This is a genomic window from Streptomyces sp. NPDC126510 (genome assembly GCF_040302345.1).
In the GTDB taxonomy this organism is placed as follows: Bacteria; Actinomycetota; Actinomycetes; order Streptomycetales; family Streptomycetaceae; genus Streptomyces.
In genome coordinates this window covers 172,071-227,029 of the sequence record NZ_JBEORR010000002.1, presented here as the reverse complement: position 1 = coordinate 227,029, position 54,959 = coordinate 172,071, and the positions used below count along the sequence as shown (strand labels likewise).

General features: G+C 72.3%; 53 protein-coding genes and 1 pseudogene (1 of these 54 only partly in view). 22 read left to right on the top strand and 32 right to left on the bottom strand.

The genetic code is table 11. From position 1 onward, the window contains the following. Nucleotides 1–82 precede the first annotated feature (82 nt). The 4 genes from ABTX60_RS02955 to ABTX60_RS02940 all read right to left on the bottom strand — a co-directional run bounded on the left by ABTX60_RS02955 (nt 83) and on the right by ABTX60_RS02940 (nt 5,953). Entirely contained in the window at nt 83–2,107 is a 2,025-nt protein-coding gene (locus ABTX60_RS02955; RefSeq protein ID WP_352095316.1) for a TerD family protein, read from the bottom strand. A 76-nt stretch (nt 2,108–2,183) separates the two neighbouring features. After that, on the bottom strand, nt 2,184–2,762 hold the full coding sequence (locus ABTX60_RS02950) for a TerD family protein (protein WP_352095315.1): 579 nt from the start codon (nt 2,760–2,762) through the stop codon (nt 2,184–2,186). Between the two features lie 139 nt (nt 2,763–2,901). Next, complete coding sequence (gene uvrB / locus ABTX60_RS02945) at nt 2,902–5,046, bottom strand: excinuclease ABC subunit UvrB (RefSeq protein WP_352095314.1); 2,145 nt, start codon at nt 5,044–5,046, stop codon at nt 2,902–2,904. Between the two features lie 40 nt (nt 5,047–5,086). Continuing rightward, nucleotides 5,087–5,953 (bottom strand): MHYT domain-containing protein, encoded by an 867-nt coding sequence (locus ABTX60_RS02940; protein WP_352095313.1) that lies wholly within the window; start codon nt 5,951–5,953, stop codon nt 5,087–5,089. Nucleotides 5,954–6,244: 291 nt separating this feature from the next. Here ABTX60_RS02940 and ABTX60_RS02935 point away from each other — a divergent pair, with 291 nt between their 5' ends. After that, nucleotides 6,245–7,117 carry a glycerophosphodiester phosphodiesterase gene (locus ABTX60_RS02935; RefSeq protein WP_352095312.1) on the top strand — a complete coding sequence of 291 codons (873 nt, stop codon included), beginning with the start codon at nt 6,245–6,247 and terminating at the stop codon, nt 7,115–7,117. A 53-nt stretch (nt 7,118–7,170) separates the two neighbouring features. After that, complete coding sequence (locus tag ABTX60_RS02930) at nt 7,171–7,725, top strand: methylated-DNA--[protein]-cysteine S-methyltransferase (RefSeq protein WP_352095311.1); 555 nt, start codon at nt 7,171–7,173, stop codon at nt 7,723–7,725. 34 nt (nt 7,726–7,759) lie between these two features. On the opposite strand, the gene ABTX60_RS02925 is transcribed toward ABTX60_RS02930, so the two are convergent. After that, on the bottom strand, nt 7,760–8,188 hold the full coding sequence (locus tag ABTX60_RS02925; RefSeq protein WP_352095310.1) for a VOC family protein: 429 nt from the start codon (nt 8,186–8,188) through the stop codon (nt 7,760–7,762). A 105-nt stretch (nt 8,189–8,293) separates the two neighbouring features. Between ABTX60_RS02925 and ABTX60_RS02920 the strand changes: the two genes are divergently transcribed. Beyond that, nucleotides 8,294–9,202 carry a pseudouridine-5'-phosphate glycosidase gene (locus ABTX60_RS02920; protein ID WP_352095309.1) on the top strand — a complete coding sequence of 303 codons (909 nt, stop codon included), beginning with the start codon at nt 8,294–8,296 and terminating at the stop codon, nt 9,200–9,202. A 170-nt stretch (nt 9,203–9,372) separates the two neighbouring features. After that, nucleotides 9,373–10,275 (top strand): carbohydrate kinase family protein, encoded by a 903-nt coding sequence (locus tag ABTX60_RS02915; RefSeq protein WP_502992267.1) that lies wholly within the window; start codon nt 9,373–9,375, stop codon nt 10,273–10,275. Nucleotides 10,276–10,351: 76 nt separating this feature from the next. Here the strand turns inward: ABTX60_RS02915 and ABTX60_RS02910 are convergent, their stop codons facing one another. After that, complete coding sequence (locus ABTX60_RS02910; protein WP_352095307.1) at nt 10,352–11,143, bottom strand: methyltransferase domain-containing protein; 792 nt, start codon at nt 11,141–11,143, stop codon at nt 10,352–10,354. Between the two features lie 291 nt (nt 11,144–11,434). Here ABTX60_RS02910 and ABTX60_RS02905 point away from each other — a divergent pair, with 291 nt between their 5' ends. Continuing rightward, nucleotides 11,435–12,562, top strand: a complete 1,128-nt coding sequence (locus tag ABTX60_RS02905; protein WP_352095306.1) for a magnesium and cobalt transport protein CorA — start codon at nt 11,435–11,437, stop codon at nt 12,560–12,562. 65 nt (nt 12,563–12,627) lie between these two features. Here the strand turns inward: ABTX60_RS02905 and ABTX60_RS02900 are convergent, their stop codons facing one another. Together ABTX60_RS02900 and ABTX60_RS02895 are read right to left on the bottom strand one after the other, a co-directional pair. Further along, entirely contained in the window at nt 12,628–13,056 is a 429-nt protein-coding gene (locus tag ABTX60_RS02900; protein WP_053671225.1) for a CBS domain-containing protein, read from the bottom strand. Nucleotides 13,057–13,230: 174 nt separating this feature from the next. Beyond that, nucleotides 13,231–13,872, bottom strand: coding sequence for a nucleoside/nucleotide kinase family protein (locus tag ABTX60_RS02895; protein WP_352095305.1), 642 nt, complete (start codon nt 13,870–13,872; stop codon nt 13,231–13,233). Between the two features lie 123 nt (nt 13,873–13,995). Between ABTX60_RS02895 and ABTX60_RS02890 the strand changes: the two genes are divergently transcribed. The 3 genes from ABTX60_RS02890 to ABTX60_RS02880 all read left to right on the top strand — a co-directional run bounded on the left by ABTX60_RS02890 (nt 13,996) and on the right by ABTX60_RS02880 (nt 17,069). Then, entirely contained in the window at nt 13,996–14,694 is a 699-nt protein-coding gene (locus ABTX60_RS02890) for a DUF2293 domain-containing protein (RefSeq protein WP_352095304.1), read from the top strand. 254 nt (nt 14,695–14,948) lie between these two features. Continuing rightward, the gene (locus ABTX60_RS02885) at nt 14,949–15,428 is read left to right on the top strand and encodes an anthrone oxygenase family protein (RefSeq protein WP_352095303.1); all 480 of its coding nucleotides are present in this window, start codon (nt 14,949–14,951) and stop codon (nt 15,426–15,428) included. A 150-nt stretch (nt 15,429–15,578) separates the two neighbouring features. Then, nucleotides 15,579–17,069, top strand: coding sequence for a glutamate synthase subunit beta (locus ABTX60_RS02880; RefSeq protein WP_352095302.1), 1,491 nt, complete (start codon nt 15,579–15,581; stop codon nt 17,067–17,069). A gap of 156 nt (nt 17,070–17,225) precedes the next feature. On the opposite strand, the gene ABTX60_RS02875 is transcribed toward ABTX60_RS02880, so the two are convergent. After that, nucleotides 17,226–17,711: a carboxymuconolactone decarboxylase family protein gene (locus ABTX60_RS02875; protein ID WP_352095301.1), complete on the bottom strand. Its 486-nt coding sequence runs from the start codon at nt 17,709–17,711 to the stop codon at nt 17,226–17,228. 47 nt (nt 17,712–17,758) lie between these two features. On the opposite strand from ABTX60_RS02875, the gene pdxR reads away from it, so the two are divergent. After that, nucleotides 17,759–19,171, top strand: coding sequence for a MocR-like pyridoxine biosynthesis transcription factor PdxR (gene pdxR / locus ABTX60_RS02870; RefSeq protein ID WP_352095300.1), 1,413 nt, complete (start codon nt 17,759–17,761; stop codon nt 19,169–19,171). Nucleotides 19,172–19,208: 37 nt separating this feature from the next. Here the strand turns inward: pdxR and ABTX60_RS02865 are convergent, their stop codons facing one another. The 3 genes from ABTX60_RS02865 to ABTX60_RS02855 all read right to left on the bottom strand — a co-directional run bounded on the left by ABTX60_RS02865 (nt 19,209) and on the right by ABTX60_RS02855 (nt 21,217). Further along, a complete protein-coding gene (locus ABTX60_RS02865) occupies nt 19,209–20,021 on the bottom strand; it encodes an SAM-dependent methyltransferase (RefSeq protein ID WP_352095299.1) in 813 nt (270 codons plus the stop codon). A gap of 80 nt (nt 20,022–20,101) precedes the next feature. Further along, entirely contained in the window at nt 20,102–20,356 is a 255-nt protein-coding gene (locus tag ABTX60_RS02860; RefSeq protein WP_033310663.1) for a DUF397 domain-containing protein, read from the bottom strand. Then, the gene (locus tag ABTX60_RS02855; protein WP_352095298.1) at nt 20,357–21,217 is read right to left on the bottom strand and encodes a Sco1979 family transcriptional regulator; all 861 of its coding nucleotides are present in this window, start codon (nt 21,215–21,217) and stop codon (nt 20,357–20,359) included. A 241-nt stretch (nt 21,218–21,458) separates the two neighbouring features. Here ABTX60_RS02855 and ABTX60_RS02850 point away from each other — a divergent pair, with 241 nt between their 5' ends. The 3 genes from ABTX60_RS02850 to ABTX60_RS02840 all read left to right on the top strand — a co-directional run bounded on the left by ABTX60_RS02850 (nt 21,459) and on the right by ABTX60_RS02840 (nt 24,782). After that, entirely contained in the window at nt 21,459–22,124 is a 666-nt protein-coding gene (locus ABTX60_RS02850) for an ATP-binding protein (protein ID WP_352095297.1), read from the top strand. Further along, nucleotides 22,121–22,555 (top strand): hypothetical protein, encoded by a 435-nt coding sequence (locus ABTX60_RS02845; RefSeq protein ID WP_352095296.1) that lies wholly within the window; start codon nt 22,121–22,123, stop codon nt 22,553–22,555. The genes ABTX60_RS02850 and ABTX60_RS02845 overlap by 4 nt, the downstream gene beginning before the upstream one ends. A gap of 271 nt (nt 22,556–22,826) precedes the next feature. Beyond that, entirely contained in the window at nt 22,827–24,782 is a 1,956-nt protein-coding gene (locus ABTX60_RS02840) for an ABC transporter ATP-binding protein (RefSeq protein WP_352095295.1), read from the top strand. 9 nt (nt 24,783–24,791) lie between these two features. Here ABTX60_RS02840 and ABTX60_RS02835 read toward each other — a convergent pair whose 3' ends face one another. Next, nucleotides 24,792–24,974: a DUF8839 family protein gene (locus ABTX60_RS02835; protein ID WP_053671240.1), complete on the bottom strand. Its 183-nt coding sequence runs from the start codon at nt 24,972–24,974 to the stop codon at nt 24,792–24,794. Nucleotides 24,975–25,350: 376 nt separating this feature from the next. Next, nucleotides 25,351–25,491 (bottom strand): annotated as a pseudogene (locus tag ABTX60_RS02830) (amidohydrolase); the annotation flags it as partial. A gap of 134 nt (nt 25,492–25,625) precedes the next feature. Here ABTX60_RS02830 and ABTX60_RS02825 point away from each other — a divergent pair. Then, nucleotides 25,626–26,579, top strand: coding sequence for an endonuclease/exonuclease/phosphatase family protein (locus ABTX60_RS02825; RefSeq protein ID WP_352095294.1), 954 nt, complete (start codon nt 25,626–25,628; stop codon nt 26,577–26,579). A 47-nt stretch (nt 26,580–26,626) separates the two neighbouring features. On the opposite strand, the gene ABTX60_RS02820 is transcribed toward ABTX60_RS02825, so the two are convergent. Next, nucleotides 26,627–28,519: an FUSC family protein gene (locus tag ABTX60_RS02820; RefSeq protein WP_352095293.1), complete on the bottom strand. Its 1,893-nt coding sequence runs from the start codon at nt 28,517–28,519 to the stop codon at nt 26,627–26,629. Between the two features lie 267 nt (nt 28,520–28,786). On the opposite strand from ABTX60_RS02820, the gene ABTX60_RS02815 reads away from it, so the two are divergent. Next, nucleotides 28,787–29,746 carry an expansin EXLX1 family cellulose-binding protein gene (locus ABTX60_RS02815; protein WP_352095292.1) on the top strand — a complete coding sequence of 320 codons (960 nt, stop codon included), beginning with the start codon at nt 28,787–28,789 and terminating at the stop codon, nt 29,744–29,746. On the opposite strand, the gene ABTX60_RS02810 is transcribed toward ABTX60_RS02815, so the two are convergent. Beyond that, entirely contained in the window at nt 29,733–30,512 is a 780-nt protein-coding gene (locus ABTX60_RS02810) for a nucleotidyltransferase domain-containing protein (protein ID WP_352095291.1), read from the bottom strand. The genes ABTX60_RS02815 and ABTX60_RS02810 overlap by 14 nt on opposite strands. A 194-nt stretch (nt 30,513–30,706) precedes the next feature. On the opposite strand from ABTX60_RS02810, the gene ABTX60_RS02805 reads away from it, so the two are divergent. Further along, entirely contained in the window at nt 30,707–31,108 is a 402-nt protein-coding gene (locus ABTX60_RS02805) for a RidA family protein (protein ID WP_352095290.1), read from the top strand. Nucleotides 31,109–31,120: 12 nt separating this feature from the next. Beyond that, complete coding sequence (locus ABTX60_RS02800; RefSeq protein WP_352095289.1) at nt 31,121–31,726, top strand: gamma carbonic anhydrase family protein; 606 nt, start codon at nt 31,121–31,123, stop codon at nt 31,724–31,726. A gap of 1 nt (nt 31,727) precedes the next feature. Here ABTX60_RS02800 and ABTX60_RS02795 read toward each other — a convergent pair whose 3' ends face one another. Continuing rightward, nucleotides 31,728–32,450, bottom strand: coding sequence for an aspartate/glutamate racemase family protein (locus ABTX60_RS02795; protein ID WP_352095288.1), 723 nt, complete (start codon nt 32,448–32,450; stop codon nt 31,728–31,730). Nucleotides 32,451–32,455: 5 nt separating this feature from the next. Then, entirely contained in the window at nt 32,456–33,907 is a 1,452-nt protein-coding gene (locus tag ABTX60_RS02790) for an NCS1 family nucleobase:cation symporter-1 (RefSeq protein ID WP_352095287.1), read from the bottom strand. A 166-nt stretch (nt 33,908–34,073) separates the two neighbouring features. On the opposite strand from ABTX60_RS02790, the gene ABTX60_RS02785 reads away from it, so the two are divergent. Further along, complete coding sequence (locus ABTX60_RS02785; RefSeq protein ID WP_352095286.1) at nt 34,074–34,757, top strand: GntR family transcriptional regulator; 684 nt, start codon at nt 34,074–34,076, stop codon at nt 34,755–34,757. Here the strand turns inward: ABTX60_RS02785 and ABTX60_RS02780 are convergent. From ABTX60_RS02780 to ABTX60_RS02770, 3 genes are read right to left on the bottom strand one after another with little or no spacing between them, the layout of a single operon-like run. Then, nucleotides 34,727–35,458, bottom strand: coding sequence for a uracil-DNA glycosylase (locus tag ABTX60_RS02780; protein WP_352095285.1), 732 nt, complete (start codon nt 35,456–35,458; stop codon nt 34,727–34,729). The two genes, ABTX60_RS02785 and ABTX60_RS02780, sit on opposite strands and share 31 nt — an antisense overlap. 51 nt (nt 35,459–35,509) lie before the next feature. Continuing rightward, nucleotides 35,510–36,838: an MFS transporter gene (locus ABTX60_RS02775; protein WP_352095284.1), complete on the bottom strand. Its 1,329-nt coding sequence runs from the start codon at nt 36,836–36,838 to the stop codon at nt 35,510–35,512. Further along, entirely contained in the window at nt 36,835–37,452 is a 618-nt protein-coding gene (locus ABTX60_RS02770) for an ArsR/SmtB family transcription factor (protein ID WP_352095283.1), read from the bottom strand. Before ABTX60_RS02770 ends, ABTX60_RS02775 begins: the two co-directional genes overlap by 4 nt. A gap of 132 nt (nt 37,453–37,584) precedes the next feature. Here ABTX60_RS02770 and ABTX60_RS02765 point away from each other — a divergent pair, with 132 nt between their 5' ends. Then, nucleotides 37,585–38,187, top strand: a complete 603-nt coding sequence (locus tag ABTX60_RS02765; RefSeq protein WP_352095282.1) for an RNA-binding S4 domain-containing protein — start codon at nt 37,585–37,587, stop codon at nt 38,185–38,187. Between the two features lie 76 nt (nt 38,188–38,263). Here ABTX60_RS02765 and ABTX60_RS02760 read toward each other — a convergent pair whose 3' ends face one another. Then, complete coding sequence (locus ABTX60_RS02760; RefSeq protein ID WP_352095281.1) at nt 38,264–38,734, bottom strand: DoxX family protein; 471 nt, start codon at nt 38,732–38,734, stop codon at nt 38,264–38,266. Between the two features lie 260 nt (nt 38,735–38,994). After that, entirely contained in the window at nt 38,995–39,693 is a 699-nt protein-coding gene (locus tag ABTX60_RS02755; RefSeq protein WP_352095280.1) for a class I SAM-dependent methyltransferase, read from the bottom strand. Nucleotides 39,694–40,004: 311 nt separating this feature from the next. Here ABTX60_RS02755 and ABTX60_RS02750 point away from each other — a divergent pair, with 311 nt between their 5' ends. Further along, nucleotides 40,005–40,268 carry a DUF6343 family protein gene (locus ABTX60_RS02750; protein WP_352095279.1) on the top strand — a complete coding sequence of 88 codons (264 nt, stop codon included), beginning with the start codon at nt 40,005–40,007 and terminating at the stop codon, nt 40,266–40,268. Nucleotides 40,269–40,323: 55 nt separating this feature from the next. On the opposite strand, the gene ABTX60_RS02745 is transcribed toward ABTX60_RS02750, so the two are convergent. From ABTX60_RS02745 to rpsA, 4 genes are all read right to left on the bottom strand, one after another. Continuing rightward, nucleotides 40,324–40,704, bottom strand: a complete 381-nt coding sequence (locus ABTX60_RS02745; RefSeq protein ID WP_104779441.1) for a tetratricopeptide repeat protein — start codon at nt 40,702–40,704, stop codon at nt 40,324–40,326. 50 nt (nt 40,705–40,754) lie between these two features. Then, a complete protein-coding gene (gene coaE, locus ABTX60_RS02740; protein WP_352095278.1) occupies nt 40,755–41,375 on the bottom strand; it encodes a dephospho-CoA kinase in 621 nt (206 codons plus the stop codon). A gap of 60 nt (nt 41,376–41,435) precedes the next feature. Next, entirely contained in the window at nt 41,436–42,374 is a 939-nt protein-coding gene (locus tag ABTX60_RS02735) for a PAC2 family protein (protein ID WP_352095277.1), read from the bottom strand. Nucleotides 42,375–42,615: 241 nt separating this feature from the next. Further along, on the bottom strand, nt 42,616–44,112 hold the full coding sequence (rpsA, locus tag ABTX60_RS02730; RefSeq protein ID WP_352095276.1) for a 30S ribosomal protein S1: 1,497 nt from the start codon (nt 44,110–44,112) through the stop codon (nt 42,616–42,618). A gap of 223 nt (nt 44,113–44,335) precedes the next feature. Between rpsA and ABTX60_RS02725 the strand changes: the two genes are divergently transcribed. Further along, entirely contained in the window at nt 44,336–45,295 is a 960-nt protein-coding gene (locus tag ABTX60_RS02725) for a class I SAM-dependent methyltransferase (protein WP_352095275.1), read from the top strand. Between the two features lie 58 nt (nt 45,296–45,353). Beyond that, a complete protein-coding gene (gene hrpB, locus ABTX60_RS02720) occupies nt 45,354–47,894 on the top strand; it encodes an ATP-dependent helicase HrpB (RefSeq protein ID WP_352095274.1) in 2,541 nt (846 codons plus the stop codon). On the opposite strand, the gene pgfA is transcribed toward hrpB, so the two are convergent. From pgfA to ABTX60_RS02705, 3 genes are all read right to left on the bottom strand, one after another. After that, nucleotides 47,884–48,876: a cell envelope lipid trafficking protein PgfA gene (gene pgfA, locus ABTX60_RS02715; RefSeq protein WP_352095273.1), complete on the bottom strand. Its 993-nt coding sequence runs from the start codon at nt 48,874–48,876 to the stop codon at nt 47,884–47,886. The two genes, hrpB and pgfA, sit on opposite strands and share 11 nt — an antisense overlap. Before the next feature lie 25 nt (nt 48,877–48,901). Next, nucleotides 48,902–49,036, bottom strand: a complete 135-nt coding sequence (locus ABTX60_RS02710; RefSeq protein ID WP_352095272.1) for an SPW_0924 family protein — start codon at nt 49,034–49,036, stop codon at nt 48,902–48,904. Between the two features lie 150 nt (nt 49,037–49,186). Continuing rightward, nucleotides 49,187–50,944, bottom strand: coding sequence for a lytic transglycosylase domain-containing protein (locus ABTX60_RS02705; RefSeq protein ID WP_352095271.1), 1,758 nt, complete (start codon nt 50,942–50,944; stop codon nt 49,187–49,189). A 341-nt stretch (nt 50,945–51,285) separates the two neighbouring features. Here ABTX60_RS02705 and ABTX60_RS02700 point away from each other — a divergent pair, with 341 nt between their 5' ends. Next, nucleotides 51,286–52,143: a DUF4184 family protein gene (locus tag ABTX60_RS02700; RefSeq protein WP_352095270.1), complete on the top strand. Its 858-nt coding sequence runs from the start codon at nt 51,286–51,288 to the stop codon at nt 52,141–52,143. Here ABTX60_RS02700 and ABTX60_RS02695 read toward each other — a convergent pair. Both ABTX60_RS02695 and polA read right to left on the bottom strand, forming a co-directional pair. Beyond that, nucleotides 52,112–52,750: a hypothetical protein gene (locus ABTX60_RS02695; RefSeq protein ID WP_352095269.1), complete on the bottom strand. Its 639-nt coding sequence runs from the start codon at nt 52,748–52,750 to the stop codon at nt 52,112–52,114. The two genes, ABTX60_RS02700 and ABTX60_RS02695, sit on opposite strands and share 32 nt — an antisense overlap. Before the next feature lie 448 nt (nt 52,751–53,198). Next, nucleotides 53,199–54,959, bottom strand: the 3' portion of a protein-coding gene (gene polA / locus ABTX60_RS02690; protein WP_352095268.1) for a DNA polymerase I. 966 nt of this gene lie beyond the right edge of the window; only the last 1,761 of its 2,727 coding nucleotides appear in the window; the start codon falls outside the window, past its right edge — the gene reads right to left on this strand; the stop codon is at nt 53,199–53,201.

Genomic DNA, 54,959 nt, shown 5'->3' with positions numbered 1-54,959 from the left:
TCCGTGCCGTCAACAGTACCCAATCACCAAGAACAGGTAAAGCGCTTGGCAAAAGAAAGACCAAAATCCCTGGTCAGGGGCTTTACATGAACTTGGTGCGGGCGGCGGCCACCTGGCTGAGCACTTGCTGGAGGACCTGGCTGCCGGGCGGCACGAGCGTCGGCTCGTACGTCCACGCATGACCGACCCACGGGTCCGCGAGGTGATCGTCGGCCACCGGCGTCAGTCGCAGCAGCGAACGCCACAGAGGGTCGAGCAAGGGCCCGTACCCGGAGGACTCCTCCCGGTCGGCCACCATCATCAGGTGGACGCCGAAGGCGGGGCCCTCGTCGGCGAGGTAGCGCAGCTGGTTCACGGCCCGGTCGTCGAAACCGTGCGGAAAGTCGTTGACGATCAGGAGCTGCTGGGAGGTGTCGAAGCCGGGCGGGAGAGAGTCGGCTGCGCCGCCCCGGACCGCCATCTGCACCAGGTCGACCCGCTGGGTGAGCCGGCCCAGCACGTCCGCCACACCGGCGGCCCCACGCGCCGGCGGGGCCGCGAGCACGCCCGTCTGCACGAGGGGCGCCAGCGACTGTGCTCCGGAGCCGGCCGGGTCGATGACGTGGACGGTGAACTCGCCCGCCGGGTAGACGGCGAGCAGCCGGGCCGCGTGCGCGACCGCCGTCTCCATGGCGAGACGGCTCATGGCGTGGGAATCGGTGTACGAGCCGTCGGACGTCCCGGCCGCTCCGCTGTCGATCCACAGGCCTCGCTCCAGCGGCAGCCGGACCAGCATCGGAACGCGGATCCGGTCGGCCTCCGGAAGGTGGAGGTCGCCCAGGCGCAGGGCCATGGGGATCTCCATCGGCACCCGGTAGGCGTGCCACACCGGGTTGTCCCAGCGGGCGTACGCCGCCGGCAGGGCCGGTTCCACGACGTCGGCCTCGGCGGCGAGCTGGTTCAGGTCCCGGTCGAGGGCCTCCCGGGCCTGGGCGACGAGCTCGGCGTGCCGGGCCCGGGCCGCCTCGCGGGCGGCGTCGCCCTGCCCGCCGATCCGGCTGCGCGGGTCGGACAGGACCTGCTCCAGCTCCTTGTCCATGCGTGACTCGGCGAAGTCGACGGCACTGCGGTAGGCGGCGGTGGTGCGGGCCAGGTCCTCGAACATGCCCCACACCTGGTTGTAGAGCCGCTCCTCCATGGACCAGCCGGTGGCATCGCCCGCCACGGGCTGGGCCGGCTGCCCGGGGGCGGCAGGGGGCGCGGTCGGCGGGGGCGGCGGCGGAGCGGCGTTCTGGCGGCGCGGGTGGCTGTAGTCGATCGGACTGCCGGCCGTGGGCGCCGACGGCTGGGTGACGGCGTCCGGGTCCGGCGCGGCGCCGGGATACGAGGGCTGCTGAGGGCCGGGCCGGCCGGGACCGCCGGGCGTCTGACCGCCGTACGGGGACATCGGAGGGACGGGGTTGGGCTGGGGCGCGGTGCCGCCGCCCTGGTCCGGGCCGAGGGCGGGAGCCGCTGCCTGCCGGGAACGGTCACCGTCCGCCGTGCGGGGCGGGGGCGCCTGTACCGAGCGGGCCGCCAGCCCCTGGGCGACCGCGTCATTGATGCTGTCGGCGAGTTGCCGGGCTTGCGGCAGGCCCTGGTCGGTGAGGAGTTCGGCGAGGCCGCCCGCGTAGCCCTGGCCGACGGCGCGCACCTTCCAGGCGCCCTGCCGGCGGTAGAGCTCCAGGGCGACGACAGCCGACTCGGCCTCCAGGCCGGTGAGGGTGTAGCTGGCGATCTCCTCGCCGTCGAGGCCGGTGACGGCGACGAAGGGAGCCGCCACCGCGCCGAAACGGACCGGGCCCGCCCCTCCGAGGGGCAGGGCGAGCAGCACGCCGACCCGGTGGACGGCCTCCGGCACGGCGTCGAGGTCCACCGCGAGACGGTGGTCGGCGGCGGCCTGCCGGGGGACCTCGAGACCCGGCTGGGTGGGCGCGCCCGGGTGGGCCACCCACTCCACGCCGTGGATCCGGCCGTTCTCGTCGCCGAGTGCGGCCACGGCCACGATCGGCGTACCGGCCGAGATCCGGATCTCGAGACGGGCCTGGGAGAGCGGGTGGTTCTGCCCCCGCACCAGCTCGGCCGTCATCGCCTTGGTCCCCCTGTGTCGTTGTGTGGAGTCGGGTGCTGCACGCCGGGCCCGCGACTCCGGGGCCCGGGTGCGCTCAGAGCACCGGAAGGATCGCCGGCATCAGGTCCTGGAAGGTGCGGCCGTTGGCCGGGTTGCCCAGGGCCGTCATCGTCCAGCCCTGGCCGGAGCGGTGGACCTTGGCCATGAGCTGGGCCGTGTACTGGCCGCCGCCGGCGAGCGTGTAGCGGGCGAGCTCCTGGCCGTTGGTCTCGTCGACCAGCCGGCAGAACGCGTTCTGCACTTCCTGGAAGGTCTGGCCCGTGAAGGAGTTCACGGTGAAGACGATCTGGTCGATGTGCACCGGGACCCGCGCGAGGTCGACGAGGATCGCCTCGTCGTCGCCGCCCTGGCCGACACCGCCGACGAGGTTGTCACCGGTGTGGCGCACCGAGCCGTCGTCGCTCACCAGGTGGCGGAAGAAGACGACGTCGACCGGCTGCTTGTCCGCGAACAGGACGGCGGAGGCGTCGAGGTCGATCTCTCGCGTGCGCGAGCCGAACAGGCCGCGCCGGGGAGCCGCCTGCCAGCCGAGACCCATGCGAACCGCAGTCAGGCTGCCACCGTCGTTCTTCTGCAGACTGATGGCCTGACCCTTGGTCATGTTGACGGTCACGCGCTGATTCCCCTCTCGAACGTCCCCTGTTGCCGCGTGGTCGCGGTTGACCAGAACCCTACGCAGGGGCACTGACAGTGACGTACCCCGGTCCGCACTTTGTGTCGGTCTTGCAACACTGCGCGTACGCGGCACGCTGTCAGGCCAGGCCCGCCTCCTTCATCTGGCGCAGTTCCTTCTTCATCTCCGAGACCTCGTCGCGCAGCCGGGCCGCGATCTCGAACTGGAGCTCCGCGGCGGCGGCCCGCATCCGCGCGGTCAGCTCCTCGATCTGCCCGGCCAGTTCGGCCGCGGGGCGGTCGGTCGGCACGGTCTCCTCGGCCTTGCCCCTGCGCTTGGCGGACTTGGCGTTCCCTGCCGCCTTGCCGAGGGACGGCACGGGCGCCTTGGTGCCCCCACCGTCCTTCTTGGCCTTGCGGTAGCCCGAGCCGAGCAGCTGCTCGGTGTCGATGTCCTCGCGGGCGATCTGGGCGACGATGTCGTTGATCTTCTTGCGGAGCGGCTGGGGGTCGATACCCCGTTCCGTGTTGTACGCGATCTGCTTCTCGCGGCGCCGGTTGGTCTCCTCGATGGCCTTCTCCATCGCCGGGGTGATCTTGTCGGCGTACATGTGGACCTGGCCGGAGACGTTGCGCGCGGCGCGGCCGATGGTCTGGATCAGGGAGGTGCCGGAGCGGAGGAAGCCCTCCTTGTCGGCGTCCAGGATCGCCACCAGGGACACCTCGGGCAGGTCGAGGCCCTCGCGCAGGAGGTTGATGCCGACCAGCACGTCGTACTCGCCGGCGCGCAGTTCACGCAGCAGTTCGACCCGGCGCAGGGTGTCGACGTCGCTGTGCAGGTAGCGCACCTGGATGCCCAGTTCCAGGAAGTAGTCCGTGAGGTCCTCGGCCATCTTCTTGGTGAGCGTGGTGACCAGAACGCGCTCGTCCTTCTCGGTGCGCAGCCGGATCTCGTGCACCAGGTCGTCGATCTGCCCTTCGGTGGGCTTGACGACGACTTCCGGGTCGACGAGGCCGGTGGGGCGGATGATCTGCTCGACGAAACCGTCCGAGCGGGACATCTCGTAGGTGCCCGGGGTGGCCGACAGGTAGACCGTCTGGCCGATGCGCTCCTGGAACTCCTCCCACTTCAGGGGGCGGTTGTCCAGGGCGGAGGGCAGCCGGAAGCCGTGGTCGACGAGGGTGCGCTTGCGGGAGGCGTCGCCCTCGTACATGGCGCCGATCTGCGGGACGGTGACGTGGGACTCGTCGATGACGAGGAGGAAGTCGTCCGGGAAGTAGTCCAGCAGGGTGTTGGGCGGGGAGCCGGGCGAGCGGCCGTCGAAGTGCATCGAGTAGTTCTCCACGCCGGAGCAGCTGCCGATCTGGCGCAGCATCTCGATGTCGTACGTGGTGCGCATGCGCAGGCGCTGGGCCTCCAGCAGCTTGCCCTGCTTCTCGAGCTCGGTCAGGCGCTCGGCCAGCTCCTTCTCGATGTCGTTGACGGCCCGCTCCAGGCGCTCGGGACCTGCGACGTAGTGGGAGGCCGGGAAGACGTAGAGATGCTGGTCGTCGCTGATGATCTCGCCGGTGAGCGGGTGCAGCGTGGACAGCGCCTCGATCTCGTCGCCGAACATTTCGATGCGGACGGCCAGCTCCTCGTAGACCGGGAAGATCTCGATGGTGTCGCCGCGGACGCGGAAGGTGCCGCGGGTGAAGGCCATGTCGTTGCGCGTGTACTGGATGTCCACGAAGCGGCGCAGCAGCTCGTCGCGGTCGATCTCCTCGCCGACCTTGAGGGGGACCATGCGGTCCACGTACTCCTGCGGGGTACCCAGGCCGTAGATGCAGGAGACCGAGGCGACCACGACGACGTCACGGCGGGTGAGCAGCGAGTTCGTCGCGGAGTGGCGCAGGCGCTCGACCTCCTCGTTGATCGAGGAGTCCTTCTCGATGTAGGTGTCCGACTGCGGGACGTAGGCCTCGGGCTGGTAGTAGTCGTAGTACGAGACGAAGTACTCGACCGCGTTGTTCGGGAGCAGCTCGCGGAACTCGTTCGCCAGCTGGGCGGCCAGCGTCTTGTTCGGCGCCATCACGAGTGTGGGGCGCTGGAGCTTCTCGATCATCCACGCGGTGGTGGCGGACTTGCCGGTGCCGGTCGCGCCGAGCAGCACGACATCCTTCTCGCCCGCCTCGATGCGCCGGGCCAGGTCGGCGATGGCTGTCGGCTGGTCGCCGTTCGGCTGGTAGGGGCTGACGACCTCGAAGGGCGCCACCGTGCGTTCGATCTTTGAAACGGGCCGCATGGGTTCCACCGTACGACCCCGCACTGACAACGGGCTCTGATCAGCGGTTCTGCGGGGTGCGGGAGCCCCGGTGCTCCACGGTGCGGCGGGGGCGGAACCGCAGGCGATGAGCGGAGTGGCGGACGTGGGTGTGGGCGGGGATGCCGGGTTTGTGCTCCGCCGGGACGACGGTGGGCTTGCCCATGACCATCAGCGGGTCGAACATCACCACCACCCCCGCGAGGAGCAGGAAGGCGAGCGGGCCGATCAGCATGGGCGCGAGCAGGGTCGCGGGCGAGTCCCCCGTGGTGGGCTCGGCCGTGCCGTGCAGGTGGACGCTGAGGGCGGCCATGCCCGTGTAGTGCATGCCGCTGACGGCGAGCCCCATGACGAGGCTGGCGCCCACGCTCCACAGGAAGCCCCTGATCTGGCCGGCGGCCCACAGGGCGGCGGTGGCGGCGGCCATGGCGATGGCGACGGAGATGCCCACGGTGACGGTGTTGTACTCCAGCTTTCCGTCCAGGCTCATGCTGGCCATGCCCAGGTAGTGCATCGACGCGATGCCCAGACCGGTGATGGTGCCGCCGGTGAACAGGGCCGTACCGCGCGCGCCCTTGTAGCCGACGATGAAGATCCCGATGCCCACCATGATGATCGCGACGGCCAGGCTCGCGAAGGTCATCGCCTTGTCGTAGTGGATCGGGGTGCCGCGGACCGTGAACCCCATCATGGCGACGAAGTGCATGGTCCATATGCCGGAGCCGATGGCGGCGGAGCCCAGGGCGAGCCAGCCGGGGCGCCAGGACTGGGCGACGAGCATGGATCTCGTGGTGCACCGCAGGCCCAGCGCGCCGCCGAGGCAGGCCATGAAGTAGGCCACCAGGGGTGTGACCAGGCCGTAGCTGAATCCGTCGACCGTGCCCTGCATGCGCGGCTGCCCTTCCCGCCCTCGTACGTCCCGGAATTCTTGATGTGCGCCCCCCTCCCCAGGACCGCACGAGCGGTCAGGGTTGACGCAGAGAGTATGACCCCCACCGGAATGGTCGAACGACTTTCCGGCAAAGAAACACGGCCTTGCCGCAGTTGTGCGGTACCAGTGAGCGGAGTTGGGTCTTCTCCGTTCAACGTGTGGCCATCCTGCGCCCCTCTCGTGTTGACCCTCTGCTGTCACAGTTGTGCTGTCTGTGATGTTGCCGTTCGCTCGTCGCGAGGAGTACGCATGCACGCGCGCGCTGTTGCCGCCTCGACCACCGCACTCCTGGGGACCGCCGCTCTCCTGTTCCCCGTCTCCCCCGCGCAGGCCGCGGGAGGTGGCACGTCCCCGCTGGTCATCGGGCACCGGGGGGCCTCCGCGTACGCACCCGAGAACACCCTGGCCTCGGTCGACAGAGCCGCGGAGCTGGGCGTCCGCTGGGTGGAGAACGACGTGCAGCGGACGAGGGACGGAGAGCTGGTCGTCATCCACGACGACAACCTCCGGCGCACCACCGACGCCGAGGAGGTCTTCCCCGACCGGGCCCCCTGGAAGGTGGAGGACTTCACCGCCGCGGAGATCGCCCGTCTGGACGCGGGCAGCTGGTTCGGTCCCGCGTACGCGGGCGTGCGCGTGCCGACGCTGGAGCAGTTCGTGCGCCGCCTGGAGAGTCATCGTCAGAAGCTGCTCCTGGAGATCAAGAATCCGGAGCTGTATCCGGGCATCGAGCGGCAGACGTTGAAGGTCCTCGGCAACGAGGGCTGGCTCGACCGGTCGCACCTGGCGGGCCGGCTGATCGTGCAGAGTTTCAGCGCGGACAGCGTGCGGACGGTGCACGAGCTGAAGCCCGGGGTGAAGACCGGCCTCCTGGGGACGCCCCGGTTGCCGGACCTGCTCGACTGCGCCGAGTTCGCCGACCAGATCAATCCCTCCTACAGCTCTCTCTCCCCGGCGTACGTGTCCTCCGTCCAGGCGTTCGACGGACCGCACGGCAGGCCGATGAAGGTCTTCGCCTGGACGGTCGACGACGCGAAGACGGCCCGGCGGGTCGCCGGTTACGGCGTCGACGGGATCATCACGAACAGGCCGGACGTGGTGCGAGAGGCCGTGGGCGGCTGATCCGGCTTTTCCGCCCCGGCGTCGCTGTCAGTGGTGGGTCCTAGTGTGGGCGCATGGACAGCCGAGAGCAGGCCGAGCCGCACATCGTGTGGGCGGTCGTCGACAGCGGGATCGGACCGTTGCTGCTGGCCGCGAGCCGGGACGGGCTGGTCAACGTCGTGTTCCACGCCACGGACGCGGTGCGGGACCGGGCCGTCGAGCGGCTGGCGTCGCGGCTGGGCGCCGAGCCGGTCGAGGCGCCCGGCTCGCCGCTGCTGGCCGAGGCGATACGCCAGTTCGAGGCGTACTTCGCGGGTGAGCGGCGTGACTTCGACCTGCCCCTGGACTGGTCGCTGATCTCCGGCTTCAACCGGGCGGTCCTGCGCGAGCTGGCCTCGGGCGTGCCGTACGGCCAGGTCGTCGGATACGGCGACCTGGCCGGGCGCGTCGGTCAGCCCGGCGCCGCCCAGGCCGTGGGCATGGCGATGGGCGCCAATCCGCTGCCGGTGGTGGTGCCCTGTCACCGGGTGGTGGAGAGCGACGGCGGCATCGGCGGCTTCGGGGGCGGCCTGGAGACCAAGCGGAGGCTGCTCGCCCTGGAGGGGGTGCTTCCCGAGCCGCTCTTCTGACAGCCGCGGTTCCCGTGCAGGCCGATGGGCTCGGTCAGTCGTAGTGCCGGGCTTCGAAGACGTTGCCGTCCGGGTCGCGGAAGTAGAAGCTGCGGGTGGCCTTGCCCTGGGCCCCGAAGGAGCCGTGCGCGAGGTCCGACACCGGCACGGAGCGTTCTTCGAGGCGGCTGAGGAGGGCGTCGAAGTCGCCGCGGGACAACGACAGGCAGACGTGGTTGACCGGATGCCCCGCGCTGTCGGCGGAGCCGGGCAGCATCGTCATGCGTTCCGCGTAGCTCAGCGGCATGAGGTCGAGGATGGTCTCGCCGCTGACGCGCACGGAGGGGAACGGCGCCTCACCCGCCGCGAATTCCGCGAGCCGGACCGCCTCCAGGCCCACCGCCTTCTCGTAGAAGTCTGCGGCGGCGAGCGGGTCGCGCACCCAGAGGACGACATGGTCGAGACGAGGTGTGTGGTCGGTCATGTACCCAGGCTCGTGAGGACTCCGGCTGCCCGCAAGGGTTTGGCCCGGTCCGCCGCCCGCCAGAGATGAGGGAAGACGACTGACCGACTGACAGGAGGCAGGCGCGTGGTGCTGGTGGTGTCCGAAGAAGTGCGGGAGGCGATCGACGCGCGCCGGCCCGTCGTGGCCCTGGAGTCCACGATCATCGCCCACGGGCTGCCGCGGCCGCGCAACCTCCAGGTGGCGCTGGAGCTGGAGACGGCCGTGCGGCAGGAGGGCGCGGTGCCCGCCACGATCGCCGTGCTGGACGGGCGCCCGTGTGTGGGCCTGGACAAGGAGCAGCTGGAACGGGTCGCCAACGAGGACGGGATCCGCAAGCTCGGCCACCGCGACCTGCCGCTCGCGGTCGCGTCCGGGGCGAGCGGGGCGACCACGGTGTCGGCGACGGCGCTGCTGGCGGCGCTGGCGGGCGTACGGGTTTTCGCGACGGGTGGGCTCGGCGGAGTGCACCGGGAGTGGACGGCGACGCAGGACGAGTCGGCCGACCTGGGGCTGCTGGCGCGCACGCGGATCACGGTGGTGTGTGCCGGGGTGAAGTCGATCCTGGACGTGCCCGCGACCCTGCAGCGGCTGGAGACGCTGGGGGTCGCCGTGGCCGGTTACGGCACCGGCCGGTTCCCCGGCTTCTACCTCTCGGACTCCGGGCATCCGGTGGACTGGACGCTTCGGACACCGGGGCAGGTGGCGGACGTCATGCGGGCCCAGGACGCGCTCGGTGGGCCCGACTCGGCGCTGATCGTCGCCAACCCCGTGCCCGAGGACGAGCAGCTGGACCCGGACCTGCACGCGCGGGTGCTCGCGGAGGCCCTGCGCGCGTGCGCGGAAGAGGGCATCACCGGCCAGGCGGTCACTCCCTTCCTGCTCGACCACCTGGTGCGGCACACGGACGGCGCCTCCCTGAGCGCCAACCTGGCGGCGGTCCGGGGGAACGTACGCCTGGCGGCACGGATCGCGGCGGCCTGGGCCCGGGGATGACGGCGGGCGGCGGAGCGTGGCCGGGAGGGGGAACAGGCTCCGGGAGCACGGGCGCCGAGGTGGGCCGGGGGCTGCTGGGCCAGGAAGGGGGAACGGGCTCGGGCGCCGAGGTGGGCCGGGGGCTGCAGGGCCAGGAAGGGGGAACAGGCTCCGGGAGCACGGGCGCCGAGGTGGGCCGGGGGCTGCTGGTCGTCGGGGATGTCATCACGGATGTCGTCGCGCGGCACCGAGGGCCGCTCGCGGCCGGTACGGACACGGCTGCCTCGATCCGGACGGTGGCCGGCGGGGCGGGCGCCAACGTGGCGTGCTGGGCGGCCCACCGGGGAGCGGCGGACGTACGGCTGCTCGGACGCGTCGGGGCGGACGCGGCGGCCTGGCACGAGCGGGAGCTGGTCGCCCAGGGGGTGCGTCCGCAGCTCGTCGTCGACCCGCTGGCGCCGACCGGCACGGTGATCTGCATGGTCGACGGGGGCGCATCAGCGGAGCGGACGTTCCTCACCGACAGCGGCGCGTCGGTGCGGCTCGGCCCCGCCGACTGGTCGGACGCGCTGCTCGACGGCGTGGCCCGGCTGCACCTCTCGGGCTACCTGCTGTTCTCCGATCCGAGCCGGGCCCTGGTGACGGTGGCCCTCGGCGCCGCACGCGCGCGGGGCGTGCCGGTGAGCCTGGACCCGGCTTCGGCCGGCTTCCTGGCGGAGCTGGGCGCCAAGCGGTTCCTCGAGCTGGTCGGGGGCGTGGACGTGCTGCTTCCCAGCCGGGACGAGGCGTGCCTGCTGACGGGGCTGGCGGACGCGGCCGAGGCGGCGGCCGAGCTGAGCCTGCGGGTGCCGCTGGTCGTCGCCAAGCAGGGCCACGAGGGGGCACTCGTGGCCCGCTCGGGGAAGGTGAGCGCCCGCGTCCCGGCCGTACCCGCGACACCACGGGACACCACGGGGGCGGGTGACGCCTTCACCGGCGCGTTCCTCGCCGCCCTGCTCGCGGGTGCCGGGCCGGAGGACGCGGCCGCGGAGGGCTGCCGGGCGGGCGCGCGAGCGGTGGAACAGGTGGGCGGCAGACCGCCCGTGCCGGGCTGACGCCCCCACCCGCACCCGCCCCCGCACCCGCACCCGCACCCGCACCCGCTACTGCCTACACCCCCACCCGGTCCCGCTACTGCTTACGCCCCCAGGCCGAGATCATCGGTGCCGTCGTCAGATCGAGCGCCCCGGACGTGACGTTGTCCAAGTGCCGGTCGATGTCCTGGTCCGTGGCGAGGCCGGCGGTGACGAGCTGGTCGCGGATCTGGCGGATCGTGACGGACTCCAGGGCCGCGCAGGCCGGCGAGGCGAGGGGGAAGTAGGCATCGGCATGGACCCGGGTCAGTCCGGCGTTGCGGAGCAGCCGCGGCAGGGTGCGGCCGCAGGGCAGATCGGTCCCGCGGTCGGCGAGCAGTCGGCGGAAACCCTGCCGCAGCCGGTTCGCGAGCTGCTGCTCGGGGCCGTACTCATCGGGGCAGAGAAGGGGCTGCAGCGCGGGGTCGGTGTCCTCGACCAGGAGGCGCCCGCCGGGGCGCAGTGCCGCCGCCATGGACCGCAACGCCCCTTCCCGGTCGGCCACGTGGACGAGGGCGAGACGGGCGTGCACCAGGTCGAAGTCCTCCCCCGGCGGCTCCTGCGCGCCGAGGTCGTGGAGCCGCACCTCGACCGGTGGCCGGGCGGCGGAGGCGAGCCGAGACTTGTCGGTGTGGGTCGCGACGACGCGTCCCGTCGGGCCGACCTTCTTGGCCATCCAGGACACCACTGAGGTGTCGGCGCCGACCTCCCAGCACCGCCAGCCGGATCCGATGCCGAGCGCTTCGAGGTGCCGGAACGTCGTGGGGTCGAAAAGGGCGGCGAAGGCACTGAAGTGCTCCGCCGCCTCGGTCTGCCGGTTGGCCAGGAGGTACCCGTCGGTTCGCGTCATACGACGATCATCCCATTTGCCCGACTTGCTCTTACTCGTCGACGCTCCGGCACGGAGCACCGCGTCGGATGCTTTCGTGGCGGGGAACCCTCGAGGCGTCCGCACGAGAACCATCCGGTCAGGACATGCGTCCATACGGCAGGGCCGCGGCGCCTGCGTCACGTTCGTCCACAGGCGGGAACGAAGCGGAACGGACCTTGCCCACAGGCTTACCCGCAGCTCACGCGGGCCTGGCAGACTGGCGCGCCAAGGCGCAGGAACGGCGCGAGAAGTTCCACGCAAGGAGAGCCGATGTCCATGGCAGGGAATCTGCGGAAGGTGACGAGCCTCGGCGGGGTCGGTGGCCTTCGCAAGGTGGCTCGGCTGGCCAGACGACGTCCGCGCGTCGATCTGAGTCACCCGGCCCGGTCCCCGCTGGGCTCCTCGGTGGTGAACTGCGTGACGTACCGGGACGGCGTCCGCACCTCCGCGCGCGGCGATCTGGTGGACACCGTGGAGCGGGTGCGCAAGAACCGGGAGGGCTTCGTCTGGCTCGGTCTGCACGAGCCCACGGACCTGGAGTTCGCGGGCATCGCCGAGCTCTTCGACCTGCATCCGCTGGCCGTCGAGGACGCGATCGAGGCCCACCAGCGGCCCAAGCTGGAACGCTACGGCGAGACGCTCTTCGCGGTGTTCAAGACGGTCTGCTACGTCGAACACGAGGAGCTGACGGCCACCAGCGAGGTGGTGAACACCGGCGAGATCATGGTGTTCGTCGGCGCGGACTTCGTGATCACGGTGCGGCACGGCCGGCACGGCTCGCTGGGCCCGCTGCGTGAAGAGCTGGAGTCCGATCCCGGCCAGCTCGCCAAGGGCCCGTCGGCGGTGCTGCACGCGCTCGCGGACCATGTGGTGGACGACTACCTGACGGTCACGGACTCGGTGCAGGCGGACATCGACCAGGTCGAGACGGACGTGTTCTCCGAGGCCGGTGCGCGCACCGACCCGGGGCGCATCTACCAGCTCAAGCGTGAACTGCTGGAGCTGAAGCGGGCGGTGGTGCCGCTCAGCCGGCCGCTGGAGGATCTCGCCACCCGGCCGATCCGGGCGGTCGATCCGGAGATACAGGCGTACTTCCGCGACGTGTCCGACCATCTGCTGCGGGCGAAGGAGCAGATCGCCGCCTTCGACGAACTGCTCAACTCCATCCTCCAGGCGCACCTCGCGCAGGTCACGGTCGCGCAGAACGAGGACATGCGAAAGATCACGGCGTGGGCCGCGATCGTCGCGGTGCCGACGATGGTCTGCGGGGTCTACGGCATGAACTTCGACCACATGCCGGAGCTGCACTGGCGATACGGCTACGGCATGGTCATCGGCGTGATATCCCTCGCGTGCCTGGCCCTGTACCGGGGGTTCCGGCGCAGCGGCTGGCTCTGACACCGGCCGTGGCCTGAGAGGGCTCGAACGGCGCGGGCGAGTGCCTGCGGGGGTGGTCCAGGCGATCAGTGCATGGCGGTCGTGGCGTAGACGCTCTCGGCCCAGGAGGCGATCTGATCCTTCGCGAGGTGCCGGGCCAGATCGGCTTCGCTGATCATGCCGACCAGGCGCTTGTCCCGGATGACGGGCAACCGGCGGATCTGGTGCTCCTGCATCTCGTGCAGCACCTCGCCGACATCGGCGTCCGCGTCGATCCAGCGGGGCGTGCCCTTGGCCATCTCGCCCGCGGTGATCCTGGCGGGGTCGTGGCCCATGGCGACGCAGCCGACGACGATGTCGCGGTCGGTGAGGATGCCGCAGAGCCGTTCGTTCTCGTCGCTGATCGGCAGGGCGCCGACATTGAGTTCGCGCATGAGCTGGGCGGCGCGGTCGAGTGTCTCGTGAGCGGGGATCCACTGGGCGCCGCGGTGCATGATGTCTCCGGCGGTGGTCATGGAGTACCTCCCGGTGCCGGATGGCCGGCGCGGAGCGGGACGCACCGCGAGTCCCGGCGCCCTTCATTCTCGCCGCGCAGCGGGATGCCCGCACACGGAAGGCGACGCCCCACGGCTCGGCACCGGACACCGGTCGCCACCGGACGCGGGACGTCACCGAACACCGGCTGCGCCTCAGCCGTTCCACGCCGGGTGACGCGGGTCGTCGGCCCGTACCAGGACGTCCGCCGTCTCCACCGGGTCCGTCTCGTGCTCGTAGCGCTGGAAGGCGGGGAGGGTCCAGTGCTCGGCCTCGGGGGTGCGGCGGCGCAGGGCGCCCGGGGAGAGGAGGACGTGGACGCTCAGATCGAAGGGGAACCAGTGCCGGAGGAGGAAGGGCCCGTGCATCAGCAGGACACCGCCGGGCGGGACTCCGACGTAGGGGCTGCGCGTGGCGCGGTCGGCGGCCGGGTCCCACAGGTCGGGCAGGACGCGGCCGTCGCCGTCGGCTTCGAGCGGGCCGAACACCTCGCGCCACAGGGCGCCCGTGTCGTACCAGCCGCTGTAATAGGCCTCGACGTCCTGGTGGCCGTACTCCAGCCGTACGGAGGCGGGGCGCAGAAAGCCCTCGGTGCCCACGACGAGGGAGGAGCGGCCGCGTATGCGCAGCGCCTCGGAGACGCGGCGGGCGAGGTCTCCCGGGTGGGCGGCCGGGGGGCCGTCGAAGGCGATGCGTGGCCAGGGGCTGCCGTCGGCGGGCTTCAGGTCGAGCAGGCGCTCGGCGAGCAGGTCGCCGAGCCGTTCCCAGGTGATCGCTTCGAGTCGCACACGGCCCATGATGCGTCAGGCCGGGGCAGGGGGCGTCCCGCCGGCCGGCGCCTCGACGAAGCAACGGCCGGATCGCCTGGGTCCGTCCTGAAGTGCGCAGTTCGGGCTGCCGTCACGGGGAATGAAACACGTATGGTCCCCCGCGCCTCGCTCCCGCCCCGCACCGGACTCCTCGTCTTCCAGCCCCTCAAGCGGCGGTACTGCGCCGAGTGCCGGCGGGGGCCACTACCGCTGCTGGTCCTGGAGGACGGCGCCCCTCGCTGCCTGGACTGCGCCGACCTCGGGCACCTGGAGTTTCTGCCGAGCGGCGACACCGCGCTGACCCGCCGATCGCGGGAGGAGAGCGCGCTGTCGGCGGTGGTCGTGCGGTTCAACCGGCGCAAGGGCCGGTACGAGCGGCAGGGCGTTCTGGTCGAGGAGGCGGCGCTCGCGCGGGCCGAGCAGCGGTGCCTCGCGGACGCCGAGGCGAGACGGCGGCGCCGGGTGCGGGACGCGCGGCGGCGGGCAGCCCAGGACGCCCTGTTCGCCCAGGCGTTCGCGACGGAGATACGCCGGCTCTTTCCGGGGTGCCCGGCCGATCGGGCGCGGGCCATCGCCCTGCACGCCTCGGAGCGGGGCAGCGGGCGGGTGGGCCGCAGCGCGGCGGGGCGTGCGCTCACCGAGGGTGCGGTGACCTCGGCGGTCGTGGCGTCCGTACGGCATCTGGACACGCCCTACGACCGGCTGCTGATGAGCGGCGTGCCGCGGCACGAGGCGCGGCGGCGGATCGCGGCGGCGGTGGCGACGGTGCTGCGGGAGTGGGCCGGGGAGGGACTCGGCTCCACGGCGTGATGTGAAGCTCCCGGCGCGCAGAATCGCCGCGCCTCGGCCCCGGCCGTTCACGGGGCCGTGAGAGGAGGGCCGCCCGGCGGGCGGTGAGGCGAGGACCGTCCGGCGGCCCGTGCGGTGAGGCCGGTCCGGCGGGCCGTGGACGTGCGCGTATGGCCCCGCGCCGCTCGGCCATGGTCACTGTGCTCGTACGGGATTTCACTTGTGGTGAGGAAGAGTGCCGGGCAGGATCCCGGCTCGACGGGCGGGAGAGGGACATGATCGACGGACCGTACTTCGTGCTGACGGTGCTGGGGGTACTCGGGACCGGCCTCGTGGCCGGGGTGTTCTGCGGGTTCTCGACCTTCGTGATGCGGGGCCTCGGCATGCTGCCGTCCGCGCAGGGGGTCGCCGCGATGAACGCGATCAACGCGGCGGCGGTGACTCTGCCCTTCATGATCGTGTTCCTCGGCTCGGCCGCGCTGTGCGCGGTGATCGCCGTGGTGACGTTCGTGCTGTGGCCGGGCGAGGGGACGGTGGAGCTGCTGGTGGGCAGCGCCCTGTACCTGTTCGGGTCGTTCGGGCTGACCATGGTCGCGAACGTGCCGCGCAACGACGCGCTGGCCGGGCTGGAGCCGGACACACCTCAGGCGGCGGCGTACTGGCCGGCGTACCTGCGGGAGTGGACGCTGTGGAACCACGTCCGCACGGCCGCCTCGGCCGGTGCGGCACTGGCCTACGTGCTGGCGCTCACCTGACGCCGGCGGCTCACCGAATCGGTGCCACCCGGCGACAGGCACGGGCCTGGAGGCGGACGTATCGTGGCGAAAGGAGTGCCGCACGACGAGTGAGAAGTGTGCCGCCCGACGCCGTACGGCCCGTCACCCGCGCACGCAAGGAAGACGGCCATGGCCGATCCCAAGGGTTTCATGACCACGCCCCGCCAGGACTGGCCGCGCAGGCCGGTCGAGGAACGGGCGCAGGACTGGGACGAAGTCTATGTCCCCGGGGCTCTGCTGCCCATCATCAGCGAGCAGGCCGACCGCTGCATGGACTGCGGCATCCCCTTCTGCCACGACGCCTGCCCGCTGGGAAATCTGATCCCCGAATGGAACGACCTGGTCTCCCGGGAGGACTGGCGGGCGGCCTCCGACCGGCTGCACGCGACGAACAACTTCCCGGAGTTCACCGGCCGGTTGTGCCCGGCTCCGTGCGAGGCGGGGTGTGTGCTGGCGATCAACCAGCCGGCCGTCACGATCAAGAACGTCGAATGTGCCATCGCGGACCGGGCCCGGGAGGAGGGCTTCGCGCCGCCGAGGCCGCCGGAGCGGCTGTCCGGCAGGACGGTCGCGGTGATCGGCTCGGGCCCGACCGGGCTGGCCGCGGCCCAGCAGCTGACGCGGGCCGGGCACACGGTCGCCGTGTACGAGAGGGACGACCGGCTCGGCGGGCTGATGCGGTACGGCATCCCGGCGTTCAAGATGGAGAAGCACCATCTGGAATGGCGGCTGGAGCAGATGCGGGCCGAGGGGACGAAGTTCCGGACGTCGACGGCGGTCGGGCGGGATCTCGGGGCCGAGGAGCTGCGCACGCGCTATGACGCCGTGGTGCTCGCCACAGGGGCGACCGCATGGCGTGAACTCCCGGTGCCCGGGCGGGAGCTGACGGGGATCCACCAGGCGATGGAGTACCTGCCGCTGGCCAACCGGGTGCGCGAGGGTGATCTGGAGACGTCCCCGCTGTCGGCCGCGGGGAGGCACGTGGTCATCGTCGGTGGCGGCGACACCGGGGCGGACTGTCTGGGCACCGCGGTCCGGGAGGGTGCGGCGTCCGTGACCCAGCTGGACATCTACGCGCTGCCGGGCGCGGAGCGCGACGAGGAGACCGAGCCCTGGCCGACGTACCCGATGCGGGTCTACCGGCTGTCCGCCGCTCATGAGGAGGCCCGTGACCTGCGGACCGCCCCGGTGGCGAACGCGGACGCACGGCTGTTCGCGGCGTCCACGCTGCGCTTCGACGGCGACGCGCAGGGGCATGTGCGGTCGCTGCACCTGGTCGAGGTGGACGCGCGGCGCCGCCCGTTGGAGGGCACCGGGCGGACGCTCCCCGCCGACCTCGTGCTGCTCGCCCTCGGCTTCTCCGGGCCCGACCGGGAGGACGGGCTCGTCGACCAGCTGGGGCTGGAGATGGAGCCCCGCGGGACGATCGCGCGGGACTCCGGGTTCGCCACGAACGTGCCCGGGGTGTTCGCCGCGGGCGACGCGGCGCGGGGGCAGTCGCTCATCGTGTGGGCGATCGCCGAGGGGCGTGCGGTGGCGGCCGCCGTCGACCGTCATCTGACGGGCAGTTCGAGGCTGCCGGCGCCGATCGGGCCGTACGACCGGCCCATGGCGGTGTAGTCCGCCGCCCCGCCCGACGGACGGTCACCACCCGCCGGGCGAACGCTCACCGACTGCCCGCCGGACGGTCCCCACCCGCCGAATGGACGCTCACCGACTGCCCGCCGGACGATCACCGCCCGCGCCATGGACGCCCCTCGCCCACCCACCGGACAATCACCGCTCGTCCGTCCCCGCGACCTTCCCCGTCGACAGCGCCACCCGGTTCCATGTGTTGATCGTGCAGATCAGGGCGATGACCTGGGCCAGTTCCCGCTCGTCGAACCGCGCGGCGGCCTCCGCGTAGACGCCCTCCGGGACGCCGGCGTCGGCGACGAGCGTCAGTGCGTCCGTCAGGGCGAGGGCCGCCTGCTCCCGCTCGGAGAAGAAGTGACGGGCCTCGCGCCACACGGCGACCATGTGCAGCCGGTCCTCGCTCTCACCGGCCTTTCGGGCGTCGTTGGTGTGCATGTGGAGGCAGTACGCGCAGTGGTTGAGGTGCGAGGAACGGATCTGGATCAGTTCGACCAAGGCCGGGTCGAGGTTCTCGCGAGCGGCGGCGTCGAAGGCGATGAGGGCCCGGAAGGCCTTCGGGGCGGACGCGCCGAAGTCCAGCCGGTTCGCCGTCCCGAGGGCGCTCTTCGTGCTCGTGTTCGTCGTCATGCCCGCCAACCTACGAGCCGGAAAGACCCGCTGTAGGGTGCATTTCCATGATGGATTCGTGGGTCAATACGGCCGAGCGCATCGGGTCCGACCTGCATCTGGAGCTGACCGGGCCGGGCGGCCGCCGGGCGGCGCTGATCCGGGCACTGCGCGAGGCCGTCCGCGGCGGGCGGCTCGCCCCGGGCACGCGGCTGCCGCCGTACCGCTCGCTCGCGGCGGACCTCGGTGTCGCCCGCAACACGGTGGCGGACGCGTACGCGGAGCTCGTGGCGGAGGGCTGGCTCACCGCCCGGCAGGGCTCGGGCACCCGGGTCGCGGAGCGGGCCGAGCCGCTGCGGCCCGCCGCCCGTGTGCCGAAGAAGGCGCCTGCACGCGCGCGTGGTCCCCGGCACGACCTGACGCAGGGCACGCCGGACGCCTCGGCCTTCCCGCGCACCGCCTGGCTGACCTCCTACCGGCGGGCCCTCCAGCAGGCGCCCCACGAGGTGTTCGGCCCGGGCGATCCCGCGGGGCGGCCGGAACTGCGGGAGGCGCTCACGGAGTACCTGGCACGCGCCCGGGGGGTGCGGACCGCGCCGGGCCGGATCGTGGTCTGCTCCGGTTTCGCGCACGCGCTGCGGCTGCTGTTCGGCGGCGGCGTCCTGCGCGGGCCCCTCGCGGTGGAGGCGTACGGACTCGGGTTCCACCGGGAGGTCCTGGCCGCGGCCGGAGTGCGGACCGTGCCGCTCCCCCTCGACGAAGACGGCGCGCAGGTCGACCGGTTGGGGCGTGAGCGGGCCGTACTGCTCACGCCGGCGCACCAGTTCCCGACCGGCGGCCCGCTGCACCCCGCGCGACGGGCCGCCGTGATCGACTGGGCACGCGCGCGTGACGGGCTGGTCCTGGAGGACGACTACGACGGGGAGTTCCGCTACGACCGCAAGCCGGTCGGCGCGGTCCAGGGGCTCGACCCCGAGCACGTGATCCACATCGGCTCGGTGAGCAAGAGCCTGTCGCCGGCGGTGCGGCTGGGCTGGATGGTGCTCCCGGAGCGGTACGTCGGCGCCGTGCTGGACGCCAAAGGCGAGCGCGAGGCGTGGGCGAGCGTCCTCGACCAGCTGAGCCTGGCGGACTTCATCGCCTCGGGGGCGTACGACCGGCACGTGCGGCGGATGCGGCAGCGGTACCGCGGCCGCCGGGACCGGCTCGTCGCGGCGCTCGCCGAGCGCGCGCCGCACATCGAGGCCACCGGCATCGCGGCCGGGCTGCACGCGGTGCTGCGGCTGCCGCCCGGCACCGAGGCGTCCGCGGTCAAGGCCGCGGCCTGGCAGGGCATCGCCCTCGACGGCCTCGCGGCGTTCCGGCACCCGGAGACCGGCATGCCGGTGGGCGACGGGCTCGTCGTGGGATACGCGACCCCCTCCGAACACGCCTACGGGCCGGCCCTGGAGGCGCTGTGCGGTGTGCTGCCGCCGCCGTGACCGGCCCGGAGCGGAACGCTGGAAGCCCCGGAAGCGCTTAGCCCTTGCGTCCGACCGCCCCGTAGCCCGGGATCACCCCGTCGTCCTGCCCGGGCACGGGCTCGCCCAGCTCGGGGTGCCAGCGGTGGGGCACCTCGACGCCGGGCTCGACGAGGTCGAGGCCGTCGAAGAAGCGGGTGAACTCCTCGCGGGAGCGCAGGGCCAGGGTGACGCCGGCGGCGCGCAGCTTCTCGGTGGCCGCCTTCGACTCCTCCGGGGTGAAGTCGGCGGTGGCGTGGGTCATCACCAGGTAGCTGCCGGAGGGCAGTTCGGCGAGCAGCCGGCGGACCAGGTCGTGGGCGCCGTCCTCGTCGGAGACGAAGTGCAGCAGGGCGACGAGCGACAGCGCGACGGGCCGGCTGAAGTCCAGGACCTTCCTCGCGCCCTCCAGGATGGCGTCCGGGTCGCGCACGTCGGCCTGGAGGTACTCGGTCGCGCCCTCGTCCGTGCCGCGCAGCAGGGCCGCCGCGTGGGCCAGGACGATGGGGTCGTTGTCGCAGTAGACGACCCGGGCGCGGGGTGCCGTTTCCTGGGCGACCTGGTGGAGGTTGGGCTCGGTGGGGATGCCGGTGCCGATGTCCAGGAACTGCCGTACGCCGTTGCGGGCCAGCCAGCGCGTGGCGCGGTGCATGAAGGCGCGGTTGACCCGGGCCATCACCGGCACCCTGGGGTCGAGGGTGAGCATCTGCCGGCCCATCTCCTCGTCGACCGGGTAGTTGTCCTTGCCGCCGAGGTACCAGTCGTACATCCGCGCGGGATGGGGTCTGGTCGTGTCGATCTGGACGGCCGACGTGGGGTCCTGCCCGGTCATGAGGCACTCCGTAAGGCGCAAGGGGCGGTCAATTCAGCACCAGCGTAGGAAAGTTGATGACAAAAGGCGGCACGTACGCATCAGGACAGCAGGAAGTCCGCCTCCCCCGACTTCGCCCCCTCGATGAAGGCCGTCATCTCGTCGGTGGTGTAGATCAGCGCCGGCCCGTCCGGGTCGGTGGACTGACGGAGGGCGATCCGGCCGTCGGCGAGTTTCATCGCCTCCAGGCAGTTGCCTCCGTTCCCGCCGCTCCACGGCTTGTGCCAGCCTTCGCTGCCCAAGTCGCGCGCGGGCATGCCGTTGTAGACGTGTTTGCGCGGCTTGATGCGGTCCATTCAGAACTCCTTGCGGAGGTCCCGGAGGATCTCCTTCGTGCGATGTGCCGTAGCGGCCTGCGCCGCCATGCGGTCCATGACCTCGAGGTGGGTCGCCACCTCGGTGCGCGCGTCGAGATAGACCGCGCCGGTCAGGTACTCGCTGTAGACCATGTCCGGCAGTTCGGGCATGGCGAATCGGAACAGCACGAACGGCCCGTACGTGCCCGGGTGCGGCCCATTGGCGAACGGGGCGATCTGCAGCGTCACGTTGGGCAGCTTCGTGGCGTCGAGCAGCTTGTCGATCTGGGCCCGCATCACTTCCGGGCCGCCGACCGGGCGCCGCAGCGCGGTCTCGTCCATCACGACCCACAGCCGGGGTGCGTCCTCGCGGGTGAGCAGGTCCTGGCGCTGCATGCGCAGGGCGACATGGCGCTCGATGTCGTCGGGCCGGGTCTGGCCGATGGCGCCCGACCGGAGCACCCCGCGCGCGTAGTCCTCGGTCTGCAGCAGCCCGGGGACGAAGTGTGGCTCGTAACTGCGGATGACGCCGGCCGCGCCCTCAAGGCTCACGTACATCGAGAACCAGCCGGGCAGGATGTCGTGGAAACGCTGCCACCAACCGGGCCGGTTGGCCTCCTCGGCCAGCAGGACGAAGGCCTCGGCCTCCTCGTCGGAGATTCCGTATGCCTTGAGGAGCAGTTGCAGGTACGGGATTTTGAGCGCGACCTCGGCCATTTCCATACGGCGGACCGTGGCGGGGGCGACGCGGAGGATGCGCGCGGCCTCCTCGCGCTTCATTCCGGCGCGTTCCCTCAGGTCCAACAGGCGTCGGCCGAGAACGACCTGACCGACCGTGGGCGCGGACCGCGGTTCACTCACGCTCCACCTCCAGGAAGAGTTCTGACGAGCCGGTCACACAAAACGCTGACAGCCCGGCGGCGCCATTCGAGGACCTTTCGAAGAGCTGATTCGAACAATGATTTCGAACGGATCTTCGATGATCTCAACTGGCGCCGCGCGGGGTGCTGTTGCGAGCAGTGTGCCACGGCCTTCCAGACCGTCACACAGCACTCTGCAATTTTCAGAGTGACACTTGCCAAGTGTTCACGGCGCGGCGATAGTGGCAAGCGTGATTCCGTCCGCGCCCTTAGGAACAGACGCCGCCGCAGGCCCTCCCGGGCTTGGCGCCGCCACGGAAGTGGTCCCCCTCGGGACCGCTGCCGAGCGCCGGTTCCGTTTCGAGCTGGCCGCACATCCGGGTTCTCCCGCGCAGGCCAGACGCCTGACCCGAGCCCGGCTGACGGGCTGGTCGGTGTGCGAGGACACGTGCGACAGCGCGGCCCTGGTGGTTTCCGAACTGGTCACCAACGCCATCGTGCACACGGCGAGCACTCACATAGTGTGCGAGCTGCACGACGGTGACGACCTGGTGCGGATAGCCGTGCGCGATGAAGGCTGCGCCCCGGGCCAGCCTCACGCCGCCGGCCGGACACGGCCCGAGGAGGAGCACGGGAGGGGACTGCTCCTCGTCGACGCCCTCTGTCATTCCTGGGGCGCCCATGAGAACGGCCCCGGGCTGCTGGTCTGGGCCGAGCTGCCACGCACGGCGGACATCCCGAGCGACCCGGCCGAACCCTGTGCCGACCTGGGCTGGGGCACCCGCCCGAAGCGCGGCCCGTCCGATGACCCGGACGAAGGAGACGGAACCCGTCAGGAGGCCCGCCACACGCGCGGAGCCCCGGAGGTCCCGCCGCAGAAGAGCCGCAGCGGGCGGGGGCACGCATGAGCCCCGCATCGGGAGGCCGCATGCTGAACCTGGACACGCTGCTGCGCGTCCGCCGCGAGTTGCGGGCCCCCGGTCCAACCCTGCGGCTGCCCGTGCCCGACGGCATGACGGCCCCGCTGGGCTGTGACGCGGTCGCCGTCTCCGCCGCCCTCGGCCCGCTGGTCATGCCGCGACTGCCCCGCGTGGGCTGCGTCTACGCCGACGAGACGCACTGGTGGTGGCTGGTGCCGTCCGACTCCGACCACGCCCTGGAGTGGCCCGCCCCGACGCGGTACGTCACCGGCGCGGCCGTCCCGGACCTGTCGGAGGTCCCCGACCTGATCCACCGCCCGGACGGCACCCTTCCTTACACCCCCCCGATACCCCTCTACCTGGCACTGTGCCGCGCGACGGGTACGGCACCGTCCTGGTCCCGTCCGGTCAGCGCGTAGAAGGGTCCGCCCCCCCCGCACACCTCTGGCCCCACGCGACCGGCCTCCGCGCCGCCGGCGCCCCCTCCTTGCGGCCGCTCCCCTCCCCACGGCGCATGCACCCCTCCCCCCACCACCTCTCACCCCCGCGCCGCCCCGCACCTCCTCCGGGCCTGGACGTGCGCCCGCGCGCATCCGGCGCCCCGGGCCACGCCCTGCCCTGGGCGGTGTCAGCCCCGCGATAGTGGCCGTTCGTTCAGGAGCGGGCCCGAGCGTGGGAGGTCGGTCGACTGTGGGGAAGAAGCGGACCGCGCCGGAGGTGTCCGAGTCGGAGCGGCTGCTCTTCGGCGGGCCGCTGCGCTACGACATGGGCTGGAACAGCCACGCCGACGCGTTCCTGGAGCTGAACTTCCGCGCCATGATCACCCGGTTGCCGTCCCTGCTGTCGGCCAGCCTCCGGCTCGCCCGGCAGGCCGACCGGGGCGCCGCGCGGATCGTGCTGGCCGCCGAGGCGGGCCGGGGCGTGGCGCAGGCGGTGAGCCTGCTCGCGGTGAACAGCGTGCTGGCCCGGCTGATGGGCGGCGGTCCGATCGACGCCCGGCTGCGCGGAGCCGTTCCCGCCCTGGTCACGGTGGCCGTCGTGATGTTCCTCGCGGCCCTGCTGCGGGCCGCGAGCACCTATGCCACCGGCCGGCTGGAGCCCAAGGTCGAGCGGGTGGCGACCGAGCAGTACCTGGAGCGGGCCGCGGCCGTGGAGCTGGCCGCGATCGAGGACCACGCCTTCCACAAACTGCTGGACACCGCGCAGTACGGCGCCGCCTCCGCGCGCCGGATGATCTCCTACGGAACGCGCGTGATCAACGCCATGATCTCGCTCGTCGCGGCGGCGGGTGTGCTGACCGTGCTGCATCCCGCCCTGCTGCCGCTGCTGGTCACCATGACCCTGCCGAGCGCCTGGAGCGCGCTGACCGTCGCCCGGCGCCGCTACGAGTCCTTCCACGCCTGGGTACAGCACGCCCGCGCGGGCCGGCTGCTCGGCAGCCTGCTGATCGAGCCCGAGGCGGCCCCCGAGATCCGGGTGCACGGGGTGGGCTCCTTCCTGTTGCGGCACTTCCGCGCGATGTCGGAGACGGCCGAGGCCGAGCAGGCCCGCCTGGCGAGGCTCGCCGCGCGCACCGGCCTGATCGCGGCGGCGTGGACGGGCCTGGCGACGGTTGCGACGTACGCGACGCTGGGCGGGCTGCTGCTGGCGGGCGCGATGGCCCTGTCGGTGGCGGGTACGGCCGTGATCGCGATCCGGACCGGCTCGCAGAGCCTCGACACGCTGGTGGTGGAGGTCAACGCGCTGCACGAGGAGGCGCTCTTCGTCGGCGATCTGCACCGGCTGTACACCGAGGCGGACCAGTGGGCGATCCCGGCGGGCGGCACACAACTGCCGGACGATCCGCGTGAGATCCGCTTCGAGAACGTCACCTTCCGCTACCCGGGCGAGTCCGCCCGCCCCGCCCTCGACGACGTGACCCTCAGCCTGCCGCTGGGCCGGATCGTGGCCCTGGTCGGCGAGAACGGCTCCGGCAAGACCACCCTCGTCAAGCTGCTCGCCGGGCTCTACACGCCCGAGCGGGGGCGCATCCTGTGGGACGGCGTGGACGCGTCGACCGCGGACCGGCACCTGCTGGCCGAACGGATCGCGATGGTGGCCCAGGATTTCAAGCGCTGGCCGTTCACGGCCCGGGTGAACGTCGCCCTGGGACGGACGTCGGTGCCCGTGTGCGAGGACCGGCTGGCCGCGTCGGTCGCCGAAGCCGGGGCGGAGGCGGTGGTCGCGGACCTGCCGCGCGGGCTGGACACGCTGCTCGCCCGCAACTTCAGCGGTGGGCACGAGCTGTCGGGCGGCCAGTGGCAGCGGCTCGGCATCGCCCGGGCGGCCTATCGCAGGGGCCGCATCCTGATCGTGGACGAGCCGACGGCGGCCCTGGACGCCCGGGCCGAGCTGGAGGTCTTCGAGAGGATCCGCGCCCTGGCCGACAGCGGCCAGACGGTCGTACTGATCACGCATCGGCTGGCGTCCGTGCGGCACGCGGATCTGGTGCACGTCCTGGACCAGGGCCGGCTCGTGGAGTCGGGGACGCCGGACGAACTGCTGGCGACGGGCGGGCTCTACGCCGAGCTGTACGCGCTCCAGGCGGAGCAGTTCGCCTCGTCACCCGCGCCGGTCGGGAAGGTGCCGGCGCCGAAGGCGGGCTGACGGCAGGCGTCAGGCCGTGGCGTCGGCCGCGTCCCCGCTGCGCACGATCACCAGGAACATGTCCGTGGCGAGGTCCATGACGACCTCGGCGGGCAGGCCCTCGCTGCGCCGCGCCTGCGCGAATTCCTCCGCAGGCCAGGAGCCGCGTGGCCCACCGGCGGGAAAGCGCTCGAGCACCGTTCGCCCGTTCACCCTGCACCTCCATGTAGCGCTGTACTCGTAGAGTTAAACGCCAACCATGGGGTGAACGGCTCGCGAAGTGACGGTTCTGAGACGTACTTGACACGCGTTCACCGCTTAGTGTGACCAACCTCTCAGCCTCTTGGCGCATGTGTTCACTTTCCGCATCAGTCGTCGCACTCGTCGTGATCACGCACGCCCTCACTTCCCGGTCGCTCGGCGTTGAGCGCGTCCCGCGCGGGTGGCGGCTTCCCGGGGTGTTCGCGGGCCCGTCAGGCGTCGTAGCGCTGGACGCGCCGGCCGTGGCCGCGGTCGACGAGGGGGCAGGCGCTCCTCCAGTGCCCCCACCACTCCGGCACATCGATCGTCAGCAGTTCCCGGTCCCGATCGTGACCGCCTCGACGACGCCGTTCCGCACGACGATCGCGGCGTCCTCCGTGGACCCGATCCGCTCTTGATCGTCGTGCACGAGGACGGTACGTGCGCTGATGATGAGCTCGGCGGGACCGTCCGCGGCAGAAGGTGTCACCAAGCCGACGTACGACGGCGTCGTGGGGCGGCATGAGCCGAACCGCACATCCCGTCACGGCTCTGTCGCGGGGCGGGCCCGGCGCGCACTCTGGCCTGACCACCCCGACTGTCGGCTTCTGAAAGGAGCCCGGCATGCTCCTCGGCACCTGGAATCTGGAGAACCTCTACCGGCCCGGCGGCCCGTACGGCCCGCGGGACCAGGCGGCTTACGAGGCGAAGCTCGCCGCGCTCGCCGCCGTGATCACGGAACTCGATCCGGTCCTGCTCGGCGTGCAGGAGGTCGGGGACCCGGAGGCCCTGAAGGATCTGGCCGGGATGCTCGACGACGACTGGCATGTCGCCCTGTCCGAGCACGCGGACAGCCGGGGCATAAGGGTCGGGTTCCTCAGCCGCGCCGCCATGACGGTGGTGGCCGACACGCGGGCGTTCCCGGGAGAGCTGCGTCCCGTGCAGGCGGACGACTCGGGGCTGACGGCGGGGGAGGCGGGGCGGGGCGTCCTGGCGGTCGAGGTCGAGGGCGGGGAAGGGCCGCTGCGGGTGGCCGTCTGCCATCTGAAGTCCAAGCTGCTGTCGTACCCGAACGGCCGCTTCCAGCCTCGCGACGAAGGGGAACGTGCCCGCTACGGTGCCTACGCCCTGTACCGGCGGGCCGCCGAGGCGACGGCCTTGCGCTCGCTCGCCGACCAGCTGCTGGCCGGGGCCGGGCAGGAGCGGGACGTGGCGGTGCTGGGCGACCTGAACGACGAGGTGCAGGCGGCGACCACCCAGATCCTGCTCGGCCCGCCCGGCTCCGAGCTCGGCACACCGGGCTACGACCGGCCCGACCGGGGCGACGCCACACGGCTGTGGGACGTGGCCCCGCTCATCCCGCCCGGGCAGCGCTGGTCCCGGGTGAACTCCGGGCGGCGCGAGCTGATCGACCACGTCCTGCTGAGCCACCGCATGGTGCGCCGGGCGACGGCGGCGGGCACGGGGCTGCCGGGCGAGGGCCCGCCCAGCCTGCCGTCGGTCGGCCCGGACCCGGTGGAGCGGCGGGGCGAGCCCGGATCGGACCACGCTCCCGTGTGGGTGCGGATGCGCGGCTGAGCACCGTTGACGTAGCGGGCGTGCCGGCCGGTGACGTACCGGGCGTGCTAGCCGGCGAGGGGTGTCCGGGGCGGCCGTAGGCCCACGCGTTCCCCTCGTCCGGCGAGTTCGGCGAGGACGGCCGTGAGGCGCTCCCGATGGCGGGACCCGATCCGGCCCGTGTCGTCGAGGTGCACGGCGCAGGCGGTCGTGGTGTCGACGAGGCGTTCGAGGAGGTCGGCGACCTCGTCCGCGCCCTCGGTGTGCCGGGCGAGGGCGGGCAGTTCGTGGGCGGCGCGGGAGATGGCCGACCGGGCCTCGGCCAGGGTGCGGTAGGCCTCGCGGCGCAGGGTCCAGCGGGTGGCGCGGTGGTCGGAGGGAGTGCCGGAGGTCCCGATGCGCGGGGCGTCGGCCTCGTCGAGCACGTGCGTGAGGTAGGCGTACGCGGCCTCGTTCGCCGTCACGAGCCGGGCGCGCACTCCCCCGCCGCGCTGGCCGGGCATCGGCAGGTGCCCGACGATCAGCACGATCGCGCAGGCCAGCAACGTCTCGCCGATCCGGCCGGCGGAGGCCTGGGGCTCGCCGCCGACCATGACGAGCGCGAGGACCAGGACGGTGACGACGACGGTCTGGGCGGCGAAGTGCCGGGTGGCCACGGGTATCAGCGCTCCGCTGAGGGCGACGAGTGCGATGAGCCCTTCGGGGTGGGGCAGGACGGCGGCGAACGCCGCGAAGAGCAACGCCCCGAGGACGGTCCCGGCGGCCCGGTTCAGCACGCGCGAGGCGAGCGGACCGAGGTCGGGCTTGACCAGGAAGACGGCCGTGGCGGGCAGCCAGTACCAGTGCTCGTGCTGCCCGTACCACTGGCCTCTGTGCAGCGCCTGGGCGACCGCCGAGCCGGCGCCGAAGCAGAGGGCGACGCGCAGCCCGTACTCGCGTCCGGCACTGCCGAAGACGGTGCGCAGCCGGTCCCGGACGCTGCGGGACCGGGTGTGCAGATCACCGCCCCGGCCCTGGTCGAACGCCTCGGCGGCGTGCAGGAGGGCGTCGTCCAGGGCGCGCAGGGCGGGCGCCGAACGGGAGGGTGCCGGCAGCGGCCCGGTGTGGGTGTTGCCGCGCACGGCGGCGGCGAGCCGCCGGGGGCCTTCGGAGGCCCGTTCGGCGACGGCCTCCCCGGCCCATGCGAGGGCGGTGGCGGCCTCCGCGAGGGGCAGTGCCGCGGCGTACTGCGCGTGCAGCCGCCGCTCGGCGGAGGAGGAGGCGTGCCTCCGCAGCCGGGGCCCGGCGAGGGCGTCCTGGGCGTGGTCGAGGGCGGCGGTGAGCGCGGCACGGCGGTGGATGGCGTCCGGCCCGCCGACGGCGTCGAGCAGCTCGGCGACGGCCTCGTACACACCGGACACGGCCTGCCGCTCCCCGTCGAACCGGAAGTCACCCGCGAGGGAGCCGGGCGTGGGCAGGGCGAGCCGCAGCACGAGCAGCCACCCCGCGCCGACGAGGAAGGCGAGCGCCCTCTCCCATCCGGGCTCCGGCAGGGGCATTCCGGCCCCGATCGCCGCGCCGACCAGCAACTGCGTTCCGGCGGCGGACGCGACGGGCCCGACGGCGCTCATCCCCCCGGCGACGAGCCCGACCACGGTGAGCACGACGGTGAGGACGACCGCCCCGGTCTCCTGCCCGGTGTACGTCCCGACCACGAGACCGGTCGCACCGGCCAGGGCGGGCGCTCCGATCCGCTCGACCGAGAGGCGCCGGCTCCCGGGCCGGTCGTTGATCCCGGCGAGCATCGCGGCGATGGCGGCGACGACTCCGAGGGAGGTGAGACCGGTCCGCACGGCCACGAGCAGGACGGGCCCGGCGGACAGGGCCCCCCGCGTCACCGCGTTCCAGGGCACCGGCCCCCGCTGGGCACGCAGGGCGTGCGCGAGCCAGGGCGGAAGCTTCGGGGCGATGCGGCGGGACACGGGGCTCCTGTCGTCTCGGCGAGGGCAGGGGTGAGCCTTCGGGCGACGGCGGCCGGGGCGGGGTGTGGCTGTCCACGGTAGGCGGGGTTCCTGGAGGACAGGTTTCCGGAACGTGTCGGACGGCTCGGAACCGGTGTTCTTTATGTACGCAATCAAGCTGTACACAAACAAGAGACCGGCCGCGGCAACCTTTCCGGGCCCGGTGACCACTGGTGAGTCGTGAGCGCGCGTTCTCCCGAACCACGCAAGGACCCGAAGGACTCATCCGTGGCATCCCCATCCCACCGCCGTCCCGTCCGCAAGCGGCGCACCGCCCTCGTCTTCGCGGTCGCCGCGGCAGCCGTGGGCCTCCTCGTCTCCCTCGTGATCGCCCTGCGCCCCGGCGGCGAACCGGACACACTGCGCACCGCGGCCCAGGCCACCACCGGCGCCCGGCAGGCCTCTCCGCCGACGACCCACAAGGCCACACCTGCCCCGAAGCCCTCCCCCGCGCGCAAGGCCTCCAAGGCCCCCAAGGCTCCGAAGCCCGCCGCGACCACTCCTTCGGCGCGGCCCTCGCCCACCGCCACCCGGCCCTCCGCACCGCGTCCGGCGTCCGGGGCGGCACCCCTGGCGGGGAGGATCAAGCCCGGCACCACCTACAACGGCGTCGCCACCCACTACGACGCCAAGGACGGTGACGGCGCCTGCCTCTACGGCCCGAGCCCCGACCTCATGGTCGCGGCGATGAACCACACCGACTACGAGACGTCCCAGGCGTGCGGGGCGTACATCCTGGTCCGCGCGGCGAACGGCGCCTCCGTCACCGTCCGGATCACCAACGAGTGCCCCCTGCCCTGCGCTCCCGGGCAGATCGACCTCAGCAGGGAGGCGTTCGCGAAGCTCGCCGGACTCTCCGCGGGCCGGATACCGATCACCTGGAGCCTGCAGAGTCCCGCCACCGCCCAGACGCTCTCGATCCGCTACAAGACCGGCTCCAGCATCCACTGGTGCGCCATCCAGGCACTGGGCCACCGCAATCCGCTGGCCCGGCTGGAGGTCAGGACCGGCAGCGGCTGGACCCGGCTGACCCGTACCGACTACAACTACTTCCTCTCCCCCAGCGGCACCGGCTGCGGCGGTTCCATCAGGCTCACCGACATCTACGGCGAACAGCTCACCGTCGACGGCATCGCGATCCGCCCGGACGCCGTCCAGCCCACCCGCGTCCAGTTCACCCGGCGGTGACGGCTTCCACGGCCCGGGCGAGGAGGGTCTCCGTGTCGGTGACGGCCCGGGCGAGCGCGGCCGGATCGTCCGTCAGCTCGCCGAGGACCGCGTCCACCTGACGCAACCCGGCCCGCGCGACCAGCCCCTTCTCGTTGGTGACCCACTCCCCGCGCGCGGCCATCACCGCGTGCGCGGTCTGGGTCGTGGCGAGCGCGATCGCGCCCGCGACCTGGGTGACGGCGCTCTTCGGGGCGTGGCCGGCCTTGGCGTAGGCGAGGGTGGCCGCGGCCGTGCCGTGCCAGTGCGCGGGGGCGCTCTCGCGCAGGGCCCGCGGATAGGCGTCCGGGCGGGGCAGTTCGCCGCGCAGCACCCGGTTGACGGCGAGTTCGGCGACGAGCAGGTACGTCGGGATGCCCGCCAGGTGGAACATGAGGGGCTCGACCCGGAAGCGGCCCGCCTCCGCTTCCGCCATCTCGCGTTCGACCACGTCCAGATCTCGGTAGTGGACGTCCACGGAGCGGCCCTCGATCGTCAGCCAGGCGCCCGAGTTGAAGACGCCGCCGCCCCAGGCGCCGAGCTCGAAGACCTCGCCCTCCCAGCCGACCGCTCGCAGGTCGGCCGGGTCGAAGGCGCCCCGGTAGTAGACCGCCAGGTCCCAGTCGCTGTCGGGCCGTTCGGTGCCCTGGGCCCGGGAGCCGCCGAGGGTGACGGCCTCGACGGCGGGCAGGGCGGCCAGGCGGTCGGCGGTGGCGGCGAGGAAGGCGTGGTCCGGGAGGATGGGCACGGCGGCTCCTGGGCAGAGGGGACCTGGACGGAACGGGGCCCGGGCGGGCGGGACTTGGACAGCCGCAGCCGGAACCTGGGGCAGCGTAGGGGGAAGGCCCGGTCGCCGGGTACCGAAATACGGGTGCGTGTACATGCCCCGCCCCGCATGATCGATGGGTCGTCGTGCCGCCGCCCGCAGATCGGAGCCCTCACGTGATCCGCCGCGTCACCGTGCCGAGTCTCTTCCCGCCGCCCACCTACTCCCACGCGTCCGTCGTGGAGGCCGGCACGCGGCTGGCGTTCCTCGCCGGATCCGTACCGCTGGGCCCGGACGGCACGCTCGTGGGACCCGGCGATCCCGTGCGGCAGGCCGAACAGGTCATCGACAACCTGCGCGAGCAACTGATCGCCGTCGGCAGCGACCTGGAGCACGTCGTGGCGACCGACGTGTACGTGGTGAGCGGCGAGCCGGCCGTGCTGTCCGCCGTCTGGAGCGTGGTCGAGGCGTCCGGCCTCAGTACGGGTCCCCACTCGTCGACGCTGATCGGCGTGGCGTGCCTCGGGTACACGGGCCAGCTGGTGGAGATTACGGCGACAGCCGTCGTTCCCGAGTAGGCGAGGACCGCCATGTTGATCGAGCACCGCGGGCGGCGTCCCGTCGTCCCCGAGTCCGCGTACGTCGCCCCGACGGCCGTGCTGTGCGGGGCCGTCGTCCTCGGTGAGCGCAGCCGGGTGCTGCACGGGGCCGTGCTCACCGCCGAGGACGGGGAGGTGCGGGTCGGCTCGGACGTCGTCGTCATGGAGAACGCGCTGGTGCGGGGGCGTGCCCGGCACCCCGCCGTGATCGGTGACGCGGTGCTCGTCGGTCCGCACTCCCATGTCAACGGGGCGACCCTGGAGGACGAGGTCTTCGTGGCCACGGGCGCCTGCGTCTTCCCGGGGGCCGTCGCGGGCGCCGGCTCGGAGCTGCGCATCCACAGTGTGCTGCACGTCAACTCCGTGCTGCCGCCCGGCACGGTCCTGCCCATCGGCTGGATCGCGGCGGGTGCGCCCCGGGCCCGGCTCTTCGCCCCCGGGGAGCACGACGAACTCTGGCAGATCCAGGAGGCGCTGGACTTCCCCGGCACGGTGTACGGCATCCCGCGCGGTACGTCGATGGGCGAGGTGATGGCCCGCCAGGTGGGGTTCTACGGGGCTCATCAGGACGATGTCGTACTGGACGGCCCGGCATGAGCTACTGCCCTCGGGGCCTCCCCCACACCCTCCGTTTCGGCAGCGGCCCGGCGTAGCTCCCCACCCGGCTCGTCGTCAGGCCCAGTGCCACCAGCGACTCCGCCAGTCTGACCGCCGCGGAGACCCCGTCGACGACCGGCAGGCCCAGTTTCCGACCGACGACCCGCTGCAGCCCCGTCATGCCGGCGCAGCCCAGGACGAGCACCTCCGCCCCGGCCGCGCAGGCCCGTTCGGCGGCGGCCAGGAACGCCGTCTCGGTCCGCTCCGCGTCACCGAGGTCGAGCACGTTCAGGCCCGTGCCGACGATCGCCGCGCAGTTGCGCGCCACACCGGCCGTCGCCAGGCTGTCCTCGATCTGGCCGCACGAGCGTTCCAGGGTGGTCACGACGCCGTAGCGGCGGCCAAGCAGGCAGGCGAGGTGCGCCGCGGCCTCGGTGATGTCGACCACCGGTACGTCGACCAGTTCCCGTGCGCCCTCCCTCCCGTGCTCCCCGAATCCGGCCATGACCACGGCGTCGTACGGCGGTCCGTCGTAGGTGCGCAGCGTGTCCAGGACGGCGGCGGCGGACAGGTAGCTGTCGAGCCAGCCCTCGGCGGACGCCGGTCCCCAGGCGGGGGTCAGTCCGGTCACGATGGTGCCCGGGCCTGCCGCGGCCCGGGCACCTCGTACGATCTCCTCGGTCATCTCCTGCGTGGTGTTGCAGTTGGTGACGACGATCCGCACGTCTCTCAGACCTCCGCGGTGGCGCGCTCGGGACGGCACAGGGCCGCGTACAGCCCGGCGGCGAGCGCCGTGCCGATGAACCAGGAGTACGGCGCCACGTCGCTGAAGGTCTTCACCAGCGCGAGCACCGCCGCGACACCGGCCGCGGGCAGGAACGCCCAGAGCGCCTTGGGGTTGAAGCCCTTGCGGTAGTGGTAGCGGGAGCCGGGCGAGGCGTCGAACAGCTCGTCCACGTTCACACGGCCACGCTTGACCCAGTAGTAGTCGACCATGATCACGCCGAACAGCGGTCCGAGGAAGGCGCCGAGGCCGCCGAGGAAGTAGTTCACGACCGTCGGGTTGGAGAAGAGGTTCCAGGGGGTGACGAGCAGCGCCGCGACGGTGCTGATCATGCCGCCGACCTTGAAGGTGATCTTCTGCGGCCACACGTTGGCCAGGTCGTACGCCGGTGAGACGAAGTTGGCGACGATGTTGACGCCCATGGTGGCGATGGCGAAGGTCAGCGCGCCCACCACCAGCACCCAGGTGTTGCCGATCTCGGCGACGAGGTAGGCGGGGTCGGTGATCTCCTTGCCGAAGACCTCGAACGCGCCCGCGGTGACGATGACCGACACGATCACGAAGGCCGTGGAGTTGATGGGCAGGCCCCAGAAGTTGCCGCGCTTGACGGACCTGTAGTCGGGGGCGAAGCGGGAGAAGTCGCAGAAGTTGAGCATCAGGGTGCCGTACGTGGCGAGGACCAGGCCGATCGCGCCGAACCACTGACGCCACTGCTCACCGACCGAGACCGGGTGCGGGGTCGAGGTCAACGAGATCGTCCAGCCGGCCTTGGCGAGGATCCAGACGGCCAGCGCGATCATCACGAGCCAGATCGCCGGGCCGCAGAAGTCCTGGAACTTGCGGACCGACTCCATGCCACGGCTGATGATCGCCGCCTGGACCAGCCACAGGGCGACGAACGAGACCCAGCCGAGCGCGTCCAGGCCGAGGAAGGAGTTGTGCGTCCACGACTCCAGGCCGGGCCAGGCCGCCAGCAGCATCACGTTGACGGCGACGGAGGCGAGGTAGGTCTGGATGCCGTACCACATGATGGCGATCACGGCTCTGATCAGCGCCGGGATGTTGGCGCCCCAGATGCCGAAGGCGATCCGGCTGACCACCGGGAAGGGCACGCCGTGGCGCTGTCCGATCTTCCCCATCCAGTTCATGCCGATGTAGATGATCACGAACCCGACGAGCAGGGACGTGAAGATCTGCCAGACGTTCATGCCCAGGAAGAGCAGCCCGGCGGCGAAGGTGTAGTTGCCGAGGTTGTGGACGTCGGACATCCACATGGCGAAGAGGTCGAAGACCTTCCAGTTGCGCTTCTCGGCCGGCGCGAGGTCTTCGTTGGTGAGGCGGGGATCGGGGACGAACGCGGGGGTGCCGGTGGGCGCGGCACGATCGGCGAGGGACACGGGGGCCTCCAGAGCAAGGGGACGACGGAGGACTGCGCTGCGGGGGGCTGCACGGCGTGTTTGGTATACCAAACTGCGCACATGCTCTCGCCGTCAACAGTTCCGACGGATATCGCTCCTGTTAACGCTCCGTAAAAGACCCCTCGCGTCGGCGAGGATGGGCTGCATGACGAAGATCGAACCCCTGGGAGCGGTGCGCGAACGCGTCACGTCCGAGCTGCGGCAGCAGATCATCGCGGGCAGCCTGCTTCCCGGCGACCGCCTGGTCGAGCGCGAGCTGGCGGAGCGTTTCGGCGTCTCGCGCGTGCCGGTCCGCGAGGCGATCCGGGCTCTGGTGGCCGAGGGCTTCGTCCACTTCGAGACGCCCCGCCGCACGGTAGTACGCCGTCTCACCCCGACCGACGTCAAGGAACTGTTCGAACTGCGAGAGGCCCTGGAGGTCTACGCCGCCGGCCTCGCCGCCTCCCGCGCGACCCCGCAGGACCTGGCCGAGGTACAGGAGCTGATCGACCGTGCGGCGGCCGCCACCGCGGCCGGGGACGCCGAGGCGATCACCGACGTCAACAGCCGGCTGCACGACCGCATCGTGGCGATGGCCGGCAACAGCCTGCTGACCGAGGCCCTGGAACCGGTCGCCGGGCGGCTGCGCTGGATGACCCGGCGCAACGAGGAGTGGCCCCAGCTCCTCGTGGAACACCGCGAGCTCTACGAGGCCATCGCCTCGGGCGACCCGGACCGGGCCCGCGCGCACGCGCTGACGCACGTGCGGACCAACTACCGCTCCACGGTCCGCCACCTGTTCGGCGAGGAGGCGGCTCCCTACCCGCCCGAGGAAGAGGCCGCCCCCTGACCGCCCCCGGTCGGCAGCTCCGCCGCCTGCCCGGCCGTCCGCAGGACGTCGCGCAGCATGGTGGGGGTGAGCCGGCCGGTGAAGGTGTTGCGCTGGCTGACATGGAAGCAGCCGAAGAGTTCCAGGCCGTCGAGCTGGAACCGGGCGCCGTGGGAGAAGGCGGGACGTGGCCGTGGCACGGACCAGCCGGCCTCGGCGAAGGCGGGCAGCGCGGCCTGCCAGCCGAAACCGCCGAGCACCACCACGGCCCGCAGCGTCGGGCGCAGCAGCCGCAGTTCCTGAACGAGCCAGGGACGGCAGGTGTCCCGCTCCTCGGGGGTGGGTTTGTTGGCGGGCGGAGCGCAGTGCACGGGTGAGGTGACGCGCACGCCGTGCAGCTCCAGGCCGTCGTGGGCGTGCACGGCGGTCGGCTGGGAGGCGAGGCCCACGTCGTACAGCGCCTCGTAGAGCACGTCCCCGGAGCGGTCTCCGGTGAACATCCGGCCGGTGCGGTTGCCGCCGTGCGCCGCGGGAGCGAGTCCGACGATCAGCAGCCGGGCGTCCGCCGGCCCGAAACCGGGCACCGGCCGGCCCCAGTACGTCCAGTCCGCGAAGGCGGCCCGCTTGTCCCGGGCCACCTCCTCGCGCCAGGAGACCAGCCGCGGGCAGGCCCGGCAGTCCGCGATGCGCCGGTCGAGGAGGGGAAGACCGCTGGCGTCCATCACTCCACGGTAGGGGCGCCGGGGCCCGTTCCCCTCACCGGGGCAGAACGCTCAGGACATGCCGGCACGCGAGCCCGGGGCGATGGCCGCGCCCGGCGCGGGCTGTGCGCCGACGCGACGCAGCCAGAGCAGCGCCCCGGACAGCAGCAGCGTTCCGGTCAGCAGCCATGGCAGCGGGCCCGGCCGCAACGCCCCGACGACGAGGCCGACGAGCGCGCCGGCCAGCTGCAGGGCGAGCGACTGGACGGACAGGGCGGTGGCCCGGCCCTCACCGCCGACGCGGCGGTGCAGGAGGTCGTTCTGGTTCGGGGACGCGGCGCCGATGCCGAGGTAGAGCAGGCAGAAGCCGACGACCGCCAGGGCCGTGGCCATCGGGTGCACCGAGGTCGCTGTGACGGCGAGCAGCAGCAGGCCGGTCGCCCCGGTGCCGAGACAGACCAGCACGGCCCGCTCGCCACTGCCCGCGACCCGGGCGGTGAACGGCGCGAGGTGGCTGCCGACGCCGTTGCAGACGAACCCCACGCAGGAGAGAGCGGCGTACACCATCGCTCCGGAGCCAGGCGCTCCGGTCAGCTCGACGGTACGGCCCGGGATGAGCAGTTCGATGCCGGCCACCGCGCTGCCGACGGCCGCGGCGGTGAGCACGATCCGGCGTACCAGTGCGTCGCGGCCGCCCAGCCGCAGTCCGCCCAGGACGGTGACCGGGACGCCGCGCAGCACCGAACGCAGGGTGGCCGGCGGCCGCGGCGGCTCCCGCAGGACGGCCAGCACGTAGCAGACGAGGACGACCCTGACGGCAGCTCCCAGCAGCATCGGAACAGACAGGGGCAGCACCGCACCGGATGTCGCCTCGCTCAACCGGGCCCCGAGGTCGGGCCCCAGACCGAGGAGCCAGGGCAGGCCGCCACCGAGCAGCATGCCGACCGCGAGCGCGGCGGAGGTCGCGGAGCCGCCCCTGGCCAGGCCCGTGCGCAGCTCGGCGTCCGGGCCGGAGCACTCCTGGACGGTGTCGACGTACCAGGCCTCGGCGGTGCCGCTGGACAGGGCCCGGGCCGCGCCCATGAGCACCATGCCGGCGGTGAGCACCCACGCGGTGGTGCCGAGGCCGACCAGGAGGCAGGCGACCACGTTGAGCACCCCGGCCAGGGCAAGGACCGGTCGGCGCCCGAGGACATCGGACAGCCCGCCGGTGGGCAGCTCCAGCGCGGCCACGGTGAGCGAGTGGGCGGCGAAGAGCCCCGCGATCGTGGCCAGGGACATGCCGCGCTCGCCGAGCAGCAGGACCATCGAGGCCAGGCCGAGACCCGACGGCAGCCACAGGAGGGCGCAGACGGTGACGTAACGTCGGCGAGCCGTCCGTGCCCCCGGCAGCTCGGTCATGAGGCACCCTGCCGGTCCGTGTCCCCACCGTCGTGCGGGGCGAGTGGCAGCCCGGCGGTGAGGAGCACCACGTGTTCGGCGCGCGGGTCGTCGGCGTCCCGGGCCGTCAGCTCCTCCAGCTTCCGCGCCACGGTGTCCCAGAGCTCCGTGAGCGACTGAGCCGTCAGCCGGGGCATGAGGTCGCTGACCCCGGACGGCTCCACCCATTCCTGGCCGAGGCGCCCGGCCGCCAGGTCCGCCTCGTGCCGGGCGAGGGACCTCTCCAGATGCTCGATCTGCTGCCGCCGCGCGAGGCTGACGAAGGCCCGGCCCGCAGCGGTGGACTCCATCGTGTCGTTGCTCCAGGACGTGAGGGTGTGCAGAGCCCGCCAGCGCCGTTCCCGCCCGTCGCGGTGCTCGGCCTCGGCGATGAACGCGTACTTCGCCAGCACCCGCAGGTGATAGCTGGTCGAAGCCGACGACTCCCCCGTCCGCGCGGCCAGCTCACTCGCCGTGGCGGGCCCGTCCTGTCGCAACAGCCCGAGCAGCCGGATGCGCAGGGGGTGGGTCAGGGCCTTCAGGGCGGCGGTGTCGCGCTCGGGATCGAGGAGGCGCTTGTGCTCGTCGCTGTCCATGGCGGGAGATTAGGCCGCCGGGGCACTTGGCAAAAGAGTTTTTGCAAAATTAGTTCGGCGAAACGAGGTCAAGGAACGGGTCAAGGGGGGAACCATCCCGTCGGGGCGACTCGGAGGACTAAGGTCGAGGACATGGCTTCTCAGGGTGAGGGTGCGCGGCACGACAGGACGGACGGGACGGAAGACCCGGCGCCCGGGTCCCCCACACCCGTCGGCACCTCGGAGAAGGGCGAAGCCCCGCCGTTGGACCCGAAGATCGCCGCGGCGATCAACGCTGCCGAGGCCGCGGGCCCGCAGGCGGGTACGACCGTCCGCGTCGACAGCTGGATCTGGTCCGCACGCCTCGTCAAGAGCCGCTCCATGGGAGCCACCGCCTGCCGGGGCGGCCACGTGCGCGTCAACGGCGAGCGAGTGAAGCCCGCGCACGCCGTCCGCGTGGGTGACGAGGTGCGCCTGCGGCACGAAGGCCGCGAACGGGTCGTCATCGTCATGCGGCTGATCCGCAAGCGGGTCGGCGCCCCCGTGGCCACCCAGTGCTACATCGACAACTCCCCGCCGCCCCCGCCCCGCGAGGCCGTCGCCCCCGCCGGCATCCGCGACCGCGGCGCAGGCCGCCCGACCAAGCGGGACCGCCGCGAAATGGACCGCCTCCGCGGCTCGGCGGGCCCCGGCAGCGTGTCCGGCCCCGGGCCCGTTCCCGGCGGCGGAGCCGGCTCGGGCCGACGCCTGCCCTGAGCAAGCGTCACGTGCAAACCGACACCCGGGGACGGGCCGTGGGCAGGGCGCCGTGGGCCGGCCGAGACGCGGCCGGTCACATCCGACGCCGCAGCAGCAGCAGTAGCCGGAGCAGATCCGCATTGTGCCGCCGCCGCGCCCACGCTATGAGGGTCAGCGGCACGATCAGAATCACCGGCGTCGCCGCGTACTGCCCGTCGAAGACGGCTGTCTGCACGATGAACGCGCCCACCATCAACGCGCCCAGCGCCATCGCCGCCACCGACTGGAGCACCGGGATCAACAGCGCGATCGCCCCGGCCAGTTCGAACACGCCGATGGTGTACATCCCCGCGCTGCCCCAGCCGAGCCGCTCGAACGACTCGGCTGCCGACGCATGTCCGATCAGCTTGGGCAGGGCGCTCGCGATCGCGTAGAAGAGGGCGAGCAGCACCTGCAGAGCACGCAGGGCGATGCGCGCCCGCCGCCCGCGAGCGGTCGCTGACTCGGCGACGACGACGCCGTCCGGGGTGGCGTCGGCCGGAACGGCAGCGGTGATCTCGGACATGAAGGTCTCCTGGTCAGAGCGGTCCGTGGTGGTGTCGGAGAGACAGACCGGCTCTCGCTCCGGAAGTCATCGCCGCCGGGGAATGTGAAGCGGAACGGTCACCGCGTCGCTGCCGGCCCCGTCCCCGTCCCCGTCGGTGCCCAACGGCTGGGCCGTCCTCACCGATTCGCGCAGTTCGACATCGCCGAGCAGCGCCAGGAAAGGTTGCGACCGTGCCGTACCGGCTCAGGCGCCCTGGTTCCACTCCCCCGCGCCGGCTGTCACGCGCTCCCGGTGGCCTCGGCCGTCGGCACCGCCCGTACCCAGGTCCGGTCAGCTGTCAGACAGCGGTCCACCTTCAGACCCGCTTCCCCGAGCGCCTCCTCGAACTGCTCCTCGGTCAGGGGGCGCGCGCGGAACGTCTGGGTCCAGACCGCGTCCGGGAACTCGTACTCCACGCGCACCGAGTTGACTCCGTCGCCGACCGGCTCCGACGAGGTGATCCGCACGGTGAAGCCGCTGGGATCCTCGCGCTCGCGTGGCACGTTCTCGTGGTAGTCCTCGCCCTCCCGCTGGATCAGCACGCAGCCGCCCTCCGCGACATGGCGCACGCAGGTGCGCAGCAAGCCGCGCCGCACCTCCACGTCTCCCGCGTGCACGAGGAACGACGCCAGCAGCACCACGTCGAACGTCTCGTCCAGCGCCAACTCCTCGATCGGGCCGCATATCGTCCGCGCGCCGCGCACGCGCTCCAGCATGGCGGCGGACTCGTCCACCGCCGTGACCGTGAATCCGCGCTCCAGCAGTGCGTGCGTCATGCGTCCCACTCCGCTGCCGAGCTCCAGAATGCCGGCGCCCTCGGGGACCGCGGCCGCGATGACATCCGGTTCGTTGCCGATGGGCAGCCGGGAGTACAGCTCCACCGCGCAGCCGTCCGGGGTGATGGCCCCGGGTCCCGTCCCCTCGTACCCCTCACGCATTTTCATCTCCATGCCCGCACAACGGACCGCGTCCGCACGCCCGTTCCCGTCGGCCTCCGTATTCACCCGACCGAGTGACGAGACGGTGAGGGCGTCCTGGCCGGCTACAGCGGGTTTCCGGCGACAGCCCGACCCCTCCGTGCCCCACGTACCAGTGGCCACCCGCCGTCAGACGATCCCCCACCGCTCGTCCCCCATCCACTCCCCCGATGCCCGACGTGCGCCCCGGCAGACCGGCCACCGGCACCCTTGCCGACCTTGGTGGACCCTCGCCACGAGGAGTACGTTGCAAGCAGGAGTGGTGATCGACGATGCGTACAGGCAGTGAACCGCGGACCGCGCGCAGTGCTCTGCGGGCGCGCTTCTGGCTGAGCCTGTGGGGGCTGGTCTGGGCGCTCTTCGGGACGGCTGCGTTCGCCATCGCCGGGCGGAGCGGGTGGGCGATCGCCTGCGGGGTGCTGCTGCTGATCGTCACGGTCGATCTGGCCGTCGTCCTGCGGCACATCCGCCAGGGCCCGCACTATCAGCCGGGCCCCGACATCCCGCCCTACCGGCCGCCGGACGATCGCCCCTGAGGCGCGCGCACTCGGGACAGGCCGCTCACGCCGCTGGGCGCTCGAGGCGGGCCCCTCACGAGTCGAAGCGCGCCGCCTTCAGGAACTCCGGATTCGGGTCGAGCGCCGCCGCCAGGCGGAAGTGGCGCTTCGCCTGGTCGGGACGCCCTTGGCGCTCATACGTTCGGGCGAGCGCGAAGTGCGCGAACGCGTTGTCCGGCTCCCGCTCCAGAACGATCTGGAACTCCAGCTCCGCCGGCCTCAGCTGCGCCGCCGCGAAGAAGGCACGCGCCCGCAGCAGTCGCGCCGCGGTGTTCTCCGGGTGCGTGGCGATGACGCCGTCGAGCAGCTTCACCGCGCCCCTGGGGTCCCGCGCGGCGAGCAGTTGCTCGGCGGCACGGAAGTCGATGACATGCGTCTCCGGGGTACGTCCGGTCGGACCGCTGGTCTCGGGCACGGCTGAGTCCTTCCCTCACTGCACGGGTTCAACGCCCCCGCGAGGTGCCGCTATTCCGCGGGAGACGGCCCGGGCGTCCGCGACCTGCGCACCAGCTCGGCCCACACGTCCTTCACGCGCTGCTCCAGCCGCTCCAGCGGGACGTCGTTGTCGATGACGATGTCGGCGATCTCGCGGCGCTGCTCGCGCGTCGCCTGGGCGGCCATCCGCGCGCGGGCGTCCTCCTCGGTCATCCCGCGCAGGCGTACGAGCCGGTCGAGCTGGGTCTCGGGGGCCGCGTCCACGACGATCACCACGTCGTACAGCGGCGCCAGGCCGTTCTCCGTGAGGAGCGGGACGTCGTGGAGGACGACCGCGTCCTCGGCGGCGGCCTCCTCCAGCTCGCGGGAGCGGGCGCCCACCAGAGGGTGCACGATCGAGTTCAGAACGGCGAGTTTCTCCGCGTCGGCGAAGACGATGGCGCCCAGGCGGGGCCGGTCCAGGCTGCCGTCGGCGGCGAGGACGTCCTCCCCGAAGGCCTCGACGACCGAGGCGAGCCCCGGCGTCCCCGGGGCGACGACCTCCCGCGCGATGCGGTCCGCGTCGATCAGCACGGCCCCGCACGCGACGAGCAGCCGTGACACCTCGCTCTTGCCGGCGCCGATCCCGCCGGTCAGGCCCACCTTCAGCATGCCCCGCAGCTTAGGCCCTGCCACGGACAGGGCTGTCGCCCGGGCCGGACCGCCCCGGGATCAGTTGTCGCCTTCTCGTTCCGCCAGGAACTTCTCGAACTCCTGGCCGATCTCGTCCGCCGACGGGATGTCCACCGGCTCGGCGAGCATGTTGCCCCGCGTCTCGGCGCCTGCGACGGCGTCGTACTGGTGCTCAAGACCCTCGATGAGCGCGGTGAGGTCCTCGTCGCCCTCGCGGATCTGCCGGTCGATCTCCGTCTGGGTGCGGTGGGCGCCCGAGCGCAGGGCGTGGGCGATGCCGGGCAGGACCAGTCCGGTCGCCGCCGTGATGGCCTCCAGGACCGTCAGGGCCGCGTCCGGGTACGGGGAGCGGGCGATGTAGTGCGGGACGTGCGCGGCGACGCCCAGGACGTCGTGCCCGGCCTGGAGCAGGCGGTACTCGATGAGGGACTCGGCGCTGCCGGGCACCTGTGCCTCCTCGAAGGGGCTGGGGTGGCCCGGGACGAGGTCGCTGCGGTTGCCGTGCGGGGTGAGGCCGACGGGCCGGGTGTGCGGGACGCCCATGGGGATGCCGTGGAAGTTCACGGAGAGGCGGACACCGAGCCGCTCCACGATCTGCTTCACTGCGGCGGCGAAGCGCTCCCACTCCACGTCCGGCTCGGGGCCGGACAGCAGCAGGAAGGGCGCACCGGTGGCGTCCTGTACGAGCCGCACCTCGAGAGCGGGGTCCTCGTAGTCGCTCCAGCGGTCACGCTTGAACGTCAGAAGCGGGCGGCGGGCACGGTAGTCGACGAGCCGGTCGTGATCGAAGCGGGCGACGACCTGATGGGGCAGGGAGTCGAGCACCCGGTCGACGATCTGGTCGCCCGTCTCCCCCGCGTCGATGTATCCGTCGAAGTGGTAGAGCATGACAAGTCCGGCCGACTCCTGGGCCAGCGCCATGTCGACGACGGCCAGCCCCTTCGGCTCCCAGGCGTACAGATCCTGCGGATCAAGCACAGTGACCACTCCTCCTCGTGTTCATACTCCACAACGCCGTTGCCGGCGCGGGCATTCCCGCAGGAGGAGATTCATGATCTTGGCAGCGGGAGCAACGCCCCGTCAGGGGCGCGGGGAACTGCGCGAGAAGACCCCACCGGCCGGCAGCCGAACGACGGGCCGCAAAGCCCGAGCACACCGAAGGGCCGCACCTCGAAAGGTACGGCCCCTCAGCTATCGGCTATGCCTCAGCGGCGAGCGTTCAGCTCTGCCCACCGGCCAGCTTCTCGCGAAGCGCGGCCAGCGCCTCGTCCGAGGCCAGCGCACCGGAGTTGTCCGGGCCCTCGGAGGAGTACGAACCGCCACCACCGGACGCGGCCGGAGCGGCAGCCTCGCCACCCTCGGCAGCGGCCTTCTCGTCCGCCTCGCGGGACTTGATGACCTGCGCCTGGTGCTGCTCGAAGCGGGTCTGCGCCTCGGCGTACTGGGTCTCCCACGCCTCGCGCTGGGTCTCGTAGCCCTCGAGCCAGTCGTTGGTCTCGGGGTCGAAGCCCTCGGGGTAGATGTAGTTGCCCTGGTCGTCGTAGGACGCGGCCATGCCGTACAGGGTCGGGTCGAACTCGACCGCGGCCGGGTCGGCACCGAAGGACTCGTTGGCCTGCTTCAGCGAGAGGCTGATGCGACGGCGCTCGAGGTCGATGTCGATGACCTTGACGAAGATCTCGTCGTTGACCTGGACGACCTGCTCCGGGATCTCCACGTGGCGCTCGGCCAGCTCGGAGATGTGGACCAGACCCTCGATGCCCTCGTCCACGCGGACGAACGCACCGAACGGAACCAGCTTCGTGACCTTGCCGGGCACGACCTGGCCGATCTGGTGGGTGCGGGCGAACTGCTGCCACGGGTCTTCCTGGGTCGCCTTCAGCGACAGGGAGACACGCTCGCGGTCCATGTCGACGTCGAGGACCTCGACGGTGACTTCCTGGCCGACCTCGACAACCTCGGAGGGGTGGTCGATGTGCTTCCAGGAGAGCTCGGAGACGTGGACCAGACCGTCGACGCCGCCCAGGTCCACGAAGGCACCGAAGTTGACGATCGAGGAGACGACGCCGGAACGGACCTGACCCTTCTGGAGGGTGGTGAGGAACGTCTGGCGGACCTCGGACTGGGTCTGCTCCAGCCAGGCACGGCGGGACAGGACCACGTTGTTGCGGTTCTTGTCCAGCTCGATGATCTTGGCCTCGAGCTCCTTGCCCACGTAGGGCTGGAGGTCGCGGACGCGGCGCATCTCGACCAGGGAGGCCGGGAGGAAGCCACGGAGGCCGATGTCGAGGATGAGACCACCCTTGACGACCTCGATGACGGTACCGGTGACGATCCCGTCCTCTTCCTTGATCTTCTCGATGGTGCCCCAGGCACGCTCGTACTGGGCGCGCTTCTTCGAGAGGATCAGGCGGCCTTCCTTGTCCTCCTTCTGGAGGACCAGGGCCTCGATCTCGTCACCGACGGCGACGACCTCGTTGGGGTCGACGTCGTGCTTGATCGAGAGCTCGCGGCTCGGGATAACGCCTTCGGTCTTGTAACCGATGTCGAGCAGGACCTCGTCCCGGTCGACCTTCACGATGACGCCGTCGACGATGTCGCCGTCGTTGAAGTACTTGATCGTCTCGTCGATCGCGGCGAGGAAGGCTTCCTCGTTACCGATGTCGTTGACCGCTACCTGCGGGGTGGTGGCGGTGGTCTCGGTGCTGCTCGTCATGTGGGAAAGGGCTCCGGTACGGACATTGAAGTCGTAGGTACTGCTACGCCGGGAGCCCGTTTCGCTCTGCAGAAGCCGGACAGCCAAGGAAGCGCCACTCAAAAACGGTGGCGCCTCGACAACCGAGGGGACATACATACAGATGCGAGCGCAGCCTGCTACGTCTGAGGTGCGCAGGCCCGCAGCGCAACTTGTAGCATACGGGGGCAGCCGGGCAGGGTCAATGCGCGAAGCCGCCCACGCGGGGCGAACGCCGCATATCCGGCACAAGTCGTGTCGCCCGAGGCCACGCGCGGCGCGCGACGCCCCCTTTGCGACACCGCCCGGACCGGCCGGACAGCAGAGGCCGCACACTAGTACGAGGGAGCCGATCATCCAAGAGTCCGAAGCGTCCGAACCCGAGGCCACCCGGCGCGATGCCGATGTCACGGAAAGCTCCCGGGCCAATCGTGGCTGGTGGGACCGCAACGCGGACGAGTACCAGATCGAGCACGGCACCTTCCTCGGCGACGACCGCTTCGTGTGGGGGCCCGAGGGGCTGGACGAGGTGGAGGCCGAACTGCTCGGCCCGCCGGAGGAGCTGAAGGGCCGGGACGTTCTGGAGATCGGCGCCGGCGCGGCCCAGTGCTCGCGCTGGCTGACCGCCCAGGGAGCGCGCCCGGTCGCCCTGGACATCTCGCACCGGCAGCTCCAGCACGCTCTGCGCATCGGCGTCTCCTTCCCTCTGGTGTGCGCCGACGCGGGCGCGCTCCCCTTCGCCGACGCCTCGTTCGACCTGGCCTGCTCGGCGTACGGGGCGCTGCCCTTCGTCGCCGACCCGCGTCAGGTCCTGCGCGAGGTGCGCCGGGTGCTGCGGCCCGGGGGACGTCTGGTCTTCTCGGTGACGCACCCGATCCGCTGGGCCTTCCCGGACGAGCCGGGGCCCGAGGGACTGTCGGTGTCGGGCTCGTACTTCGACCGCACGCCGTACGTCGAGCAGGACGAGGAGGGCCGGGCGGTCTACGTCGAGCACCACCGCACCCTCGGCGACCGCGTCCGGGACGTCGTCGCGTCGGGCTTCCGCCTGGTCGACCTGGTGGAGCCGGAGTGGCCCGCCTGGAACACCTCGGAGTGGGGCGGCTGGTCACCGCTGCGCGGGAACCTGATCCCCGGCACGGCGATCTTCGTCTGCGAGCGGGACTGAACAAGGACCGAGGCACGCGCGCGTGGGACCTCTTCCCCGGGCGTACGACACTGAGGGCGTGATCCGTTACGACGCCCTGGAAGCCCTGCCCGTACGCGGTGCCCTGCCCGCCCTGGCCGACGCCTTGGAGGGGCACGGCACCGCCGTCCTCGTGGCGCCGCCCGGCACCGGCAAGACGACGCTGGTGCCACTGGCCCTCGCGGGACTGCTCGGGGACGGGCCCGGGCGGCGCGTGGTCGTCGCCGAGCCGCGGCGGATCGCGGCACGGGCGGCGGCGCGGCGGATGGCGTGGCTGCTGGGTGAGAAGCCCGGCGAGAGCATCGGCTACACCGTGCGCGGGGAGCGCGTCGTCGGGCGGCACACGCGCGTGGAGGTCGTCACCACCGGTGTGCTGCTGCAGCGGCTGCAACGGGACCAGGAACTCGCCGGTGCCGACGTGGTGGTGCTCGACGAGTGTCACGAGCGGCACCTGGACGCGGACACGGCGGCGGCGTTCCTGTGGGACGTGCGGCAGACGCTGCGGCCGGAGCTGCGGCTGGTGGCCGCCTCTGCGACCACCGACGCGCAGGGGTGGGCGCAGCTGCTGGGCGGAGCGCCGGTGGTCCAGGCGCAGGGGACCGCCCATCCGGTGGAGACCGTGTGGGCGCCTCCGGTGCGGCCCGTCCGCCCGCCGCACGGGATGCGGGTCGATCCGGCGTTGCTGACGCATGTGGCGTCCGTGGTCCGCAGGGCACTGGCCGAGCGGACCGGGGACGTGCTGTGTTTCCTGCCGGGGGTGGGCGAGATCGCCCGGGTCGCCGGGCAGCTCGGGGGGCTCGGGGACGTCGAGGTGCTCCAGGTGCACGGGAGGGCGCCGGCGGCCGTGCAGGACGCGGTGCTGGTGCCCGGGGAGCGGCGGCGGGTCGTACTGGCCACGTCCGTCGCGGAGTCGTCGCTGACCGTGCCCGGGGTGCGGGTGGTGGTCGATTCGGGTCTGGCGCGCGAGCCGAGGGTGGACCACGCGCGCGGGCTGAGCGCGCTGACGACCGTACGGGCGTCGCAGGCCGCCGGGCGGCAGCGGGCGGGTCGGGCCGGGCGTGAGGCGCCTGGGGCGGTGTACCGGTGCTGGGCGGAGGCCGAGGACGCGCGGCTCCCGCGGTATCCGTCGCCGGAGATCAGGGTGGCCGACTTGACGGCGTTCGCCCTGCAGGTGGCGTGCTGGGGGGATCCGGACGCGTCCGGGCTGGCACTGCTGGACGGGCCTCCGGGTGGGGCGATGGCGGCGGCGCGTGAGGTGCTGGCGGCGGTGGGGGCGGTCGATACCGCCGGGCGGGCCACGGAGCGGGGAGTCGTACTGGGGCGGGTGGGTGTGCATCCCCGGCTGGGGCGGGCCTTGGTGGATTCCGTGCCGCTCATGGGGGCCGAGCGGGCCGCCGAGGTCGTCGCCCTGTTGAGTGAGGAGGCTCCGCGGGAGTACGGAGATGATCTGGCGGGCGCCTTGCGTCGTGCTCGGCGTGGCGGCGACGCCTATGCCTCGCGGTGGCGCAGTGAGGTCCGGCGGCTGCGGGCCGCCGTCGGGGAGATTTCCCACCCGGCCGCCCGTGACCGGCATCCGGGGGCCGGGGCGGAAATCCTCGGGACACTCTCCGAGGACCGCCGAGTGGGCCTCGTCGCTGCTCTCGCCTTTCCCGAGCGGGTCGCCAAGGCCGATGGCGGCTCGCACCTGATGGTGTCCGGAACACGGGCGGAGGTCGGCGCGGGGAGTGTGCTGCGGGATGCCGAGTGGGTGGCCGTGGCCGTGGCGGACCGGCCCCTCGGCCGGGGGCACGCGCGCGTGCAGTCGGGGGCGGTCGTGGACGAGGACGTGGCCCGGCTCGCCGCGGGGGCGCTGCTGGAGGAGCGGGACGAGGTCGGGTGGGACGGCGGGGACGTCGTGGCACGGCGGGTGGAGCGGCTGGGTGCCGTGGAGCTGACCGTGCGGGCGTTGCGGGACCCCGATCCGGGCCTCGTGCGCGGCGCGCTGCTCGACGGGCTGCGGCGGGACGGGTTCGGGCTGCTGCGGTGGTCGGCGGAGGCCGTCGTCCTGCGGCAGCGGCTCGCGTTCCTGCGGCTGCGTCTCGGTGAGCCCTGGCCGGACGTGTCCGACGAGGCGCTGCACGCGCGCGTGGAGGAGTGGCTGGAGCCGGAGCTCGGCCGGGCACGGCGGCGGGCCGATCTGGCGCGGATCGACGCCGGGGAGGCGCTCGCCCGGCTGCTGCCGTGGGCCTCCGGTCAGGCGGGGCGGCTCGAGGAGCTGGCGCCGGAGCGGTGGACGGTGCCGAGCGGGTCGAGGATCCGGATCGACTGGTCCCGGCCCGAGCAGCCCGTGCTGGCGGTGAAGTTGCAGGAGATGTTCGGGCTCCAGGAGTCGCCCCGGGTCGCCGGGGTGCCGCTGCTCGTGCATCTGCTGTCCCCGGCAGGGCGGCCGGCCGCCGTCACCGCCGACCTCGCCTCGTTCTGGCGGGACGGCTACAAGGGGGTGCGGGCGGAGCTGCGGGGGCGGTACCCGAAGCATCCGTGGCCCGAGGACCCGGCGAGCGCCGAGCCGACGAGGCACACCAACGCGCGGCTCAGGCGCTGACCGACGAGGGCTCTTCGGCCGCCGTGGAGGCCGGGCCGGAGGGGCGGCGGCCGCGGGCCTCGAGGTACAGCGCGAGGACCAGCAGGAGGGCACCGAGAGCCAGGAAGCCCCACGGCAGGTAGGACGTCATGAGCAGGACGAGCAGCCGCTGGGACTTCACCAGGTCGACCGTGTGCGCGAGATAGTCCTCACGCATCTTCACGTGTCCGGCGAACGCGGTCACCTTGCCGCGGTCGCCGAGAAGGCTGCCGCCGCGCAGTTCCTCCCGGTGGATCTCCTCTCCGTACACGGGGGCGCCGGTGAGGGGTTCGACCCAGAACTTGCGGACCGTGGTGTACCAGCGGGTCGTGCCGGTCCGGGCCACCGCCTCGGGGGTGAGGCCCTTGACGGGCAGGGTCTTGGGGATCTTGACCTTGGTCCAGGGGATGGTCTGTTCGAAGTAATAGACCTCCAGGCCGCGGAAGTCACGGGTGCCCTTGTAGGCGATGGGCGCGGTGACGCGGGCCTGCGCGTCGAAGTACTCGTAGTCCCGTTTCTCGGTCAGGAAGGGCCATTTGAACTCGATGCCCCGGCGGCGCACCGGGTCGCCGTCGACCATCTCGCCGGTGGCGTGGACGGGCTCCTGGGTGTGGGCGTCGAAGATGTAGCGCTCGGGGATCTTGGAGACCATCGCGCCGTCGGGGCCGACGACGTAGGACAGACCGTCCCAGACGACGACGTCCCGGCCCGCCGACTCCTCGATCCGCTCGGAGGCCTCCACGTTGCCCTTGAGGGTCTGGACGATGGTGACCTTGGAGACCTTCTTCGCCTTCATCGTGGCGTAGTCGAGGAGGGTGGCGTTCTTCGCCTCCAGGACCATGTCCTGGTACTGGTTCGCGGGAACCTTTGCCAGGCGCGGGAAGGCGTACCAGCGCAGCAGCGGGGACAGCGCCGCGAAGAACACGGCGAGGGCGAGCAGGACCAGGCCGGCCTTGCGGCGCATCTCGGCCTCCCTCCCGGGCGGGCGGTCAGGGGTGTGCGGGCACGGTCGTCAGCAGCGGTTTCGGGGACGTCCCGCCGGACGGGGAGCCGAGGGCGGTCAGCGCCAGGACCACGGCGAACGCGAGGACCAGACCGGTGGCGACGGCGATGAGAGTGCGCATGCAGAACCTCCCCACGGGTCGCGACGGACAGAACTGATGCACCGTCAGGTTCCTCGGCACCGTAGCAACGCGCGACGGAGATGAGAACAGGTTGCACACACAACGACGCCCCTCCTTGTAAGGAGGGGCGTCGTCTGTCGTACCTGAGAGCTACGCGCTCGGGCTGGCCGACGGGCTCGGCGCGGACGTCTCGGCCGCGGCCACGTTCAGTTCGACCGTGAGCGTCGCCCCGCCTGCCGTGGTGATGCGGAGCAGGAACGTGCCGGTGGTGTCGTCGGCGTACAGCTCGGGCAGCTTCAGCAAGCCCTTGGCGTCCGTCTTCAGACCCGTGAGGGTGCGGACGGTCTTGCCGTCGGCGCCCTTGAAGTAGGGACCCTTGTCGCCGGCGGTCGGGTCGTCCGCCGACTTGATCAGCGTGGCGGTGGCCGCGACACCGTCGGCGACGGCGCCCTTGTAGGTGGCCTTCACCTCGACCCGGTTCGCGAACTCGCCGCCGGGCGCGCAGGTCAGCGCGGCGTCGCCGGTGCGGACGAGGGTGTCGGCCGCGCGCTCGGTGACGGTGGCCTTGTAGTCGAGTCCCGGGACGGTTCGCCCCACGACGGTGGCGCGGAGGGTGACGGTGCCGGTCTTCTCTCCCGCTTGGAGGGCGGGCGCCACGGCCACGCCGGAGCTGTTGGTGGCGACCGTGGCCACACTCTCGCCGCCGGTGAAGGTGGTGTCCGTGTCGCCGAGGACGGTGAAGCGAACCCTGACCTTGGCGACGGCCTTGCCCGCCTCGGTCTCGGTGCGGGTGCTGATCCGCCGGCCGAACGCCTCGCCGGCCATGGCGGTGAGCTTTCCGGTGCCGGCGTCCTCCAGGTGATCCACCGTGTCGGTGGGGGTGGGAGGTGTCGTGGGCGGTGACGACGGGGTGTCGCCGGGCGGCGTGGCGGGCGGCTTCGGGGGCGTCGTACCGCCACCGCCCGGCTTCTCGGGCCTGCCGGGCTTCGGACTCGGCTTGGGCGACGGGCTGCCGGGAGGGGTGATGCCCGGTGCGGTGACACCCGGCGTGGTGGGCGTCGGGCTCGCGCCCGCGCCGCCGTCGCTGCGGTTGTCGGGCAGGCTGCCGGTGCCGTCCGGGACCTCGTGGGTGCCCTTGCGGTAGTACTCCAGCCACCTCATGACGAGGTTGAGGTAGTCCCGCGAGTTGTTGTAGCTGAGGATCGCCCGGTCGAGGTCGCCCTGCTGGGACAGGTCCCAGTTGTTGCGGCACAGGTAATGGCCGGCGGCGAGCGCGGCGTCGTAGATGTTGTTCGGGTCCTTCTTGCCGTCGGCGTTGCCGTCGCGGCCGGCCCAGGCCCAGGTGGAGGGGATGAACTGCATGGGGCCGACGGCCTGGTCGTACGAGCTGTTGCCGTCGTACGCGCCGTCGTCGGTGTCCTTGATGAGGGCGAAGCCGTTGCCGTCGAGCTGCGGGCCCAGGATCTTCTTGATGGTGGTGCCGTCGGCGTCGACGCGGCCGCCGCGCGCCTGCCCCGACTCCACCCGGCCGATGGCCGCGAGGAGTTGCCAGGGCAGGTTGCAGCCGGGCTTGGACTCGCGCAGCGAGGCCTCCGCCTTCTTGTAGGCGTCGAGGACGGTCGCGGGAATGCCGGCTTCCGTGGTGCCCGTGCCGCTGGGGCCGGGGCCCGTGGTCGGTGACGGGTTCGGGCTCTTCAGCGGAGGCAGGTCCGTGTAGTACGGCGAATTGCCGGTGGCGCTGCCGCCGGAGGCACTCGCTTCGGGGGAGGGTGTGGCGTCGGCGGCGGTCTGTCTGCCGTGGTCGTTCACGCCCGGAGCCTGAGAGGCGGACAGGGCCGCGACCGCTACCGCGGCCACGGCGGTCGTCGCCGCCCCTTTGCACAGCCTCCTGCCGAATTGCGCCGCCATAGAGTGAACCCCTCCCGTGGACGCCCGAGCGTCCGTCTACGTCTGCAGTGTTCGCCCTGTTGTGACGATCCAACCGCCCGAGGGGTTGCCCTCCGACAGCCACAACTCTGTTCTCGTGCGTGCTCTGCTCTTTACCGCCGTCGCGCATTCGACGCGCTCCCCGCGCGACGACTCTGGCGACCCTACGACAACTTCTTTTGCCCGGGCACCCGTTCGTGACCGTTTTTCACCAGTTGGCCATGTGCGCTTGTGACGTCGGCCGGCAGGGCGGCATCCCGCATACTGGGCCACTGACCGCCGGGTGCTCCGGTCTGGTGCAACGACCGTCGTGAGGAGCCGAGTTGCCGTTCACGCTGAGCCATGCGGCAGCCGTACTGCCCGCCGTCCGCACGGACGGCACCGGCCGGGGCCCGCTGGTGCCCGCCGTGCTCGTGGCGGGCTCCTTCGCGCCCGACATGACCTACTACGCGGCAAGTGTCTTTCCCGGGGCGATGGAGTTCGGTGACGTCACGCACGGGTTCGCGGGTGTGTTCACGATCGATGTGCTCATCGCATGGGCGCTGGTGGGGTTGTGGCTGCTGGTGCGTGAACCGCTCGTCGCGCTGCTGCCGCGGGCCCGGCAGGGGCGGGTGGCGGCCCTGCTGCGGTGCGGGGCGCCACTCGCGCTGGTGCGGCCGTCGCTGGTGGCGCGGTGGTACGCGTCCGCGGCGCTCGGTGCGTCGACCCATGTGGTGTGGGACGCGTTCACGCATCTCGACCGGTGGGGGATGCGGCTGTTTCCGGTGCTGGGCCGGGAGGTGGCGGGCTCACCGCTGTACTGGTACCTGCAGTACGGCGGTTCGGCGGTGGCCGCGGTCGTGATCGCCCTGTTCGTGGCACACGCGCTGCGGCGGGCGCCCCTGGGCGAGCCGGTGGGTGTCCCCGTGCTGGCGGTACGGGACCGGTGGGCGGCCGCCGCCGTGATCTGCGGCTTCGCTGTGGTGGGGGCGGTGCAGCGGGCGGCGCGGTGGTGGGCCTACTGGGGCTCGGCCGCGAAGCCGTGGGAGATCATTCCGACGGTGTGCTTCGGCGCGGGCGCGGGACTCGTCCCGGCGCTGCTGCTCTACGCCGTGGGGGTTCGGGTGCGGCGTCCGGTTCCGGTCCCCGTCGATCCTGTCCCTGCCGCGGCTACGGAGCCGAGCCGCCCGGCCGCTCGCTGACGACGCCGTCGGTCGTCGTGATGTATACGGTGATGGCGGTGTGCGCGGGGCGGGGACGTGGGAGCAGCGTGAGGACGCGGGTCAGACAGTCGCGGGCCAACCGGGCCCAGGGGCGGGAGGGTTTGCCCTGCGGGCCGGGGGTGACGGCTGCGCCGGGGAACCGGACCTCGTTGGGTGCGGGGCCGGTGACGGAGGGTGGACCGCTATCGGCCGGCTTGGCCTCGGCACCGACGAAGCCGGTGAGGGAGGCCGGATAGACGGCGCCGGCGAGGTCCGCCACGGCCTCGGTGCCGACGAGACCGGTCAGGGCGGCCACGGCCTCGGCCCCGACAAGAGCGGTGAGGGCGACCAGGGCGTCGGCGCCGGTGAGGGCAGGAGCGGCGGTCGGGCCACCTGCACCGGGGAGAGCCGTGGCGGCAACCGGGTCGGCGTCGGCGAACCGGCGTCCGCCGACTGCCGGACGCTGCCGAAGGTCCCTCGTCGCCCGGCGCAGGGCCCTACTGAAGGTGACGGGGACGCGAGCCGTACTCGCGGCGGCCTCGAACGCCGGGACCGGCTGCAGTGCCACGCCTGGGCCCGTGCGGCTGAGGAACGTGCGTATACCCATGCCCCGCATCTTCGCGACCGCCCGGGGCGGGGGCGCCTTCTCGGGGGCCACGCGAGTGACGGTTTCCGTGGGAGGGGGAGGGCTGGTGGGTGGCCGGGGCAGCCCGGCCGAGGAGGGGGCCCGCAGCGCGGCGGGGCGGGAGACCCGCAACCCAGCCGAGGCGGGAGACCTGCACTCCAGCCGAGGCCGGGGACTCGCCACCCCGGCCGAGGGGGGACACCTCGGGGGACAGGCCACCCCGGCCGAGGCGGGACACCCCCGCAGGAGGCCCGCACCCCCGGCCGAGGCGGGACACCCCCGCGGGAGGCCCGCACCCCGGCCGAGGCAGTACACCCCTCAACCCGGCCGAGGCGGGCACCGGGCTACGGGGGTAACTCACCCAGCCCGGTCCGACCACGTCCGTCGTCCCGCCCGGGCCCTCGCACCTCCCGGCCGTGCCGCGCAGCGCCTAGTGTGCTGCCGACTCCCAGTCCGCGCCCGAGCCCACCGAGACGCCCAGGGGGACGCGGAGGTCGACGGCGTTCGCCATCTCCCGGCGGACCAGTTCCTCGGCGGCGGACCGCTCGCCCGGGGCGATCTCCAGCACGATTTCGTCGTGGACCTGGAGGAGCATGCGGGAGGCGAGGCCGGCGTCCCTCAGGGCGTCGTCGACCTTGAGCATGGCGATCTTGACGATGTCGGCCGCCGTGCCCTGGATCGGCGCGTTGAGGGCCATCCGCTCGGCGGCCTCGCGGCGCTGGCGGTTGTCGCTGTTGAGGTCGGGGAGGTAGCGGCGGCGTCCGAAGAGCGTGGCCGTGTAGCCCGTCGCCCGGGCCTCGTCGACCGCCCGGCGCAGATAGTCCCGTACGCCGCCGAACCGCTCGAAGTACGCGTCCATCAGGGCGCGGGCCTCCGCCGCCTCGATGCTCAGCTGCTGGGAGAGGCCGAAGGCGGAGAGACCGTAGGCCAGGCCGTACGACATGGCCTTGATCTTGCGGCGCATCTCGGCGTCGACCGCGGTGGGCTCGACCGCGAAGACCTGGGAGGCGGCCGTGGTGTGCAGGTCCTCGCCGGAGGTGAACGCCTCGATCAGGCCCTCGTCCTCGGAGAGGTGGGCCATCACGCGCAGCTCGATCTGGCTGTAGTCGGCCGTCATCAGCGACTCGAAGCCCTCGCCGACGACGAAGCCCCGGCGGATGGCGCGGCCCTCGTCCGTGCGGACCGGGATGTTCTGCAGGTTCGGGTCGGTGGAGGACAGGCGGCCGGTGGCGGCGACGGTCTGGTTGAAGGTGGTGTGGATGCGGCCGTCCGCGGCGATCGTCTTGATGAGGCCCTCGACGGTGACGCGGAGCTTGGCCTGCTCGCGGTGGCGGAGCATGATCACCGGGAGCTCGTTGTCCGTCTGCGTGGCGAGCCAGGCGAGGGCGTCGGCGTCCGTGGTGTAGCCGGTCTTGGTCCGCTTGGTCTTGGGCAGCGCCAGCTCACCGAAGAGGACCTCCTGGAGCTGCTTGGGGGAGCCCAGGTTGAACTCGTGCCCGGCCGCCGCGTGGGCCTCCTTCACCGCCTGCTGGACAGCGCCGGCGAACATCTGCTCCATGGCCTCCAGGTGGGGCCGGTCGGCCGCGATGCCGTGCCGCTCCATGCGGGCGAGCAGCGCGGACGTGGGCAGCTCCATGTCGCGCAGCAGGTCGGCGGCGCCGACCTCCTCCAGGCGGCTCTCGAAGGCCTGGCCCAGGTCGAGGACGGCGCGGGCCTGGATCATCAGGGCCTCGGCCTCGGCGGCGTCGTCCGCGCCGAAGGCGAGCTGGCCGTCGGCCGCGGCGGCCGGGGTCAGCTCACGGTGCAGGTACTCCAGGGACAGCGCGTCCAGGTCGAAGGAGCGGCGGCCCGGCTTGACCAGGTACGCGGCGAGCGCGGTGTCCATGCTGACGCCTTCGACGCTCCAGCCGTGCTCGGCGAAGACACGCATCGCGCCCTTGGCGTTGTGGAAGACCTTGGGCCGCTCGGCGTCGGCGAGCCAGGCCGCGAAGGCCCGCTCGTCGGCCTCGTCCAGCTGGGAGGGGTCGAACCAGGCGGCGGGCCCTCCGGGCGCGGCGAGGGCGACCTCGGCGACGGAACCGGTGCCGAGCGCCCAGGTGTCGACCGTGGCGACGCCGAGGGGCTGGGTGCCGTGCTCGGTGAGCCAGGCGGGCAGCTCGCCGGTGCCGAGCACCGTGCCGTCCAGCTCCAC

Bases quoted from the DNA above. Each gene is read 5' to 3' on its own strand.
- ABTX60_RS02890 (WP_352095304.1), top strand. From the start codon at position 13,996: ATGGTCCCCCGCGCCTCGCTCCCGCCCCGCACCGGACTCCTCGTCTTC.
- pdxR (WP_352095300.1), top strand. From the start codon at position 17,759: ATGATGGATTCGTGGGTCAATACGGCCGAGCGCATCGGGTCCGACCTG.
- ABTX60_RS02760 (WP_352095281.1), bottom strand. From the start codon at position 38,734: ATGTCCGAGATCACCGCTGCCGTTCCGGCCGACGCCACCCCGGACGGC.
- ABTX60_RS02710 (WP_352095272.1), bottom strand. From the start codon at position 49,036: ATGCGCACTCTCATCGCCGTCGCCACCGGTCTGGTCCTCGCGTTCGCC.
- ABTX60_RS02880 (WP_352095302.1), top strand. From the start codon at position 15,579: ATGGCCGATCCCAAGGGTTTCATGACCACGCCCCGCCAGGACTGGCCG.
- uvrB (WP_352095314.1), bottom strand. From the start codon at position 5,046: ATGCGGCCCGTTTCAAAGATCGAACGCACGGTGGCGCCCTTCGAGGTC.
- ABTX60_RS02770 (WP_352095283.1), bottom strand. From the start codon at position 37,452: ATGGACAGCGACGAGCACAAGCGCCTCCTCGATCCCGAGCGCGACACC.
- ABTX60_RS02780 (WP_352095285.1), bottom strand. From the start codon at position 35,458: ATGGACGCCAGCGGTCTTCCCCTCCTCGACCGGCGCATCGCGGACTGC.
- ABTX60_RS02875 (WP_352095301.1), bottom strand. From the start codon at position 17,711: ATGACGACGAACACGAGCACGAAGAGCGCCCTCGGGACGGCGAACCGG.
- ABTX60_RS02940 (WP_352095313.1), bottom strand. From the start codon at position 5,953: ATGCAGGGCACGGTCGACGGATTCAGCTACGGCCTGGTCACACCCCTG.
- ABTX60_RS02725 (WP_352095275.1), top strand. From the start codon at position 44,336: ATGCGCGAAGCCGCCCACGCGGGGCGAACGCCGCATATCCGGCACAAG.
- ABTX60_RS02695 (WP_352095269.1), bottom strand. From the start codon at position 52,750: ATGGGTATACGCACGTTCCTCAGCCGCACGGGCCCAGGCGTGGCACTG.
- ABTX60_RS02935 (WP_352095312.1), top strand. From the start codon at position 6,245: ATGCACGCGCGCGCTGTTGCCGCCTCGACCACCGCACTCCTGGGGACC.
- ABTX60_RS02765 (WP_352095282.1), top strand. From the start codon at position 37,585: ATGGCTTCTCAGGGTGAGGGTGCGCGGCACGACAGGACGGACGGGACG.
- ABTX60_RS02925 (WP_352095310.1), bottom strand. From the start codon at position 8,188: ATGACCGACCACACACCTCGTCTCGACCATGTCGTCCTCTGGGTGCGC.
- ABTX60_RS02750 (WP_352095279.1), top strand. From the start codon at position 40,005: ATGCGTACAGGCAGTGAACCGCGGACCGCGCGCAGTGCTCTGCGGGCG.
- ABTX60_RS02825 (WP_352095294.1), top strand. From the start codon at position 25,626: ATGCTCCTCGGCACCTGGAATCTGGAGAACCTCTACCGGCCCGGCGGC.
- ABTX60_RS02905 (WP_352095306.1), top strand. From the start codon at position 11,435: ATGTCCATGGCAGGGAATCTGCGGAAGGTGACGAGCCTCGGCGGGGTC.
- ABTX60_RS02785 (WP_352095286.1), top strand. From the start codon at position 34,074: ATGACGAAGATCGAACCCCTGGGAGCGGTGCGCGAACGCGTCACGTCC.
- coaE (WP_352095278.1), bottom strand. From the start codon at position 41,375: ATGCTGAAGGTGGGCCTGACCGGCGGGATCGGCGCCGGCAAGAGCGAG.
- ABTX60_RS02900 (WP_053671225.1), bottom strand. From the start codon at position 13,056: ATGACCACCGCCGGAGACATCATGCACCGCGGCGCCCAGTGGATCCCC.
- ABTX60_RS02865 (WP_352095299.1), bottom strand. From the start codon at position 20,021: ATGACCGGGCAGGACCCCACGTCGGCCGTCCAGATCGACACGACCAGA.
- ABTX60_RS02895 (WP_352095305.1), bottom strand. From the start codon at position 13,872: ATGGGCCGTGTGCGACTCGAAGCGATCACCTGGGAACGGCTCGGCGAC.
- ABTX60_RS02775 (WP_352095284.1), bottom strand. From the start codon at position 36,838: ATGACCGAGCTGCCGGGGGCACGGACGGCTCGCCGACGTTACGTCACC.
- ABTX60_RS02755 (WP_352095280.1), bottom strand. From the start codon at position 39,693: ATGCGTGAGGGGTACGAGGGGACGGGACCCGGGGCCATCACCCCGGAC.
- ABTX60_RS02705 (WP_352095271.1), bottom strand. From the start codon at position 50,944: ATGGCGGCGCAATTCGGCAGGAGGCTGTGCAAAGGGGCGGCGACGACC.
- pgfA (WP_352095273.1), bottom strand. From the start codon at position 48,876: ATGCGCCGCAAGGCCGGCCTGGTCCTGCTCGCCCTCGCCGTGTTCTTC.
- ABTX60_RS02910 (WP_352095307.1), bottom strand. From the start codon at position 11,143: ATGACGCGAACCGACGGGTACCTCCTGGCCAACCGGCAGACCGAGGCG.
- ABTX60_RS02930 (WP_352095311.1), top strand. From the start codon at position 7,171: ATGGACAGCCGAGAGCAGGCCGAGCCGCACATCGTGTGGGCGGTCGTC.
- rpsA (WP_352095276.1), bottom strand. From the start codon at position 44,112: ATGACGAGCAGCACCGAGACCACCGCCACCACCCCGCAGGTAGCGGTC.
- ABTX60_RS02800 (WP_352095289.1), top strand. From the start codon at position 31,121: ATGTTGATCGAGCACCGCGGGCGGCGTCCCGTCGTCCCCGAGTCCGCG.
- ABTX60_RS02860 (WP_033310663.1), bottom strand. From the start codon at position 20,356: ATGGACCGCATCAAGCCGCGCAAACACGTCTACAACGGCATGCCCGCG.
- ABTX60_RS02955 (WP_352095316.1), bottom strand. From the start codon at position 2,107: ATGACGGCCGAGCTGGTGCGGGGGCAGAACCACCCGCTCTCCCAGGCC.
- ABTX60_RS02845 (WP_352095296.1), top strand. From the start codon at position 22,121: ATGAGCCCCGCATCGGGAGGCCGCATGCTGAACCTGGACACGCTGCTG.
- ABTX60_RS02885 (WP_352095303.1), top strand. From the start codon at position 14,949: ATGATCGACGGACCGTACTTCGTGCTGACGGTGCTGGGGGTACTCGGG.